Source organism: Actinoplanes sp. 13 (assembly GCF_056134165.1).
This window is the reverse complement of the sequence record NZ_JBVYOQ010000015.1, coordinates 55,136-108,471: the sequence shown is the minus strand read 5'-3', so window position 1 is coordinate 108,471 and position 53,336 is coordinate 55,136. Positions and strand designations below refer to the sequence as shown.

General features: G+C 73.0%; 62 protein-coding genes, 1 pseudogene and 1 riboswitch (2 of these 64 running past the window's edge). Of the genes and pseudogenes, 24 read left to right on the top strand and 39 right to left on the bottom strand.

Features of this window, described 5'->3' with window-relative positions:
- Nucleotides 1–1,005, top strand: the 3' portion of a protein-coding gene (locus tag AC0NH5_RS26510; protein WP_474408750.1) for an FAD-binding dehydrogenase. Its footprint begins 666 nt before the window's first position; 1,005 of the gene's 1,671 nt are visible here — the last part of the coding sequence; the start codon falls outside the window, past its left edge; it ends in the stop codon at nt 1,003–1,005.
- Here AC0NH5_RS26510 and AC0NH5_RS26505 read toward each other — a convergent pair.
- From AC0NH5_RS26505 to AC0NH5_RS26495, 3 genes are read right to left on the bottom strand one after another with little or no spacing between them, the layout of a single operon-like run.
- On the bottom strand, nt 1,002–1,991 hold the full coding sequence (locus AC0NH5_RS26505) for a CU044_5270 family protein (protein WP_474408748.1): 990 nt from the start codon (nt 1,989–1,991) through the stop codon (nt 1,002–1,004). The two genes, AC0NH5_RS26510 and AC0NH5_RS26505, sit on opposite strands and share 4 nt — an antisense overlap.
- Nucleotides 1,991–2,593 carry an RNA polymerase sigma factor gene (locus AC0NH5_RS26500; RefSeq protein WP_474408746.1) on the bottom strand — a complete coding sequence of 201 codons (603 nt, stop codon included), beginning with the start codon at nt 2,591–2,593 and terminating at the stop codon, nt 1,991–1,993. Before AC0NH5_RS26500 ends, AC0NH5_RS26505 begins: the two co-directional genes overlap by 1 nt.
- 54 nt (nt 2,594–2,647) lie before the next feature.
- Nucleotides 2,648–3,619 carry an NAD-dependent epimerase/dehydratase family protein gene (locus AC0NH5_RS26495; protein ID WP_474408744.1) on the bottom strand — a complete coding sequence of 324 codons (972 nt, stop codon included), beginning with the start codon at nt 3,617–3,619 and terminating at the stop codon, nt 2,648–2,650.
- A 104-nt stretch (nt 3,620–3,723) separates the two neighbouring features.
- On the opposite strand from AC0NH5_RS26495, the gene AC0NH5_RS26490 reads away from it, so the two are divergent.
- A complete protein-coding gene (locus AC0NH5_RS26490; protein ID WP_474408742.1) occupies nt 3,724–4,605 on the top strand; it encodes a GNAT family N-acetyltransferase in 882 nt (293 codons plus the stop codon).
- Here AC0NH5_RS26490 and AC0NH5_RS26485 read toward each other — a convergent pair.
- Genes AC0NH5_RS26485 through AC0NH5_RS26475 form a run of 3 tightly spaced genes read right to left on the bottom strand, consistent with a single transcriptional unit; the run spans nt 4,584 to nt 6,163 of the window.
- A complete protein-coding gene (locus AC0NH5_RS26485; protein ID WP_474408740.1) occupies nt 4,584–4,955 on the bottom strand; it encodes a hypothetical protein in 372 nt (123 codons plus the stop codon). The genes AC0NH5_RS26490 and AC0NH5_RS26485 overlap by 22 nt on opposite strands.
- 25 nt (nt 4,956–4,980) lie before the next feature.
- Nucleotides 4,981–5,742, bottom strand: coding sequence for a lysophospholipid acyltransferase family protein (locus AC0NH5_RS26480; RefSeq protein WP_474408737.1), 762 nt, complete (start codon nt 5,740–5,742; stop codon nt 4,981–4,983).
- 37 nt (nt 5,743–5,779) lie between these two features.
- A complete protein-coding gene (locus AC0NH5_RS26475; protein WP_474408735.1) occupies nt 5,780–6,163 on the bottom strand; it encodes a DUF6069 family protein in 384 nt (127 codons plus the stop codon).
- A 110-nt stretch (nt 6,164–6,273) separates the two neighbouring features.
- Here AC0NH5_RS26475 and AC0NH5_RS26470 point away from each other — a divergent pair, with 110 nt between their 5' ends.
- Genes AC0NH5_RS26470 through AC0NH5_RS26460 form a run of 3 tightly spaced genes read left to right on the top strand, consistent with a single transcriptional unit; the run spans nt 6,274 to nt 8,412 of the window.
- On the top strand, nt 6,274–7,428 hold the full coding sequence (locus AC0NH5_RS26470; protein ID WP_474408733.1) for a sensor histidine kinase: 1,155 nt from the start codon (nt 6,274–6,276) through the stop codon (nt 7,426–7,428).
- The gene (locus AC0NH5_RS26465) at nt 7,416–8,087 is read left to right on the top strand and encodes a response regulator transcription factor (RefSeq protein ID WP_474408731.1); all 672 of its coding nucleotides are present in this window, start codon (nt 7,416–7,418) and stop codon (nt 8,085–8,087) included. Before AC0NH5_RS26470 ends, AC0NH5_RS26465 begins: the two co-directional genes overlap by 13 nt.
- Nucleotides 8,088–8,100: 13 nt before the next feature.
- A complete protein-coding gene (locus AC0NH5_RS26460) occupies nt 8,101–8,412 on the top strand; it encodes an NIPSNAP family protein (RefSeq protein WP_474408729.1) in 312 nt (103 codons plus the stop codon).
- 116 nt (nt 8,413–8,528) lie between these two features.
- On the opposite strand, the gene AC0NH5_RS26455 is transcribed toward AC0NH5_RS26460, so the two are convergent.
- Both AC0NH5_RS26455 and AC0NH5_RS26450 read right to left on the bottom strand, forming a co-directional pair.
- On the bottom strand, nt 8,529–10,031 hold the full coding sequence (locus tag AC0NH5_RS26455) for a sensor domain-containing diguanylate cyclase (RefSeq protein WP_474408727.1): 1,503 nt from the start codon (nt 10,029–10,031) through the stop codon (nt 8,529–8,531).
- 118 nt (nt 10,032–10,149) lie between these two features.
- Nucleotides 10,150–11,364, bottom strand: coding sequence for an alpha/beta hydrolase (locus AC0NH5_RS26450; protein ID WP_474408725.1), 1,215 nt, complete (start codon nt 11,362–11,364; stop codon nt 10,150–10,152).
- Between the two features lie 114 nt (nt 11,365–11,478).
- A riboswitch (guanidine-III (ykkC-III) riboswitch) is annotated at nt 11,479–11,549 on the top strand.
- Nucleotides 11,550–11,562: 13 nt separating this feature from the next.
- Here AC0NH5_RS26450 and AC0NH5_RS26445 point away from each other — a divergent pair.
- Nucleotides 11,563–11,877: a DMT family transporter gene (locus tag AC0NH5_RS26445; protein WP_474408723.1), complete on the top strand. Its 315-nt coding sequence runs from the start codon at nt 11,563–11,565 to the stop codon at nt 11,875–11,877.
- A gap of 177 nt (nt 11,878–12,054) precedes the next feature.
- Here AC0NH5_RS26445 and AC0NH5_RS26440 read toward each other — a convergent pair whose 3' ends face one another.
- The 4 genes from AC0NH5_RS26440 to AC0NH5_RS26425 form a co-directional block, all read right to left on the bottom strand.
- Nucleotides 12,055–12,810, bottom strand: coding sequence for a hypothetical protein (locus tag AC0NH5_RS26440; protein ID WP_474408720.1), 756 nt, complete (start codon nt 12,808–12,810; stop codon nt 12,055–12,057).
- 124 nt (nt 12,811–12,934) lie between these two features.
- Nucleotides 12,935–13,663: a VOC family protein gene (locus AC0NH5_RS26435; RefSeq protein WP_474408717.1), complete on the bottom strand. Its 729-nt coding sequence runs from the start codon at nt 13,661–13,663 to the stop codon at nt 12,935–12,937.
- A 138-nt stretch (nt 13,664–13,801) separates the two neighbouring features.
- Nucleotides 13,802–14,665, bottom strand: a complete 864-nt coding sequence (locus AC0NH5_RS26430) for a hypothetical protein (RefSeq protein WP_474408715.1) — start codon at nt 14,663–14,665, stop codon at nt 13,802–13,804.
- A gap of 89 nt (nt 14,666–14,754) precedes the next feature.
- On the bottom strand, nt 14,755–15,192 hold the full coding sequence (locus AC0NH5_RS26425; protein ID WP_474408713.1) for a MarR family winged helix-turn-helix transcriptional regulator: 438 nt from the start codon (nt 15,190–15,192) through the stop codon (nt 14,755–14,757).
- Between the two features lie 68 nt (nt 15,193–15,260).
- On the opposite strand from AC0NH5_RS26425, the gene AC0NH5_RS26420 reads away from it, so the two are divergent.
- A complete protein-coding gene (locus AC0NH5_RS26420; RefSeq protein WP_474408710.1) occupies nt 15,261–15,632 on the top strand; it encodes a tautomerase family protein in 372 nt (123 codons plus the stop codon).
- Here the strand turns inward: AC0NH5_RS26420 and AC0NH5_RS26415 are convergent.
- Nucleotides 15,625–15,759, bottom strand: a complete 135-nt coding sequence (locus AC0NH5_RS26415) for a hypothetical protein (protein WP_474408708.1) — start codon at nt 15,757–15,759, stop codon at nt 15,625–15,627. The two genes, AC0NH5_RS26420 and AC0NH5_RS26415, sit on opposite strands and share 8 nt — an antisense overlap.
- Nucleotides 15,760–16,000: 241 nt before the next feature.
- Here AC0NH5_RS26415 and AC0NH5_RS26410 point away from each other — a divergent pair, with 241 nt between their 5' ends.
- On the top strand, nt 16,001–16,765 hold the full coding sequence (locus tag AC0NH5_RS26410) for a maleylpyruvate isomerase family mycothiol-dependent enzyme (protein ID WP_474408705.1): 765 nt from the start codon (nt 16,001–16,003) through the stop codon (nt 16,763–16,765).
- Nucleotides 16,766–17,307: 542 nt separating this feature from the next.
- Complete coding sequence (locus AC0NH5_RS26405) at nt 17,308–18,255, top strand: tyrosine-type recombinase/integrase (protein WP_474408939.1); 948 nt, start codon at nt 17,308–17,310, stop codon at nt 18,253–18,255.
- Between the two features lie 29 nt (nt 18,256–18,284).
- On the opposite strand, the gene AC0NH5_RS26400 is transcribed toward AC0NH5_RS26405, so the two are convergent.
- Complete coding sequence (locus AC0NH5_RS26400) at nt 18,285–18,707, bottom strand: organic hydroperoxide resistance protein (protein WP_474408703.1); 423 nt, start codon at nt 18,705–18,707, stop codon at nt 18,285–18,287.
- A complete protein-coding gene (locus AC0NH5_RS26395) occupies nt 18,704–19,156 on the bottom strand; it encodes a MarR family winged helix-turn-helix transcriptional regulator (protein WP_474408700.1) in 453 nt (150 codons plus the stop codon). Before AC0NH5_RS26395 ends, AC0NH5_RS26400 begins: the two co-directional genes overlap by 4 nt.
- 79 nt (nt 19,157–19,235) lie before the next feature.
- Here AC0NH5_RS26395 and AC0NH5_RS26390 point away from each other — a divergent pair, with 79 nt between their 5' ends.
- The gene (locus AC0NH5_RS26390; RefSeq protein ID WP_474408696.1) at nt 19,236–19,739 is read left to right on the top strand and encodes a GNAT family N-acetyltransferase; all 504 of its coding nucleotides are present in this window, start codon (nt 19,236–19,238) and stop codon (nt 19,737–19,739) included.
- Here AC0NH5_RS26390 and AC0NH5_RS26385 read toward each other — a convergent pair whose 3' ends face one another.
- On the bottom strand, nt 19,740–20,513 hold the full coding sequence (locus AC0NH5_RS26385) for an endonuclease/exonuclease/phosphatase family protein (protein WP_474408693.1): 774 nt from the start codon (nt 20,511–20,513) through the stop codon (nt 19,740–19,742).
- 115 nt (nt 20,514–20,628) lie between these two features.
- On the opposite strand from AC0NH5_RS26385, the gene AC0NH5_RS26380 reads away from it, so the two are divergent.
- The gene (locus AC0NH5_RS26380) at nt 20,629–21,390 is read left to right on the top strand and encodes a sulfite exporter TauE/SafE family protein (RefSeq protein WP_474408691.1); all 762 of its coding nucleotides are present in this window, start codon (nt 20,629–20,631) and stop codon (nt 21,388–21,390) included.
- Nucleotides 21,391–21,496: 106 nt separating this feature from the next.
- Nucleotides 21,497–21,970 (top strand): heme-degrading domain-containing protein, encoded by a 474-nt coding sequence (locus tag AC0NH5_RS26375; RefSeq protein ID WP_474408688.1) that lies wholly within the window; start codon nt 21,497–21,499, stop codon nt 21,968–21,970.
- A 109-nt stretch (nt 21,971–22,079) separates the two neighbouring features.
- On the opposite strand, the gene AC0NH5_RS26370 is transcribed toward AC0NH5_RS26375, so the two are convergent.
- Genes AC0NH5_RS26370 through AC0NH5_RS26360 form a run of 3 tightly spaced genes read right to left on the bottom strand, consistent with a single transcriptional unit; the run spans nt 22,080 to nt 26,076 of the window.
- The gene (locus AC0NH5_RS26370) at nt 22,080–22,889 is read right to left on the bottom strand and encodes an aldo/keto reductase (protein ID WP_474408686.1); all 810 of its coding nucleotides are present in this window, start codon (nt 22,887–22,889) and stop codon (nt 22,080–22,082) included.
- A complete protein-coding gene (locus AC0NH5_RS26365; RefSeq protein ID WP_474408683.1) occupies nt 22,886–23,419 on the bottom strand; it encodes a LuxR family transcriptional regulator in 534 nt (177 codons plus the stop codon). The genes AC0NH5_RS26370 and AC0NH5_RS26365 overlap by 4 nt, the downstream gene beginning before the upstream one ends.
- Nucleotides 23,416–26,076: a LuxR C-terminal-related transcriptional regulator gene (locus tag AC0NH5_RS26360; protein WP_474408681.1), complete on the bottom strand. Its 2,661-nt coding sequence runs from the start codon at nt 26,074–26,076 to the stop codon at nt 23,416–23,418. Before AC0NH5_RS26360 ends, AC0NH5_RS26365 begins: the two co-directional genes overlap by 4 nt.
- 180 nt (nt 26,077–26,256) lie before the next feature.
- On the opposite strand from AC0NH5_RS26360, the gene AC0NH5_RS26355 reads away from it, so the two are divergent.
- From AC0NH5_RS26355 to AC0NH5_RS26335, 5 genes are all read left to right on the top strand, one after another.
- A complete protein-coding gene (locus AC0NH5_RS26355) occupies nt 26,257–27,726 on the top strand; it encodes a dynamin family protein (RefSeq protein WP_474408680.1) in 1,470 nt (489 codons plus the stop codon).
- A complete protein-coding gene (locus AC0NH5_RS26350) occupies nt 27,723–29,537 on the top strand; it encodes a dynamin family protein (protein WP_474408678.1) in 1,815 nt (604 codons plus the stop codon). Before AC0NH5_RS26355 ends, AC0NH5_RS26350 begins: the two co-directional genes overlap by 4 nt.
- Nucleotides 29,534–29,980 (top strand): hypothetical protein, encoded by a 447-nt coding sequence (locus tag AC0NH5_RS26345; protein ID WP_474408677.1) that lies wholly within the window; start codon nt 29,534–29,536, stop codon nt 29,978–29,980. Before AC0NH5_RS26350 ends, AC0NH5_RS26345 begins: the two co-directional genes overlap by 4 nt.
- A gap of 72 nt (nt 29,981–30,052) precedes the next feature.
- A complete protein-coding gene (locus AC0NH5_RS26340; RefSeq protein ID WP_474408674.1) occupies nt 30,053–31,435 on the top strand; it encodes an MFS transporter in 1,383 nt (460 codons plus the stop codon).
- Nucleotides 31,435–31,797, top strand: coding sequence for a GntR family transcriptional regulator (locus tag AC0NH5_RS26335; RefSeq protein ID WP_474408672.1), 363 nt, complete (start codon nt 31,435–31,437; stop codon nt 31,795–31,797). Before AC0NH5_RS26340 ends, AC0NH5_RS26335 begins: the two co-directional genes overlap by 1 nt.
- Nucleotides 31,798–32,095: 298 nt before the next feature.
- Here the strand turns inward: AC0NH5_RS26335 and AC0NH5_RS26330 are convergent, their stop codons facing one another.
- Nucleotides 32,096–33,157: a methyltransferase gene (locus AC0NH5_RS26330; protein WP_474408670.1), complete on the bottom strand. Its 1,062-nt coding sequence runs from the start codon at nt 33,155–33,157 to the stop codon at nt 32,096–32,098.
- 70 nt (nt 33,158–33,227) lie between these two features.
- Nucleotides 33,228–33,491, bottom strand: a complete 264-nt coding sequence (locus tag AC0NH5_RS26325; RefSeq protein ID WP_474408668.1) for a hypothetical protein — start codon at nt 33,489–33,491, stop codon at nt 33,228–33,230.
- Nucleotides 33,492–33,593: 102 nt separating this feature from the next.
- Between AC0NH5_RS26325 and AC0NH5_RS26320 the strand changes: the two genes are divergently transcribed.
- Nucleotides 33,594–33,989, top strand: coding sequence for a hypothetical protein (locus AC0NH5_RS26320; protein ID WP_474408666.1), 396 nt, complete (start codon nt 33,594–33,596; stop codon nt 33,987–33,989).
- Nucleotides 33,986–34,522 carry an RBBP9/YdeN family alpha/beta hydrolase gene (locus AC0NH5_RS26315; RefSeq protein WP_474408663.1) on the top strand — a complete coding sequence of 179 codons (537 nt, stop codon included), beginning with the start codon at nt 33,986–33,988 and terminating at the stop codon, nt 34,520–34,522. The genes AC0NH5_RS26320 and AC0NH5_RS26315 overlap by 4 nt, the downstream gene beginning before the upstream one ends.
- A 71-nt stretch (nt 34,523–34,593) precedes the next feature.
- Here the strand turns inward: AC0NH5_RS26315 and AC0NH5_RS26310 are convergent, their stop codons facing one another.
- The 7 genes and pseudogenes from AC0NH5_RS26310 to AC0NH5_RS26280 form a co-directional block, all read right to left on the bottom strand.
- Nucleotides 34,594–35,628 (bottom strand): sigma-70 family RNA polymerase sigma factor, encoded by a 1,035-nt coding sequence (locus AC0NH5_RS26310; RefSeq protein WP_474408661.1) that lies wholly within the window; start codon nt 35,626–35,628, stop codon nt 34,594–34,596.
- 50 nt (nt 35,629–35,678) lie between these two features.
- Nucleotides 35,679–36,152, bottom strand: coding sequence for a carboxymuconolactone decarboxylase family protein (locus AC0NH5_RS26305; RefSeq protein ID WP_474408658.1), 474 nt, complete (start codon nt 36,150–36,152; stop codon nt 35,679–35,681).
- Between the two features lie 85 nt (nt 36,153–36,237).
- The gene (locus tag AC0NH5_RS26300) at nt 36,238–37,212 is read right to left on the bottom strand and encodes a DUF3626 domain-containing protein (protein WP_474408655.1); all 975 of its coding nucleotides are present in this window, start codon (nt 37,210–37,212) and stop codon (nt 36,238–36,240) included.
- Complete coding sequence (locus AC0NH5_RS26295) at nt 37,209–38,045, bottom strand: undecaprenyl-diphosphate phosphatase (protein ID WP_474408652.1); 837 nt, start codon at nt 38,043–38,045, stop codon at nt 37,209–37,211. Before AC0NH5_RS26295 ends, AC0NH5_RS26300 begins: the two co-directional genes overlap by 4 nt.
- Nucleotides 38,046–38,102: 57 nt before the next feature.
- A complete protein-coding gene (locus AC0NH5_RS26290; protein ID WP_474408649.1) occupies nt 38,103–39,044 on the bottom strand; it encodes a tyrosine-type recombinase/integrase in 942 nt (313 codons plus the stop codon).
- Nucleotides 39,045–39,056: 12 nt separating this feature from the next.
- Nucleotides 39,057–39,701 (bottom strand): ATP-binding cassette domain-containing protein, encoded by a 645-nt coding sequence (locus AC0NH5_RS26285; RefSeq protein ID WP_474408937.1) that lies wholly within the window; start codon nt 39,699–39,701, stop codon nt 39,057–39,059.
- A 408-nt stretch (nt 39,702–40,109) separates the two neighbouring features.
- A pseudogene (locus tag AC0NH5_RS26280) lies at nt 40,110–40,646 on the bottom strand (ATP-binding cassette domain-containing protein); the annotation flags it as partial.
- Between the two features lie 329 nt (nt 40,647–40,975).
- On the opposite strand from AC0NH5_RS26280, the gene AC0NH5_RS26275 reads away from it, so the two are divergent.
- Complete coding sequence (locus AC0NH5_RS26275) at nt 40,976–41,836, top strand: sigma-70 family RNA polymerase sigma factor (RefSeq protein ID WP_474408647.1); 861 nt, start codon at nt 40,976–40,978, stop codon at nt 41,834–41,836.
- A 97-nt stretch (nt 41,837–41,933) separates the two neighbouring features.
- On the opposite strand, the gene AC0NH5_RS26270 is transcribed toward AC0NH5_RS26275, so the two are convergent.
- Together AC0NH5_RS26270 and AC0NH5_RS26265 are read right to left on the bottom strand one after the other, a co-directional pair.
- Nucleotides 41,934–42,269 (bottom strand): PadR family transcriptional regulator, encoded by a 336-nt coding sequence (locus AC0NH5_RS26270; protein WP_474408644.1) that lies wholly within the window; start codon nt 42,267–42,269, stop codon nt 41,934–41,936.
- A gap of 12 nt (nt 42,270–42,281) precedes the next feature.
- Nucleotides 42,282–43,364, bottom strand: a complete 1,083-nt coding sequence (locus tag AC0NH5_RS26265; protein ID WP_474408641.1) for a hypothetical protein — start codon at nt 43,362–43,364, stop codon at nt 42,282–42,284.
- A gap of 146 nt (nt 43,365–43,510) precedes the next feature.
- Between AC0NH5_RS26265 and AC0NH5_RS26260 the strand changes: the two genes are divergently transcribed.
- The gene (locus AC0NH5_RS26260; RefSeq protein WP_474408638.1) at nt 43,511–44,029 is read left to right on the top strand and encodes a 2'-5' RNA ligase family protein; all 519 of its coding nucleotides are present in this window, start codon (nt 43,511–43,513) and stop codon (nt 44,027–44,029) included.
- A 168-nt stretch (nt 44,030–44,197) separates the two neighbouring features.
- On the opposite strand, the gene AC0NH5_RS26255 is transcribed toward AC0NH5_RS26260, so the two are convergent.
- The 6 genes from AC0NH5_RS26255 to AC0NH5_RS26230 are packed head-to-tail and all read right to left on the bottom strand — an operon-like array spanning nt 44,198 to nt 48,241.
- On the bottom strand, nt 44,198–44,548 hold the full coding sequence (locus AC0NH5_RS26255) for a DUF6204 family protein (protein WP_474408635.1): 351 nt from the start codon (nt 44,546–44,548) through the stop codon (nt 44,198–44,200).
- The gene (locus AC0NH5_RS26250) at nt 44,538–45,398 is read right to left on the bottom strand and encodes an SDR family oxidoreductase (protein ID WP_474408633.1); all 861 of its coding nucleotides are present in this window, start codon (nt 45,396–45,398) and stop codon (nt 44,538–44,540) included. The genes AC0NH5_RS26255 and AC0NH5_RS26250 overlap by 11 nt, the downstream gene beginning before the upstream one ends.
- Nucleotides 45,399–45,408: 10 nt before the next feature.
- Entirely contained in the window at nt 45,409–46,104 is a 696-nt protein-coding gene (locus AC0NH5_RS26245; protein ID WP_474408631.1) for a hypothetical protein, read from the bottom strand.
- A complete protein-coding gene (locus AC0NH5_RS26240) occupies nt 46,101–46,976 on the bottom strand; it encodes an ATP-binding cassette domain-containing protein (protein ID WP_474408629.1) in 876 nt (291 codons plus the stop codon). The genes AC0NH5_RS26245 and AC0NH5_RS26240 overlap by 4 nt, the downstream gene beginning before the upstream one ends.
- Complete coding sequence (locus AC0NH5_RS26235; RefSeq protein WP_474408626.1) at nt 46,973–47,344, bottom strand: GntR family transcriptional regulator; 372 nt, start codon at nt 47,342–47,344, stop codon at nt 46,973–46,975. Before AC0NH5_RS26235 ends, AC0NH5_RS26240 begins: the two co-directional genes overlap by 4 nt.
- Nucleotides 47,345–47,392: 48 nt before the next feature.
- Nucleotides 47,393–48,241 (bottom strand): dihydrodipicolinate synthase family protein, encoded by an 849-nt coding sequence (locus AC0NH5_RS26230; protein ID WP_474408623.1) that lies wholly within the window; start codon nt 48,239–48,241, stop codon nt 47,393–47,395.
- A gap of 71 nt (nt 48,242–48,312) precedes the next feature.
- On the opposite strand from AC0NH5_RS26230, the gene AC0NH5_RS26225 reads away from it, so the two are divergent.
- Nucleotides 48,313–49,218: a LysR substrate-binding domain-containing protein gene (locus tag AC0NH5_RS26225; protein WP_474408620.1), complete on the top strand. Its 906-nt coding sequence runs from the start codon at nt 48,313–48,315 to the stop codon at nt 49,216–49,218.
- A gap of 121 nt (nt 49,219–49,339) precedes the next feature.
- Here AC0NH5_RS26225 and AC0NH5_RS26220 read toward each other — a convergent pair whose 3' ends face one another.
- The 3 genes from AC0NH5_RS26220 to AC0NH5_RS26210 all read right to left on the bottom strand — a co-directional run bounded on the left by AC0NH5_RS26220 (nt 49,340) and on the right by AC0NH5_RS26210 (nt 51,939).
- Nucleotides 49,340–50,047: an AAA family ATPase gene (locus tag AC0NH5_RS26220; RefSeq protein ID WP_474408618.1), complete on the bottom strand. Its 708-nt coding sequence runs from the start codon at nt 50,045–50,047 to the stop codon at nt 49,340–49,342.
- 135 nt (nt 50,048–50,182) lie between these two features.
- Complete coding sequence (locus tag AC0NH5_RS26215; RefSeq protein WP_474408615.1) at nt 50,183–50,821, bottom strand: response regulator; 639 nt, start codon at nt 50,819–50,821, stop codon at nt 50,183–50,185.
- The gene (locus AC0NH5_RS26210) at nt 50,818–51,939 is read right to left on the bottom strand and encodes a sensor histidine kinase (protein ID WP_474408613.1); all 1,122 of its coding nucleotides are present in this window, start codon (nt 51,937–51,939) and stop codon (nt 50,818–50,820) included. Before AC0NH5_RS26210 ends, AC0NH5_RS26215 begins: the two co-directional genes overlap by 4 nt.
- Before the next feature lie 112 nt (nt 51,940–52,051).
- Between AC0NH5_RS26210 and AC0NH5_RS26205 the strand changes: the two genes are divergently transcribed.
- Both AC0NH5_RS26205 and AC0NH5_RS26200 read left to right on the top strand, forming a co-directional pair.
- Nucleotides 52,052–52,765 (top strand): ABC transporter ATP-binding protein, encoded by a 714-nt coding sequence (locus AC0NH5_RS26205; RefSeq protein WP_474408611.1) that lies wholly within the window; start codon nt 52,052–52,054, stop codon nt 52,763–52,765.
- On the top strand, nt 52,762–53,336 hold the 5' portion of the coding sequence (locus AC0NH5_RS26200; protein ID WP_474408609.1) for an ABC transporter permease. The gene runs 190 nt beyond the window's last position; the window shows 575 of its 765 coding nt (coding positions 1–575); the start codon lies at nt 52,762–52,764; its stop codon lies off the right edge, out of view. Before AC0NH5_RS26205 ends, AC0NH5_RS26200 begins: the two co-directional genes overlap by 4 nt.

Below are 53,336 nucleotides of genomic sequence, written 5' to 3'. Positions count from 1 at the left end.
ACCGGCGGCATCGGCGCCAACCACGACCTGGTGCGGCAGTACTGGCCGCAGCGGCTGGGCACGCCGCCGCGTGCGATGGTCACCGGAGTGCCGGCCTACGTCGACGGCCGGATGCTGGGCATCGCCGAGCACGCCGGGGCACGGCTGGTGAACCGGGACCGGATGTGGCACTACGTCGAGGGCGTGCACAACTGGGACCCGGTGTGGCCGGGCCACGGCATCCGGATCCTGTCGGCGCCCTCACCGATGTGGTTCGACGCGCTCGGGCGGCGGCTGCCGGCGCCGTACTTCCCCAGCTACGACACCCTCGGCACGCTGCGCTATCTGCGCACCACCCCGGAGCTGGCGGCCCACGACCACTCCTGGTTCCTGCTGACCCAGAAGATGATCGAGAAGGAGTTCGCGCTGTCCGGCTCCGAGCAGAACCCGGACGTGACCGCCAAGGACCGGCGGGCGTTCACCCGGGAACGGCTGTTCGGCAAGGGGGCGCCGGCACCGGTGGAGGCGTTCAAGCGCAACGGGGCGGACTTCGTGGTGGCCTCGTCGCTGGAGGACCTGGTGGCGGCGATGAACAAGCTGACCGACGAGCCGCTGCTGGACGCGGCGCGGATCCGGGCGCAGGTGGAGGCCCGGGACCGGCAGATCGGCAACAAGGTCACCAAGGACGCGCAGGTGCAGGGCATCCACAACTCGCGGCGCTATCTCGGTGACCGGGTCGGGCGCACGTCGGTGCCGCACCGGATCCTGGACGAGGCGGCCGGCCCGCTGATCGCGGTGAAGCTGCACGTGCTGACCCGCAAGACCCTGGGCGGCATCCAGACCGACCTGGACTCGCGGGTGCTCGGCCTCGACGGGCAGCCGATCAGCGGGCTGTACGCGGCGGGGGAGGTCGCCGGGTTCGGCGGCGGCGGGGTGCACGGCTACAACGCCCTGGAGGGTACGTTCCTGGGTGGCTGCCTGTTCTCCGGACGCGCCGCGGGCCGGCACGCGGCACGCGCCCTCTAAGGGCGCTGCCAGGGTTTCGCCACGACGTCGTAGCGGACCGTGGTCCACGAGATCACGGTGCCGGCCGGGATGCCCGGCCAGTCCTCGGTGGTGCGGGTGCGCTCGCCGATGAACACCCCGGTGACCGGGTCGATGACGATCTCCTGCTGTTCACCGGCCGCGGTGATCCCCAGCGCTGTGCCGGTGTGCCCGTCCAGCGTCGCCCGGTGCTCGGTGATCCGCAGGCCGGGCACCAGGGCCAGGGTGCGGTACAGCGCGGCCCGCAGGTCGGCCGGCAGCATCCCGCTGCGCAGCGCGTCCGCCACGTAGACCAGCATCTCCAGGTCCGGGTCCTGGCCGCGGCCGTCGGTCTCGTCGCGCAGCAGGTCGTACAGCTCGTCCGGGTCGCGGGGCAGCTCGGCGACGAACGTCGCGGTCGGCACCTGCCAGGTGCCGTCGGCCGTGCACAGGTCCCCGGCGTCGGGATAGAAGGCGCCGCACCGGCCGCTGAGGCGTTCCGGCGGGCGGACCGTCTCCAGCTGGGCGTCCGCGACGTCACGGTCGGTGCCGAACAGCCGGGTCCGTTCGCCGGTGTCGGAGCGCAGCTGGAACCATTCGCCGGACGGGTCGGCCGGGATCCACGTCTCGTCGCGGCTGCCGGCCAGCACGGCGGCCCGCGGCGACTGGCTCAGGGCGATCGCGTGGGTGGTGAGGTAGCGGTACCGGCCGGGCGGCACCGGCGCGTCGACCGTGCGGATCTGGGCGTCGGCCGCGGTGCTCAGCGTGTGCGCCACCTCGACCATCGCGCCGTCCGGGTGCTGGGCGCGCACCACGACGCTGGCGGCCACGGCGACCGCCAGCACGGCCGCGGCGGCCGACGTCAGCGGCAGCCAGGTGCGCCGGCGCGGCTTCAGCACCCGGGCCCGCAGCCGGCGCAGCGTGTCGGGGTCCTCGTCCGGCGCCGGGTACAGCTCGTCGAGGGCGGCATCGAGCTCGTCAGTGGTCATCACAGTTCTTCCGTCGGGCCGGGCAGGGAGGCGGTGGCGCGCAGGGTGCGCCGCACCCGGTGCAGCCGGGATCGCACGGTGCCCTCCGGGATGCCGAGGGCGGCGGCGATCTCCCGGGTGTCGAGGCCGGCGAGGCTGTTGAGCAGCAGCACGTCGCGGTCGCCGTCGGGCAGCGCGGAGACGGCGGTGTGCAGCGCGGCGAACCGGGCCCGGGCGTCGAGGCGTTCGGCGACCCGGTCCTGGCCGCCGTCGACCGGGGCGGCGTGGCCGGTCAGCCGTTGCGCCATGCGCTGCTGCTGGGCCTGGACGCGGTGGTGGCGGCGCAGCAGGTTGACGGCGATGCCGTACAGCCAGGCGCGGGCCGTGCCCCGCTGCGGCCGGAAGTCGCGGCGCCCCGACCAGGCGGCCAGGAACGTCTCGGCGACCAGATCCTCGGCCTGGGCCGGCGGCACCTGCCGGGCCAGGTACCGCAACAGCCCGCCCGCGTGCTCGTCGAAGACGGCGGCGAAGCGGACCGCCGCGTCCGGGCCGGTCAGCGGGGGATCCGCACCGGCCATCAAGGGCTCCTCCGGGCCGGCCCGGCCGGCGGTGTGCAAGCTCATGTCAGGTCCGTGCGCAAGCTCATGTCAGGTATTGCCAGAAGTGGCCGTCCGCGTTCACGCCGGGTCGAGGACCTTGCGTTCCACCACGGGGTCGAGCCCGGTGGGCGCCCGGTCGGTGCGCAGCGGCGCCGCGCCGGGCAGCGACGTCAGCCACGCCCAGGTGTCCGCCACGGTCTCCTGGACGGGCCGGCACCGCAACCCGGCCGCCAGGGCCTTGGTCACCACGCCGCGGTGCATGAAGTCGTGGTCCGGGCCGGGCGGCAGCCAGATCGGCAGGTCGGTCCACGGTGCGATGCCGGCCGCGGTGATCACGGACGGATCGGTCCAGCGCAGGTCGGCGCGGCGACCGGTGACCGCGGCCGCGACGTCGAGCAGTTCACCCATCGTGGTGTGCCCCGACTCGCTGACCACGTTGTACGGCCCGGTCCGCCCCGCCGCGCCGGCGTCGAGCACGAACGCCGCCAGGTCGCGGGCGTCGACGTACTGCAGGGGCAGGTCGCGGGGGCCGGGCGCCAGCGTCGGGCCGCCGCGCCGCAGCCGGCGCAGCCACCAGGGCAGCCGGCCGACGTCCTCGTGCGGGCCGAGGATCAGCCCGGCCCGGGCCAGCAGCAGCGGGCCGCCGAACTGTGCGGCGGCCTGTTCGCCGCGCAGTTTGTCGCCCGCGTACCCGGGGTCCTGCGGGTCGGTCAGCGGCGAGTCCTCGGCCAGCGGGGCGGCGCCGCCGTAGCGGTAGACCGACCGGCTCGACACATAGGTGAGATGCCCGGCCCGGCCGGCCAGGTGCCGGGCCGCGGCGGCGATCACGGCGGCGTCCGCCGACCAGGTGTCCACCACCTGGTCCCAGTCGCCGGCGCCGAGCGCGGCCAGGCCGTCCGGGGCGAGCCGGTCGCCGAGCACGGTCCGCGCGCCCGGCACCGGGTCGCGGCGGCCCCGGTTGAGAACAGTCACCGTGTCGCCGCGCGCCACCGCCTCGGCGGCGACCGCACGTCCGACGAAACCACTGCCTCCGAGCACCAGGATCCGCATGTGCTCGAGCCTGCCCGGCCGCGGCCGGGAACCCCAGCCGGGTCTGCCGACAGCAGAGCCCGATATTGTCTGACACAGGTCAGAGACCCGGCTAGGATCGGCGGATGCAGGCCGACCAGATTGCCCGGGTCCGCGACTTCAACCGCTATTACACCCAGCGTCTCGGCGTGCTCACCGAGCACTACCTCGGCCAGGACCGCCCGCTCGCTCAGGCCCGGCTGCTGTTCGAGATCGGCGCCGGCTGCGACGTGCGCGAGCTGCGCGAACGCCTCGGCCTGGACTCCGGCTATCTGAGCCGGATGCTGCGCGCCCTCGCCGGCCAGCAGTTGATCACGGTGCGGGCGCACCCCGCCGACGGCCGGGTCCGGGTCGCCGAGCTCACCGCGGCCGGCCGGGCCGAACGCGACGAGCTGGACCGCCGCTCGGCGCAGGGCATCGCCGAGCTGCTGGGCGGGCTCACCGGCGCCGAACGTGAGCAGCTGCTCGCCGCGCAGGCGCAGATCCGCCGGCTGCTGCGGCTGGCGGGTGTCACGGTGCGCCCGGTCGACCCCGCCGACCCGCACGCCCGGCAGTGCCTGCACGACTACGCCACCGAGCTGGCCGGCCGCTTCCCGGAGGGTTACGACCCGGCGGCCATCACCGCGCCCGGCGAGGTCGACGGCACCCTGCTGCTCGCCGCCGACCAGGGCCGGCCGGTCGGCTGCGGCCTGTGGGTGCACCTGGCGCCGGCCACCGCCGAGATCCGGCACCTGTGGGTCGCCCCGCCCGCCCGCGGCCTCGGCCTGGGCCGGCGGCTGCTGCACGCGCTGGAGACCGACGCGGCCCGGCACGGCATCACCACCGTGCGGCTCGGCACCCACCACAGCCTCACCGAGGCGCAGGCGCTGTACGAGGGCAGCGGTTACCGGCGCATCGGCGACTACAGCCCGTCGGCCTACAACCAGGTGTCGTTCGAGAAGACCCTTCAGCCGTCCCAGTCCAGCTGAGACTCCGGCACGCCGGCGCTGCGGCCGTACCGCATCGCCTCCTCCCGGCCGGCGCCGTCACCCGCCGGGTACCGGAAGACGCGGCCGGCGAAGACCACGACGTGGTCCGGGCCGTCCCGGAAATCGGCGTACCAGCCGCCCTCGGCGGCCAGCGCCGCGCTCAGCGCCGCCGCCAGCGGGCCGGCGCTGGCGCCCGGCGCGACCACGTCGATCAGCGTCCACACGCCCGGCTGGCCGGGCCCCGCCTGCCCCGACATGTCGATGCGGGCCAGCCGGGACACGCTCAGTCCCGGTACTGCCAGCTCGGTGCCGGGCCGCAGGCTCTCCGCGATGATTCGTCCGTGCAACATCCCCGGATCGTCGCATCGACGGGCGTCATCCGCGCGGGCGCACCCGGGACATGTCCAGCGGCCGGCTGCGGTCCACGAACCGGGGCGTGCGCATCTCCCCGGCCCGCAACGGCGCCAGCGCCTCGTCGATCCCCGCCATGATCAGCCGGGTGGCCTGCACCGCCCGCGCCCCCGCCGACCCGTGCACCCCGGACAGGTCGACCGGCGCGCCGAACGCCACCTGCACCACCGGCCGGCGCAGCACCGCCCGCAGCAGCGGCCGCCCCATCCGCTTCGGCGCCTCGTACGGCACCACGGCGTGCGCCCCCCACTGCGCCACCGGCAGCACCGGCGCCCCGGACAGGTCGGCCAGCCGGGCCACCCCCGTCTTGCCCCGCTCCGGCCACATCCACGGGTCCAGGCCGATCCGCCCCTCCGGATAGACCAGCACCATCGCCCCGCGCGCCAGCGCCTCACCGGCGCCCTGCAACGCGTTCGCCGCGTGCACCGTGTGCCGGTCCACCCGGATGTGCCCGCACCGGCGCATCACCCACCCCAGCACCGGTGCGTCGAACACCCCACCGGTCGCCATGATCCGCGGCGTGAGCCCGGCCGCGTGGCTGGCCGCGACCATCACCAGCGGATCGAACGGGCTGACGTGATTGGCCGCCAGGATCACCGGCCCGTCGCGCAGCTCGGCGGGCACCGCGTTGCGCACCCGCAGCCGGCACACCGGGACGATGAGCACCCGCGCCGCCGCCAGCAGGATCCGCCACAGTAGCGGCGCACGCCAGGGAGAGGTTTCCATGAGGCGGACATGATGCCACGCGGCCTGATCCGCGGCGTCAGCAACGGCGTGGCAGGGCGCCGATCAGCACCGCCGCGACCACCCCGTGCAGCATGTCCAGGCCCACCAGCGCCCCGGTGGTCGCCGCACCCACCGGCCCGAACAGCGACAGCCCGCAGACGAGCACCGCCACCACCGTCCAGTTCCGCACCGGATGCGCGGTCCAGCGCTCCAGCACCGCGAGCAGCGCCCAGCCCGCCAGGCCCGCCACCGTGGCCGTCACGGCCACCGCCCCCGCACCGATCGTCTCCCCGGTGTCGAGCACCAGATCGACGCCGGCCACCCGCAGCACCAGATGAACGGCCTCGGCAGCGACCACCGCGGCGGCCACCACCCCCAGCCGGTACGCCCGCCTGTCCTTGTTCGCAACAGCAGTAGTCATGCCGGCGAGTCTCAGCGCCGCCGGCAGGCCCGCACATCGATCGGCCGGCACCGCCGGCTACGACTTTGGTCGGTGGTCCGGTCCGGCCGGCGAACACTAACCTCATCGGCATGCACCCGGCGCCGGCGCTTCCCCTGCGCGTGGTCGCCGCGTCGACCGCGGCCATCACCGTCCTGATCGGTCTCGCCCTGTGGAGCAGCTGGAGCACCAACCCGCCGGCGACGTTCCGCCTCGACGCCGTGGCCGGCCTGATCGCCTGCGCGCTGATCCCGGTCGCCCTGCGCCGCCCGGTCCCCACCGGCCTGGCCCTCAGCGCCCTGGCCGCGCTGTCGCCGGTGGTCACCCCGGCCGCCACGTTCGCCGTGCTCAACACCGCCCAGCAGCGGCCGCTGCGGCAGGCCGCGACGATCGCCGTCGCCGGGACCGCCGGGCACGCCGTGCTCGGCTGGTGGCGGCCCACCCCGCAGCTGCCGTACGCATGGTGGCTGCTGCTGGTCGTCGCCGCGTACGCGGCCCTGCTCGGCTGGGGTGTCTGGGCCCGCGCCCGCCAGGACCTGCTCCGCTCGCTGCGGGACCGGGCCGCCCGCGCCGAGGCCGAACAGCACCGCCGGGTCGCCGAGGCGCGGCTCGCCGAACGCACCCGGATGGCCCGCGAGATGCACGACGTCCTCGCCCACCGGCTGTCCCTGCTCGCGGTGTACGCGGGTGCCCTCGAATACCGCCCCGACGCGCCGCCGCGCCAGCTCGCCGAGGCGGCCGGGGTGGTCCGCGCCGGCGTGCACCAGGCCCTCGACGAGCTGCGCGAGGTCATCTCCGTGCTGCGCCTGCAGGACTGCGCCGACCCCACCACCGGCCCGGCCGCCACGGACAGCCCGCCCGGCCCGGGCCTGGCCGACCTGCCCCGGCTCGTCGAGGAGTCCCGTGCCGCCGGGCTCCCCGTCGGCTTCGACGACCGGACCGGCCCCGACGACCCCGTTGCCGTGGTGACCGGCCGGACCGCCTACCGGGTCGTCCAGGAGGGCCTCACCAACGCCCGCAAACACGCCGCCGGGCGCCCGGTGCGGGTGAGCGTCACCGGCACGCCCGGCGGCACCCTCACCGTCGAGCTGCGCAACCCGCTCACCGGCCTGCCGCCCGACCTGCCGGGCGCCGGCCTCGGCCTGCTCGGCCTGCACGAACGCGTGACCCTGGCCGGTGGTGAGCTGACACATACCGCCGGCTGCGGTGAATTTTTGCTGCGCGCGGAGCTGCCGTGGCGAACGTGACCACCGACCCGGGCGGCATCCGGGTCCTGCTCGTCGACGACGACGCCCTGGTCCGGGCCGGGCTGACGATGATGCTCGACGGCGCCGACGGCATCACGGTCGTCGGCGCCCTCGCCGACGGCGACGAGGTGCCCGCCGCCCTCGACCGGCACCGCGTCGACGTCGTCCTGATGGACATCCGCATGCCGCGCGTCAACGGCATCACCGCCACCGAGCGGATCCGCCGCCGCGCCGACGCGCCCGAGGTCGTCGTGCTCACCACGTTCGACACCGACGAGCACGTGATTCGCGCCCTGCGCGCCGGCGCCGGCGGTTTCCTGCTCAAGGACACCCCACCGGAGCGCATCGCCGCCGCCGTGCGCGCCGTGGCTGCCGGCGAGCCGATCCTGTCCCCGGCGGTCACCCGCCGCCTGATGCTGCGGGTGGCCACCAGCGCCGGCGCCTACGACCGGGCCCGGGCCGCCCTGGCCGCCCTGAGCCCCCGCGAACGCGACGTCGCGCTGCACCTGGCCCAAGGCCACACCAACGCGCAGACAGCCGCCGCCCTGGCCATGAGCGTGCCCACGGTGAAGGCGCACATCACGCACATCCTCACCAAGCTGGACCTGAACAACCGCACCCAGGTGGCCATGCTGGCCCACGACGCCGGCCTCGTCTGAGTACCGTCGAGACGTGATCACCTGCGTCGTGCACTACACCATCGACCCGACCCGGATCGAGGCGTTCGAGCGTTTCGCCCACGCCTGGATGCGCCTGGTGAACCGGCACGGCGGCGTCCACCACGGCTATTTCCTGCCCGCCGAGGGCGCCAGCGACCGTGCCGAGGCGCTGTTCAGCTTCGACAGTCTCGCCGCCTACGAGCGGTACCGCGCCCGGTTCGGTGTGGACCCCGAGTTCATCGCCGCCGACCGCATCCGCGACGAGTCCGGCTGCGTCCTGCGGTACGACCGCACCTTCATGCGCCCCCTGCTGCCCTCTCCCTAGGAGACTGGACCGGGCTGGACTCGCAACCCGACGGCGATGTCGTTGCGTTTCCCGGCAGGGACCTGAGCGAACGACCACGGCCGCCGCGTCACAGCAGCCACCGAACGACCAGCCTCCTACGGTGCCGTAACCGGTGCGGTGGCGTGCTTGACCGCGTACATCGCCTGGTCGGCGCGGTCCAGGACCGCTTCGACGCTGAACGACGTCGCGGACTCGCACGTGACGACGCCGACGCTCGCGGCGACGCGTACGGTGTCGAACTGCGCGACCGCGGCGCAGCGGACCCGCTGCGTCCAGGCGGCGACGGCAGCGTCGGGGGGCAGTATCGCGGCGACGATGAACTCGTCTCCGCCGAGGCGCCCGTGCAGGTCACCGGCACGCCCGACGCGTGCCAGCGACGCGGCGACGCGGCGCAGCACTTCGTCACCGGTGCTGTGCCCGTACGTGTCGTTGACCGCTTTGAATCCGTTCAGATCGACGAAGGCGACCGCCAGCCGAGCACCGTCGCCGGGGATCCGCTCGCCGGCGGCCCGCAGCCAGCGGTGGATACCCGCCCGGTTCGCCAACCCGGTCAACGTGTCCCGTTCGGCGCTGTCGCGCAGCGCGCCGAGCCGCTGCTCGAGGACCGTGGCGCGGGCGGCGGCGACGCTGTGCGCGTTCTCCCGGGCCAGTTGCGCGGCCAGCAGCTGCGCGAACGTGGTCATGACCGCCAACTCGCGCTCGTCGATGACCGTGCCGGTGCTGCTGGCCCCGCACAGTGTGCCGACGACCTCGTTGTGGGCGTCACGCACCGGCACACTGGCGTAGGCCGCGATACCGAGATCCAGCGCCACGTGCGCGTCGGGCCACGTCGCGGGCACGTCCGCGACGTAGCAGCGGTCCTCGTCGACGGCGCGGCGGCACAACGAGTCCTGCCAGTTCACGGCCGAGCCTTCCGCCATGTGCAGGTTCCCGGTGTTGTGGGTGTACGCCAGGACCAGGTCCGCACGGGCCGGGTCCAGCAACGTCAGATAGGTGGATTCCAGGCCGGTGATCTCTTGCAGGAGTTGCAGCAGCGGGCGGGCCAGCGCCTCCAGGTCCTGGCCTGCGGCGACGGCCTGGGCCAAGCGGTGCAACCCCGGACCGGCCGGGACGTCGTCGCCGTCGAGGACCTCGCCGATGTAGCCGGCGACCGCGCGTAGCGTGACCTCGTCGCGAGGGTTCAACGTGTTCGCAGCGGTGGTACCGGCGCAGCACACCGCACCCCGGACCTGCCCGCCGACGTGCAACGGCACACCGGCGTGAGCGGCGACACCGAATGCGGCGGTGTGTGGATGCCCGGCCAGCACCGGATTTCTGCCGGCGTCACCGACCACCGGCGGCAGCTCCCCGGACACGATCAGGTGACACAACGTCTCTTCCACCGGATGCGTAGTGCCGACCGGCAGGACCGCCGCACCGGGGACCGACATGCTGTGCGTGACCACCCGCGACCCGGCACGGAACTCGCTGACGTAGGCGACCTCCAGATCGAACTGCTCCACGAGCACCCGCAGCGCCCGCTCGATGCGCTGATCGGCGCTACCGCCGCCCGCGCGCAGCACTTCGACAAGGGCACCGCCAGCCGTCTGTGTCTGCATACCGTTCCGTGTCGGCCGAAGCAGGCCGCCTGTGAGCCCCTCAACCAGACTGCTACCAGCACACCCACATCGCACCCGGGGTGCGTTGTTCTTGCGGTGGAAACCAGGCAGAGGCCCTTCACGGGCGGTAGCGCACCTCGGGGAAGGCCCGGCTCGGTCCTTCGAGCAGGCGCCGGCGCCTGCCGCGCAGGTGCAGGTCGAAGAAGGCAAGCGGGTACGCCTGCTGAATGCGCACCGCCCGGTCCGGGCGCAGAGTGCCGGCCCAGGACCGCAGTTCCTCGTCGCTCCACCCGGACGCCGCCGCGATCTGCGGCAGCAGGAACTGATAGTCGTCGTACGCGTTGTGGACCGCACCGCAGGCCCGGACGTCGAGCCGCCAGCCGGTCAGATGGGACCAGAACTCGGCGACCGGCTCGGTGTCCCGGGTGTGGTCGGCGGTCATCAGCATGAACGGCCGGTCCAGGTCGGTGGTGACGAGCGGCTCCATCGGCGCGTCCAGGCTCAGCCCGGCCCGGACCCGGGCATCCACGCCCATGACGAGGGCGGTCGCGGTCCCGCCCTTGGAGGTGCCGAACATGCCGATGCGCCGCGGATCGGGGGCACCGGCCAGGCCCGCCGGCAGCGGCCTGCCGTCGGCGTCGGGGTTGCGCCCGGCCGCGAGACGGCCGATGCAGTCCAGCACGTACGGGATGTCGGCGGCGAAGTCCGGGGCGCCGAGGGAATGCTCCCCGTCGAGCGGGGCGAGCTGCCGGCCGTCGGGGAACTCGACGAACGCGTCGTACGTGTGGTCCACGGTGACCACCAGATATCCGTGGCTGGCCAGTTCCTGCACCACGATCGTGGTGTCGGCGCGCTGATCGTGGGCCAAGGGGGAGTAGACGACGACGGGCAGCGGGCCGTCGGAGCGGCGCACGGGGGCGCCCACGTGCCCGGCTGTGATCGGCGGGCCGCCCACCGGGGCGGCCGGGATCCCGTGGAACTCCAGCAGGGACCGCAGCAGCGGATCGGCCAGCCAGAGCGCCCGCGGATGACGGGCGACGTCGCGGGCCGGGTACCAGACGCTGACCATCAGTTCGCGGTGGTGGCCCGGGCCGGCCACCGGGTCCGGCCGCGACCGGTCGGCCAGGCGCAGCGCCACCGTACCGACGGGGTGCGGGCCGGTCGGTGCGGGAAGAACCATGCGCGGGGCGTTTCGTGGTGCCGCTTCCGCCCGCCCGGCGAGGCCGAGCGGCACAGTGAGCCCGGCGGCCAGAGCGGCGGTGATGAGGTCACGGCGGGACAGGTGCGGACGGTACGACGATGTGCGGGGCGAGAACCCCGCGTCCGTATTCATGCCAACAGGTTTCCATAACAAACCTTTTGGCGCCAGTGTTGCATCGATGTCTTCCGCGGTGGTGAGACCGCCCACCACCGCACCCCGGGAACCCCGGCCGTGGTTAGGCTGGAGACGGCGCCGCACCCACGTGGCCGCCCCGGACGAGTGCGCGTCGTACCCGGCTCTGACAAGACGACCGCCGTGAGGGAAGTTGTCATGGCCTGGCTCGTTCTGATCGTCTCCGGAGTGCTGGAAACCGTGTGGGCCATCGCCCTGGACCGCAGCTCCGGCTTCTCCCGCCCGCTGCCGACGGCCGTCTTCGGCGTCGCGCTGCTGCTGAGCATGGCCGGACTCGGGTACGCCCTGCGCGAGATCCCGGTCGGCACCGGTTATGCGGTGTGGGTCGGCATCGGCGCGGTCGGCACCGCCCTGGTCGGCATGTTCGCCCTGGGAGAGCCGGCCAGCCTGCCCCGCATCATCTGCCTGCTGCTGGTGATTACCGGCATCGTCGGCCTCAAGTACTTCCACTAGAACCGCGGCCCACGCACGACCGGCGCGTGGCCCGCCGAAGCGGGCAGGCTCGCCGAGCCGGACGAGTTGATCGAAGACGGCGAGCCCGGCCGTCACCCGGCAGACCGCGCTCCCCGCGCGTCAGCCCGCCGGTCTCACCTCTGCCGCGTCAACCCCGGCCGGTTTCATGTCGCGACGTCAGCCCGCCTCACCCAGCTCAGCGAGGCGAGCCTCGATCTCGGCGAGCTCCGCCCGCAACCGCTGCGCCTGCCGCTCCGCCTCGGCCCGTTCGGCGGCGAGGATCTGCTCGACCGCCTCCTGAACCCCGGGCACGTCGACGAGCTGCACCATGCGCAACGCCTCGGCCGGGCGGATCACGTAGGGCCGCGCCAAAGCCTTGGCACCCTGGTTGGCGGCCACGGTCCACTCGCCCTCGCCGTACGCCAAAGTGACCGTCAGCGTCGGCGCCGGCTTGGTCTTCGCAGGCCGGGCCGCCTTGCGCGGTGCCGTCACGTCGTTTCCTTCCTTGCCCTGAACAGTCTTCACCGCTGCACCGGAACCAGACCCGGCCGAAGCCGGCTCGTCGCCCTTGCGCTGCACGGGCGCGGGCTTCGGCGGCACCGGCTTGTCGATGAGGAACTCCGGACCGGACAGCACCGGCTCCGGCGCGACCGGCGCGACCGGCGGCACGACCTTGCGGGCAGCAGCACCTTTCGGCGCGATCCGCAGGTCGCCGGGGGAGAAGGGCAGCTCGTCACGCCCGAACTTGACCACCACCCACTCGTCGGACTCCGCCGGGTCGGTGAGAGCCACCACCTGCCCGATCTGCCCGGAGATCTGCCCGGCCGACTCGGTGAACTGCACCCGCGGCTTGCGCCCGGCCTCAAGCTGATCCCTGATCTGCTGCAACTCCTCGGTGCTCAGCCCGCGGGCGTCCACGCCTGCCGCCGTCATCCCCACCACACCTTCGTAACCGCACCTTCGTACGTTTGTATGAGAGCCCTTTTCTACCAGCACCCACCGACAGAAACCGGCAACCGCGCCGCATGATCTTCTGCGCGGGGCTCCGGAACAGGTTTCAGGACGGACGAAACGGCGACCGCCCCGTCACGCAGTACTCCCGGCCCACCGGATCCCGCAACGTCGTCCAATCACCGGGCACCCGCCGCACCACCGTCGCCCCCAGCCCGACATGCCGCTTCACCTCGGCATCCACGTCGTCACACGCCAGATCGAGATGCACCCCGGCCGGGCCCGACCCGATACGCTGCAACAGCAACCGCAACGGCATCCGCGCCGGCGACTCCAGGAACGAGAACTCCGGCAGATCCGAGGCCCGCCGCTGCCACCCGGTGACCGCCGACCAGAACGTCGTCTCCCGCGGGTACGCCACCGCCGGGATGTCCAGGCACAACTGGTCCACCACGCTGGTCTGCGGCCCGTCCCACCGCACCGGTTTCGGCAGTTCCCGTTCCCCGTCCCACCGCACCAGGCAGAACGCGATCCCGGCCGGCGAGCGCAGCACCACCAGCCCGTCCTCGGCACGAGCCGGCACCGCACCCAGCCCGGTGACCACCTGCGCCGCCGCCGCGACATCGTCGACATGCAGGTCCAGGTGCGCGCGCGCCGGCGGCCCACCCACCACCTGCACCCGCAGACACGGGTCACCCTCGGCCGGCAGCAGCGTCGCGAACGCCCCGTCCGGGCCCCGCCGCGCCGACAACGTCGTCCCGGTCACCGCCAGCCAGAACGGCTCAGCCGCCCGCCCCGGGCTGTCCAGGAACCCGGTCACCCACCGCACGATCATGCCGTCACCCACCCGCCGCGCCGGACGGCGCCGATCGCCGCCGGCGGACTGCCATGGACATCGGAGATCTTCGCGGATCGCATCCGGCCATCTTGTCAAAGGACGGGACAACCGTTGTGGTACGACCTGAGCACGCCCCTAAGAACGCAGAACCGTCAACGCCTGCACCGTCGCGTACCCCCGCCACTCCAGAGCCGCCGCCGCACTGTGCGCCGCGAACGTCACCGGCCACCCGCCGTCCGCCTGCTGCTGCCCGGCCAGCCGCCGCAGATCCGCCGCCACCGCGTCCCCGTCGAACAACGCCCGCGACGCCGACTCCTGCACCGGCGTGAAGTCCAAGGGGTACAGCACCTCACCCTCGGCGCCACCGGCCACCGGCGTGGGCCCGTCGGTCCGCACGAACCCGATCAGCCGCGCCAGCAGCTCCGGCTCGGCCGGCGCCACCGCATCCAGGAACAGCAACGCGAACATCAACTCGTAAGCGGACGGCGCCGCCTCCATCCGGGAGATCGCCGCCAGACAGTACTCGGTGGCACCCGCCAGCCACGGATGCTCCGCCACCTGCGGATGGTGCCTTCCCAGGCGGTGTGCCTGCGCCGCCAGCTGCGCCGTCATCTGCAACGACGACGAGCCGGGATCAGCGGTGGTCCAGTGCGCCGCACTGCCCGCGGTCTCCGGGAACGGCAGCGCGAACGGCACCCCACCGTCGCCGAGCGTGTGGGCCGCCAGCCAGTCGAGCAGCTCCACCGGCCGCGGCCCGGTGTCGCGAACCTCGGCGAACACCTCCAGCGCGTGCATCGCGGCCACCGGCTGACTCGCGGCCGACCGCAGATCCGGCTCGAGCGCCCACCCGTAGCCACCGTCCGCGTTGCGATAGGCGTCCAACGCGGCCGGCACCGGCCCGGCCGGCCCCTCACCGAGCAGATGCAGCAGCCTGCGCCACTCCAGCACCCGCCCGTGCGTAGCCACGAAAGACACCGCCGCCTCAACATCAACACTCATGCGCCGATTATCCGGACCACCCGGTCCCGCCGCCCGTACGCACTCTCTCCCGTATGGAGGCAGCGAAGCCCGGCGGCCGGGCTGCGGACTCACTCGGGGGCGAAGAACTGCTCGTACCGCAGGAGCGTGTCGATGAAGGCCCGCTGCTGCGCGGGCGTCAGCGGTGCCAACGCCTGCTGCCAGGCGCGGGCACCGGGGGAGAGCCACTGGGAGATCGACGGCCGGCTGTCCACGGTGATGTCGACGATCCGGCGGCGGCGGTCGGCCGGATCCTCGTGCCGGGCCAGAACCCCTTTACGGGTCAGGTCGCTGACCATCAGGCTCACCGTGGTCGGGGCCACGCCCAGCTTCGCAGCGAGATCCGAGACGGTCAGCGGACCGTCGAGCAACAGCAACGACAGCAACGACAGGTGCCGGGGCGCCAGGTCGAAACCGTGCAGCTGCTCCGGCAGCGGGATGCGTTTGACGCGGCCGACCAGGCGCGGCATCACGAGCAGCAGTTCCCGCACCGCGGCATCCGTTGACACAGCATCCCCCTCCGCAATACCTTTGCATACAAAGGTTTTGGGCTCAAAGCAATCCCGGGGGAGATCCTATGCCGCACCTGACCGTCCACGCCGCCGAGACCGCCCTGGCCGGCCGCGAGGAAACCCTCATCACCGCGCTCACCGACGCGGTCGTCAGCGTGTACGGAGAATGGGCCCGGCCCATCGCCGAGATCCGCCTCGTCGGCGTGCCCACCGGCCGGTGGGGCAAAGGGGGAGTGGTGACCCCGGACCCGGCGCCGAACGTGACCTTCGGGATCAAGGAAGCGGCCTTCCAGCAGCCCGAGATCATCACGCGGCTCGCAGAAGGCGTCACCAGCGCGCTCAGCGAAGTGCTCGGAGCACGACAGGGAACAACAATCGAGTTCGTGGGGACGCTGCCCGGCCGCACAGCCACCGACGGCGCCGTCGGCCTCAACTGATCAACTCGGCGCCGTCCAGCACCAGGGGAGCCCACTGCGGAGCGCCCACCGTGCCGTGCTTCGGGTCGACGCCGACGAAACGGCCACCGGCCACCCTGGTGAAGGTGTGCCGCGCCACCCAGTCCACCGAGGCACTTGGACGACCACGGTGCCCGGATCGTCCACGAACTCCCGCAACCGCGACAGCTCCCCGGAACAACCCCCGACGTCCCCGACCACCACCACCCGGCCCACGACCACCTCCGCAGGCCCGACGATAGCCGCGCACCGCGACCAGCCGACCCCGCGTCACGCGCCGGCACCAGGGAAGCGGACAGCACCGCATAAATCCCTGTCCCGAACACCGCCCACGGTGATAGACACCCGCAGTGGAAAGAACCCTGGAGTTCCCCGCCCTGCTGACGCTGCTCGACGAACGGTCGGCCGCCTTCCGCGCCGCCGTCGCCGCCGCGCCCGACCTCGACGCGCAGGTCCCCACCTGCCCCGAATGGACGCTGCACGGCCTGGCCGAACACATCGGGGAGGGCCGCCGCTCCTGGGCCGCCACCGTCGCCGCCGGACCCGGCGCCCCCGGCAAACTCCCCGCCGACAGTGACCCCACAGCACCCCGCGACCGCGACGCCCTGCTGGAGTGGCTCGCCACCTCCACCCGGATGCTCATCGACGCCCTGCACCAGGCCGGCCCCGACCGCGCCTGCTGGACCTGGTGGGGAGGCTCCCAGTCACCGCAGACCTGCGGCGCCGTCGCCCGCCACCAGCTGCAGCAGCTCGCGGTGCACACCTATGACGCGCAGCTCACCGTCGGCGACCCGCAGCCGCTGCCGGAGCAGATCGCCGTCGACGGCGTCGACGAGTTCCTGTCCACCTGCGTCGCCGGACCGTACCGATGGCCCCACGAGCCCGCCACCCTCGACTACCACGCCGCCGAGGGAGGGTCGTGGCGGGTCACGCTCACCGCCGGCGGGGTCCGGGCCGATCGTCATCCCGTGGCGGGCGAGGCTCAGTTCTCCGCCGCCGGCACGGCCAGTGATCTCGTCCTGGCCATGTACGGCCGCATCCCGCTGGAGTCGCTGAAAGTCGACGGGGACCGGCGGGTGTACGACCGGCTCGAGTCCTGGGACCCCAGCCAGTAGGAGAGGGCCGGTGGCCGCCTCGGCCACGCCGCGAAGCCCAGTCACCGGCACAGAAGTCGTGCCGCAGCGGCGGGCGGAATGTTCGATGAGCAGCGTCCGCCGCTGTGCCGGGCGAGCATTGGTTATCAGCCCTCTGAGAGCCATATTTCCCAGGTCGATAATGAGCATTATGTCAACCTAGCTCCGAGAGGGGGCTCCGGAGAGCGGTCAGCACCGCCCTGGAAGTCGCCCCGCAACGAACTCACGCAGAGGCACGTCCGACTTGTGGCTCAGAGCTGTCCCCGACGCCGCCGGAGCGAACCCTGCAACGAGCCTGCCTATCGGCTGAGAGCCGGCTCGACCCGGAGGATGATCAAGTTCTCCTCCGGTCGGGACGAGACCCGGTCCGGAGCGACGACCTATCAGGCCGAGGGTCGCGACGGACGCCCCAACGGGAGCGCATGCGGCCCGGGAGCGCGGCAGGCGGCCCGGATTCATCGGGCACGGATATCAGTGAGCCGCCTATCAGGACGAATACCGATAAATGCTGCATAATAGTGCTTATGCAGCACACTTCGCTGGATGAGCTGATCAACGACTTCCTGGCGGCCCGGGCCACGCGGAAGCCCTCGGCGCACACGCTTTCGGCGTACCGTCGCGATCTGCGTCTGATGCTGCAGCAGATTGACCCCGCTCCGGTGACCGTGAGTGACCTCTCCCCTCGCGTCCTGCGGGCCGCGTTCGCGCGGTTCGCCGCCGATCGCGCCCCCGCTTCGGTATCCCGGGCCTGGTCCTCGTGGAATGCGTTCTTCACTTTCCTGGTGACCGAGGGTGTGGTGGCCGGGAATCCGATGCCCGCGGTGGACAAGCCGCGCCCGGTGACCCTCTCCCCCAAGCCGCTGCGCGGTGAGGATACTCCGGAGGTTTTGTTACGCACGGTGAGCACTGCTGATGATCGGCAGCGGGATCCGTGGCCGGAGCGTGATGTCGTGGTGCTGGCGCTGGCGTTGTGTGCCGGGTTGCGGCTGTCGGAGATGCTGGCGCTGCGGGTGGGTTCGCTGGCGGGCCGTGCCGGTGAGCGGCGGATCGAGGTGGCCGGGAAGGGCGGGCGGCCGCGGACGGTGCCGATCGACGGCGGGCTGGACGCGGCGGTGGGGCGTTATCTTGATTCGCGGCGGGTGCGGTTCGGGCGGGTGCAGCCGGCCGCTCCCCTGCTGGTGGATCGGCGGGGTGCGGTGTTGCAGCGGGGTGGTCTGCAATATCTGGTGCGGTCGTGTTATCGGCGGGCCGGGATCGGTGACCGGGTGCCGCGGGGTGCGCAGTTGCATGCCTTGCGGCATACGTTCGCGACGCGGCTGGCCGAGGACGGGGCGAACGCTTCGGAGATCATGCGGTTGCTGGGGCATGCGTCGTTGGCGACGTCGCAGTCGTACATCGAGGTGACGGCGGAGCAGCAGCGGGCGGCGGTGCAGGCGAACCGGACCAATCGGATCCTGCGCGAGTTGGCGTGACGGCCCGCCGCTGCCCCGTCGTCGGCGGGTCAGGCGACGGTGAGCTGGACTTCCACGTTGCCGCGGGTGGCGTTGCTGTACGGGCAGAGCTGGTGTGCCGCGTCGAGGATGCCCTTGGCGGTGGTCTCGTCGAGGCCCGGCAGTTCGGCCTCGATGGTGACGGAGAGGCCGAAGCCGCCGGTGGGCAGCGGGCCGATGCCGACGTCGACGGTGATCGCGGTGTCGGTGAGGGTGATCTTCTGGTTGCTCGCGACGCGCTTGACGGCGCTGTGGAAGCAGGCGGCGTACCCGGCGGCGAACAGCTGCTCGGGGTTGGTGAGGGCGCCGCCGGGGCCGCCGAGCTCCTTGGGGACGGCGAGGTCGAGGTCGAGGACGCCGTCGGTGGAGCGGATGTGGCCGCTGCGGCCGTCTCCGGTGGCGGTGGCGGAGGCGGTGTAGAGGGCGGAGGTCATGACGGGTTTCCTTCCGTTGCGGGGACGGTCGTCCTGCCGCGGGCGCGGCTGAGCAGCTGGTGCAGTTGGGTGAGTTCGTCGTGGGTGAGCCCGGTGGCGCAGACGAGTTGCTGGGTGAGGTCGCCGATCTCGTCGCGCAGCGCGGTGCCGGCGTCCGTGGCGTGGATCCAGACGACGCGTTCGTCGGCGGCGCTGCGTTCGCGGCGGATGCGGCCCTGCGCCTCCAGGCGTTTGAGCAGTGGGGACAGGGTGCCGCTGTCGAGGACGAGGGCCCGGCCCAGGTCACGGACGGTAGTGGGGCCGTCGTGCCAGAGGACGCGGAGCACGAGGTATTGCGGGTAGGTGAGCTGGTGCGGGTCGAGCATGGTGCGGTAGAGGGCGGTCATGCCGCGGCTGGCCGCGTAGAGCTGGAAGCAGATCATGTCGTCCAGCGCGGTGCTCTCTCGCATGACCCGAACGGTAGTACCCAATTCAGTTGTGCACAACTGGCATGTGTGCCGACCCACAACTGTGTGTGATCATGCGGGCATGGCGTCCATCCGTTTCCTGAAGCTCTCCCCCGCCGCCCTCGCCGCTTTGATCGCCGGGGACCTCGATGCCGCGAGCGCCGCCGCCGGGCATCCGCTGACGCCGTTCCTGGTCGACGAGAAGTGGCTGTGGGAGATCCGCCTGGACGACATCCGCAAGGACCCGGCCGCGGCCGACTGGATCGCCGCGGCGGCGATCGTGGAGCCGGGCGGCGTCGTCGTCGGCCACGGCGGGTTCCACGGGCCGCCGGACGAGAACGGGGTGGTCGAGGTGGCGTACTCGGTGGATCCGGAGCACCGGCGGCGCGGTCACGCCAAACAGATCCTGGCGACGCTGCTGCGGCGCGTCGACGCGGATCCGGCGGTGACGGCGGTACGCGCCAGCATCCGGCCGGACAATGTGGGGTCGCGGGCCACCATCGCCGGGTTCGGGTTCAAGAAGATCGGTGAGCAGTGGGACCCGGTGGACGGCCTGGAGGACGTGTTCCTGCGCCCGGCGAAGTGATCAGCGGTCCAGCCGGACGACGAGCGGCCGGTGGTCGGAGACGTCCACCTGCGGGGTGCGCACCTCCACCACCCGGCCCAGCTCGGCCAGTCCGCGGGTGTCCGCGACCACGTGATCGAGCTGGGTCTTGGGTGCCGGGCTGGGGAACGTCGCCGCCCGGGCCAGGGGCCGCCACCCGGTGAACGCGCGTACCGGCCCGGCCGGCATGTTCAGGTCGCCGAGCAGCACCCGCGGCGCCGGCAGGGCCCGCAGCGCCCGGACGGCGTGGCGCAGCTGCCGCACGTTCCAGCCCGGCACGAACGACAGGTGGGTGGTGGCCACGGTCATCAGCCCGTGCGGGGTCTCCACCACGGCCGCGAGCAGCACCCGCGGCTCGTCGCGCAGCAGCAGGAACCCGCCGTCGGGCACGTAGACCGGCGACCGCATGGGCGACGCCGGCAGCTGGGTGATCTGCCACCGCTGCACCGGGTAGCGGCTGACGAGCGCGATCCCGTACTGCGGGTGCGCGATGTCGGCCCCCGAGTGCCAGGGCTCCCAGACGTGGCCGGGGGTGCCGACGACGGCGGCGGCGAACCGGTGGGCGGCGGCGCCGAGCGTGTCGGCGGCGAGGGCGGTCAGGTCGAGCAGTCCGCTGCGCGGCTGGGCCCGGTCCACCTCCTGCAGTCCCAGCACGTCGGCGTCGAGGTCGGCGATCGCGGCGGTGATCCGGTCGGCGTGTACGGTTCCGTCGGACAGCGACCTGCCGTGGAGCAGGTTGAAGGTGGCCAGGTGCACAGGCCCGACCCTAGCAACGGGAGAAATGAATGTTCTTCAAGGCGTGGTGTTGCGTCTTGACGCTGCTGATCGCCGGAGCGCTGATCGGCGCCTGGCTGCAGAGCAACCGCCGCCGGTGATCGTCACTCTGTTGCTCGCGGCGGCTGCCGCGGGCTGGGTGGACGCGGTGGTCGGCGGCGGTGGCCTGCTCCTGCTGCCGGCCCTTCTGGTGGCCGCCCCGCAGCTGCACCCGGCGACCGCGCTCGGCACCAACAAGCTCGCCGCCATCTGCGGGACCAGCACCGCGGCGGTCGCCTTCGCCCGCAAGACGAAGATCGACTGGGGGGTGGCCGGGCCGGCGGCGGGTCTGGCACTGCTCTGCTCCGGCTGCGGGGCCGCGCTGGCCGGCGGGATCCCGGCGAGCGCGTACCGGCCGGTGATCATCGCGGTGCTGGTGGCGGTCGCGGTGTTCGTCACGGTGCGCCCACAGATGGGCCTGCAGGAACACATGGAGAAGCGCACCCCGTGGCGGCGCGGCATCGCGGTCGGGGTGGCCGGCGGCGTGATCGCCCTCTACGACGGGCTGATCGGCCCCGGCACCGGCACGTTCCTGGTGCTCGCCTTCACCACGATCATCGGCGCCGACTTCCTGCACGGCTCGGCGATGGCGAAGATCGTCAACACCGCGACGAACCTGGGCGCTCTGGTCGTGTTCGCCGCGACCGGGCACGTCGCCTGGATGCTCGGCGCCGGCATGGCCGTCTGCAACGTCATCGGCGCGCTGATCGGCGCCCGGATGGCCCTGCGGCGCGGCGCCGGCTTCGTGCGCATCGTCCTGCTCGTCGTGGTCCTCGCCCTGATCGCCCGGCTGGGCTACCTGCACTGGCAGGAATCGTGACCTCCACCCTGGTGTGTGAAATTCGGGTCGCTATGCGGGCGCAACTTCACACACAAGGAAGCTGGCTGATCTTGAGTGGGCCGGGGCCGGGCGACACAATGGCGGCATGAGCGAGGACCCGCAGAAGCTGATCGCCACCATCGAGGAACAGGAACGGCGCCTGGTCTTCCCCAAGTTCGACGAGACCGACGCGTGGGCGCTGGGCAGCCTGCTGGTCGGCCTGGCCACCGGACGGCAGCTGCCGGTGGCGATCGACATCCGCCGTGGCGAGCAGCAGCTGTTCCACGCCGCCCTGCCGGGCGCCACCGCCGACAACGACGCGTGGATCGCGCGCAAGGTCCGCGTCGTCAACCGGTTCGGTGCCTCCTCGTACCTGGTGGGCCGCCGGCTGGCCGCGGGCGGCAAGACCCTGGGGCCCGAGCTGGGCGTCGATCCCGCGCTGTTCGCGGCGCACGGTGGCGCCTTCCCGGTACGCGTGACCGGCGCGGGTGTGGTGGCCGTCGTCACCGTCTCGGGTCTCCCCCAGGCCGACGACCACGCGCTCGTGATCGAGGCCATCGAGACGTACCTGGCCCGCTGAACCGTGTGAAGTCACGCCCACATAGCAACCACAACTTCACACACAAGAACGGGCGTCACGCACGAGGGCTTTCTGTGTGTGAAGTTCGGCCCGCACCGCGACCCGAACTTCACACGCTGAGATGGTCGAGGCGGGAGCGGTGTGCGGGGGTGAGCCGCAGGGCTGCGGCGGCCACGTTCTCGGCCAGGTGGGCCGGCGACGCAGTACCGGGAATCGGCAGGACCACCGGGGAGCGCTCCAGCAGCCAGGCCAGCGCCACCTGCGCCGGCGTCGCCCCCAGCTCGGCGGCCACCTCGGCGACGGCGCCGTCGGCGGCGACCGCGGGCTGCACCGGCCGCCACGGCAGGAACGCGATGCCCGCCTGCGTGCAGGCGTCCAGCACCGCCTCGGCGTCGCGGGCCACCAGGTTGTACCGGTTCTGCACGCTCGCGATCTCGACGATCCCCCGCGCTGCGGCGAGTTGCTCCACCGTCACCTCGGACAACCCGATATGCGCGATCTTCCCGGCGTCCCGCAGCTCGCGCAGCGTGCCCACCTGATCGGCGAGCGGCACCTGCGGATCCACCCGGTGCAGCTGCAACAGCTCGATCCGCTCGAGCCGCAGCCGGCGCAGGCCCTCGTCGACCTGGGCCCGCAGGAAAGCCGGGTCCCCGCACAACCGGGCGTCGCGATCACCGGACGGCGGCGCGACCCCCACCTTCGTGGCGATCAGCAGCTCGGGAGGGTACGGCCACAACGCCTCGGCGAGCAGTTCCTCGTTGGCGCCCCACCCGTACAGGTGGGCGGTGTCGATCAGGGTGACGCCCAGCTCGACCGCGCGCCGCGCCACCGCCGCCGCGGCGGGGCCGGGCTCCAGGTGCATCGCGCCGAACCCGATCCGGCCGACCGGGCGGGCCCCGCCGATCAGGAACTGTCTCATTCCGGCTGCCGTTGCCGCTGCCGCAGATAGGCCAGCACGGCCTCGCGGGTGGTGCGGACGCCGAACAGCGCCCGGGCCTCGGCGATGCGCCGATTGGCCGTACGCAGGGAGAGGAACTCGGCGGCCGCAGCCGCCGCGATGGTGTCCCCGGCGGCCAGCCGGTCCAGCAGGGCCCGCTGCTCCGGGATCAGGTTGGCGATCACGTCGGTGCCGTCGATGCCGCTGTTCACCGGCCCCAGCCGGCCCAGGTCGTCGACCAGTGCCCGGCCGGCCGGCGACTCGGTGTCGCAGATCGCCACCACCCCGGCGCCACGGGCCGCGGCGAGGACGGCCAACTGCACCGTCTCGGTGTCGTCGTCGGCGATCCGGCCGTGCAGGACCAGGCGGGCGGCGCCGACGTCCCAGGACGGGTCGGGCAGGGCGAACCCGGATCGCGGCGTCCAGCCCTCCCGGGCCAGGCGGCGCAGGACCGTGTCAGCCTCGGCGGACGTCGCGACCACGTGGCGTGGGGCGTCGGGCTGTCTTATCACCGGCCATCCTCGATGTCGTTGGTGTCGGGGGCGAAGGCCAGTGCGGCAGCCTCGGTCCGCGTCCGGGCGCCCAGCTTGCGCATGCTCGCCCGGATGTGCGTGTCGACGGTCTCCGCGGAGATGCCCAGCTGCCCGGCGATCCGGCGGGTCGGCTCGCCGGCCGCGACCAGGCGCAGCACGTCGGTCTCCCGCTGGGTGAGCCGGCCCCCGGAACGCGGACTACGAGTATCCCGGTGCACCTGGTGCCGGCGCAGCCCTCGGCGGGCCCGGCCGGCGAGGACGGCGAGGCCGGCCCGGTCGGCGAGTTCCTCGGCCCGCAGCAGCGCGGCGACCGCCCGGTCCCGGTCCGCCTCGACCAGCCCGGCCGCGATCAGGCAGCGCACCTGCTCGCGCAACGCCACCGGCCGCCACCCGTCGGCGGCCGCCGAGAACCCCGTGCCGACCGCCCACGCGGTCAGGGTCCGGCGGGCGGCGCCGGGCAGCCCGACCGGCACGGCCGCGGTGCCGGGCGCCCCGAGATCGTGCCCGGCCCACCGGGCGGTGATCGCGTGCAGGCCGGCGAGCAGCCCGGAGCCGGTCGATGCCGGGTCGCGGACGGCCCGGTCCGGTTGCCCGTCCAGCCAGGCCGCCTCGCGGGCCACCCAGGCCGGCGCCGGGTGCCCGGCCCACGCCGGGGCGGGATGCCCGGGGGTCCCGCCCAGCCGGGAACGGGCCGCCGCGAGCAGGCCGGTGTCCGCCTCGATCAGGGCGGTCGCGGCGCTCGCGTAGGCGGCGGCCTCGGCCGGCAGCGTGCGGTCGGTGAGGTTCGCGGCCCGCCGCAGCACGCCTTCCGCGCCGTCCCAGCCGAGATCCGGACCGACCGGTTCGGGCTGCGGCGCGCCGGCGGCGGTGACCTGGGCAGCGCCGGAGGAGACCGCGGGGGTCAGCGCCCCGAAATCAGGCCCGGCGGGCGGCTGCGGACCGGCCGGTCCGGCCTCCTGGCCGGGCGGTGCGGTGGGCGGCAGGTCGAGCTGGTGGCCATGCAGGGCCAGGGCCCAGTCGGCGGCCGCCAGGAACCGGGTCTGCCAGCCGTAGGCGAGCGCCTCCCCGCTGGCCCGCGCCGCCCGCAACGCCACCCGGGCCGAGTCCACCAGGCAGCCGTCCGCCGCCAGGTGCTCGACCAGCAGCCAGGCACTCCACCGGGTGATCATCGGATCGCCGCCGGGTTCGGCGGCCGCGGCCAGCGCGGTGTCCCAGCCGGGCACCCGGTGCGCGGCCCGCACCGCGGCGAGCGCGGCGGCGATCCCCGGCGACGGCGCCGGGTGCCGGACGGCGATCTTGTCGGCGAGGTCGCGGGCCGCCATCGGCTCGGTGCCCAGCGCGGCGAGCAGCAGCACCCGGTCCCGGCCGTCGATCGCGGGCGCGGCCGCGGTGTCCGGCACCGCCCGGACGGCGTCGCGGGCGGCGACCGGGTCACCGGCCTGCAGCAGCGCCTCACCGCGCAGCACGGCCGCCTCCACCGTCAGCGGCGCGGGCCCGGCCGGCGGTTCGGTCCCGGCGGCTTGGGTGGCCGGGGTGGCGGCGACCGGGCGCAGGACCTCGGCGGCCTCGGCCGGGCGGCCGGCGGACAGCGCGGCGTCGGCCGCGGCCAGCCGGACCCGGGGGTCGACGGGCACGGTCAGGCCGCAGGCGAACAGCAGCAGCGCGGCGCGTTCTCCACCGGCGGCCCGGTCGGCGGCGGTGAGGGCACGGCGGTACGCCCCCGCGGTGTCCCCGGCGGCGGCGAGGTGCCGTGCGGCTTCCGCGGGCGGGGTGAGCTCGGCCAGCCGGGTGTGCAGGTCGGTGCGGGCGGCGGCGTCGAGCAGGCCCGCGGCGGTCTCCGCCACATAGGCCGACACCGGCAGCAGCGCGCCGGTCGGCTCGGCGGTGACCAGCCCGGTGGCGAGCAGCTCGGCGGCGCCGGTGCCGAGCAGGGCGGGCGGCGCCGGGCGGCCGAGCAACCCGAGCGCGGCCAGGGCGGTGCGGGCCGGTCGGGACAGGTCTGCGAGCGCGGCGGCTATCGCGTACGCCACCTGGTCGATGTCCTCGCCGACGGGAGCGCGGCCGGCCGCCGCCTGCCGGGCCAGCGCGATGATCGCCAGGGGGTTGCCGCCGGCCCGGGCGGTCACCGCCGCGGCGGCGGCGTCGTCGAGACCGGCCGCGGTCTGCCGGGCCAGCGCGGCCGCGGCCGCGGCGGGAAGCGGCGGCACCGGGAGCCAGGCGGAGGCCGCGGCGCGCAGGCCGGCCACCGCCGGTTCGTCGAGACGATGCGGGGTGCGCAACGCGACGAGCACCCGGCAGTGCCGGGCGATGTGCGGCAGCGCCGCGATCGTGGCCGGGTCGGCGTGCTGCAGGTCGTCGAGCACGAGCAGGCCGCCGCGCACCCGGGAACGGACCGCCTCGGCGAGCAGGTGCACGTCCTCGGCGGGCAGCCGGGCCCGCACCGCCCGGGACAACGCCAGCGCCGGCACCGTGGCCAGCATCGCCAGACCACCGCCGACGTGCGCCGGGCCGGGCACCGCCGCCGCTGTCCGGCGCAGCAGGGTGCTGCGGCCGCAGCCGGGCGGCCCGGTCAGCACGACGAGCGCGGGCCCCTGGCGCAGGGCGTCGCGGGCGGCCACCTCCGGGTCGTCCGCCACCGGCGCTCCCCCCTCACTGGCACGAACTCGGGATCCCCGCCGCGACCCCGGCATCCGTAGGCTGTGCAGCGGGCAGGCGTCGAAGACCTGTCACCGCTGCGACGGAAAGGCCCTTCTCGTGACGACGACAGCCGCGGTACGCACATTGTCGCCGACGGTGTGCCGCACTGACGAGTCGTGGTGACCGGGCCCCTCACCACCGGCGTCGCGACTCTCTGTCACGAGATCGTCACGAGAACCCCTTCCGACGCTGCTGGCCAGGTACGACAGATCGGCGACCGTCTCCGTGACCCGTTACGCGTAGCGATCGCGGGTCGTCTGAAAGCCGGAAAGTCGACACTAGTCAACGCGCTGATCGGCCGTCGCGTCGCCCCCACGGCGGCCGGCGAGTGCACCCGGGTGGTCACCCGCTTCCGGTACGGCCCCGCCGACTGCGTGCACGTGGTCACCCGCGACGGCGACCGGCGCAGCGTGCCGCTCGACGACGACGGCATGGTCCCCGGCCGGCTCGGCACCCCCGCGGCCCGGATCGCGTACGTGGACGTGACCCTGACCAGCGACCGGCTGCGCGAGCTGACCGTGGTCGACACCCCCGGGCTCGCGTCGACCGACGGGGCCGGCAGCTCCCGCGCCGAGGAGGCGGTCGGCATCGACGCCGGCTCGGCCGACGAGGTCGCCGCCGCCGAGGCCGTGGTCTACGTGTTCACCCAGGCGGTGCGCGCCGACGACCTGCGCGCGCTGGAGGCCTTCCACACCGCGTCGGCCCGGATGGCGACCAGCCCGATCAACGCGCTCGGCGTGCTCGGCAAGATCGACACCCTGGTCGGCGGGGCGGACGACCCGTGGCCGGTCGCCGGTCCGCTCGCCGCGCAGCAGGCGGGACTGCTGGCGCGTACCGTCGGGGATGTCGTGCCGGTGTCCGCGCTGCTGGCCGAGACCGCCGAGGCCGGCCGGCTCACCGCCGCCGACCGCGACGCGCTGGCCCGGCTCGCCGCGCTGCCCGCCGCCGACCTTGCCCTGCTGCTCACCTCCGCCGACCTGTTCCGCAGCCGGCCCGCCCCGGTCGAGGAGGACCAGCGCGAGCGGCTGCTCACCCGCCTCGACCTGTACGGCATCGGTTACGCCTGCGCGAACCTGGCCGCCGAGCCGCGCCTGGGCACCGGCGAGCTGGTGCGCCGGCTCTACGCGGCGTCCGGCTTCGCCCGGCTGCGCGACACGGTCGACCAGACGTTCCGCTGGCGCTCGGACGCGATCAAGGCCGGCTGGGCGCTGACCCGGCTGGAACGGCTCGCCGGCTACACCGCCGACCCGAGAGCCCGCGCCACCATCCGCGACGCCCTCGAAGCGGCGCTGCGCGACCCGGCCTATCACCGGCTGCGACTGCTGGACGCGGCGCAACGGGCGGCCGGCGGCTCGGTGCCGCTGCCGCCGGACTGGGAACAGGAGCTGATCCGCCTGGCCACCTCCGACGACCCACGCTGGATCCTGCGCCTGCCCGAGGCCGGGCCGGCCGACCTGGCAGCCGCCGCGATCAGCGCGGCCGGCCGCTGGCGGGCGTACGCGGTCGACGGAGCCGGACCGGCGCAGGCCCGCATCGCCCAGGTCGCGCACCGGGGCTTCCACCTGCTGGCCCAGGAGATGCGGCGATGACCGACCTGACCGTGCAACTGGACACCGCGGTCCGCGACACCCTGTCCTACCTGCGCACCGCCGACCCGGACGCGGCCGCCGACCTGGCCGAGCTGCGCCGCGCACACCTCACCCGGCCCGGTGTGGTCGTCGTCGGTGAGACCAAACGCGGCAAGAGCAGCCTGGTCAACGCCCTGCTCGGGGTGCCCGGACTGTCCCCGGTGGACGCCGCCGTCGCCACCGCGGCCTACCTGAGCTTCGTGCCCGGCGAGACGTTCACCGCCCGGGCGTGGCTGCCCGGCGGCGGCGAACCGGTCGACGTCGACGACCTGGCCGGCTGGGCCACCGGCAGACAACGGGCCCGGCGCATCGAAGTCACCCACCCGGCGCCGCTGCTGCGCTATCTGAGCCTGCTCGACACCCCCGGCGCCGGCGGCCTCGACCCGGCGCACGCCACCATCGCGCTGGACGCGGTGCGCCGGGCCACCGCGCTGCTGTTCGTCGCCGACGCGTCCGCCCCGCTGTCCCAGCCCGAGTTGGACTTCCTGTCCGCCGCCACGGAACGCGTGGACGCCGTCGTCTTCGCCCTGACCAAGATCGACGCGTACCCGCAGTGGCGCACCATCGCCGACGACAACCGCGCCCTGCTGCAGGCGCACGCCCCCCGCTTCGCCGCGGCGCCCTGGTTCCCGGTCTCCGCCCGCCTGGCCGAGCTGGCGCTGACCGGTGACACCGCCACCCGCGACGCGCTCACCGACGAGTCCCGCGTCGCCGGGCTGCAACACGCGCTGGTCGAGCTGGCCGGCCGCGGCCACCAGCTGCAACTGGCCAACGTGCTGCGCGCCGCCCGCAGCGACCTGGACCGGCTGCGCGCCGCCGCCGACGCCCGGGTGCAGGCGGCCGCCGCCGACCCGCGCCGGCAGGCCGAGGCCCGCGCCGAACGCGCCGCCCTGGCCGGCCGCAAACGCACCGAGTCCCGGCAGTGGAGCCTGCGGCTGAGCACCGAGATCCAGCGCGCCCGGGTCGAAACCGTCGGCTACCTGCGCACCCGCGTCGGTGAGGTGCAGCACGAACTCGCCGAACGCATCGACAAGGCCCGCCCCGACGACCTGGCCGCACTGCCCGACGAGGTCGACACCCAGCTGCAGGCGGTCGCCGCCGGCCTGTCCCAGCGCCTGGAGACCACCTATCACGACGTCGCCGAACGGGTCCTCGCGGAGGCCTTCGACGCCGAACGGCTCGCCGCCACCCTCAGCCGGCTCAGCGCCACCCTGCGGCACGCGCTGGCCGCCGGGCCGCCGCGCACCGGCTCCGGCGACAACATGCTGATCGCCATGTCCGCCGGCGGCATCGCCCTGGTCGCCGGCCGCGGCGCGGTGCTGGGCATGTCCGCCATGGGCGTCGCCGGTAGCCTGCTCATCCCGTTCGCCGGCATCGGACTGGGCCTGGCCGCCGGCGGGTACGTGCTGTACCGGCGGCGCGTGCACAACGACCGCCGGCAGGCCCAGACCTGGCTGCGCGACGTGCTCGCCGAAGCCCGCGCCGCGCTCGCCGACGAGATCAGCACCCGCTTCACCGACCTGCAGTACGCCCTGTCGGTCGCCCTCGACGACGCCATCGAACGACGGCTGCGCGAACTCGACACCCACATCGCCGAGATCGACGCGGCGATCGCCGAGGACGCCGCCGGCCGCGCCCGGCGCCGCGCCGCGGCCCTGCAGCACCACGACGCCGCCGTCACCCGGCTGCGGCAGGCCGACGAGGCCCTGCTGCGCGCCCGCGCCCTGACCCCCACACCGATCGACGACGACCGGGAAAGGCTCTCACGATGACCGACCACCACTGGGACGACGACTTCGACGTCCCGGACGACCTCCCGGATCTTGACCATCAGGAGCTGCCGGCGCCCGCCCCCGACGACCTGCTGCCCGACTGGGACACGCCCGACCAGCCCGAAACGCCCGAGCTCGCCGAGACGGAGATCGCCGATCTCGGCGACCCCGTCGCCACCGACGACACCGTCTTCCCGCCGGCCATCGACGTCGGCGACCTGCCCGAACCCGTCGACGGCTTCCCGTGGATCGACCCCGGCACCCTCGGCGTGGCCGACCCCGAAGGCTTCACCCCGCACACCGAACCGGTCGGCGCGGACGAGCTCGCCGCGTACGCCGGGGCCGACCTGCCGGACGGCGCCGACCCCTGGGCCGTGCTCGCCGCCGACGAGGACCCCGCAACCAGCGCCCTGGCGCGCTGGTGGACTCCCGGTGAACAGTGATCCACATCTCCCGCTGAACGCCGCCGGGTGGCATCATGTGCGCGCACCTCACGACAACCAGGAGCGCGATCGATGACCGTGACCGGCGAGACCCCACCCCAGCAGGCCGGTAAGCGGGAACGCACCGGCTGGTACTTCTACGACTGGGCGATGTCCGCGTTCAACACGTCGGTGGTCACCGTCTTCCTGGGCCCGTTCCTCACCACCGTCACCGAGATCGCGTCCGGCTGCGCGATCGACGCCGACGAGTGCGAGGGCGTGGTCCGGCCGTTCGGCATCACCGTCGCCGCCGGCTCCTACTTCGCCTATCTGGTGTCGCTGTCGGTCCTGCTCACCGTCTTCGTGCTACCGGTGATGGGCGCCGTCGCCGACCGGGCGACCCGCAAGAAGCCGCTGCTCGCCGGCGCCGCGTTCATCGGTTCCGGAGCCACCATCGCGTTCGCCTTCGTCACCGGCGACCGCTACCTGCTGGGCGGCCTGCTCTTCGTGATCGCCAACATCGCGTTCGGCGCGGCCGTGGTCGTCTACAACTCGTTCCTGCCGCAACTGGCCGGTCCCGACGACCGCGACCGGATCTCCAGCCGGGGCTGGGCGATCGGCTACCTCGGCGGCGGCCTGCTGCTGCTGCTCAACCTGATCGCGGTGATGTCCCTCGACGAGAACGCCGGCCCGCAGGCCACCCTCGACGTCGCCCGCTGGTCGATCGTGTCGGCCGGCGTCTGGTGGGCGGGGTTCACCCTGCTCCCGCTGCTCTGGCTGCGCGAACGCCCGAGCGCCGCGGCAGCCGAGGCGGCCGCCCGGGGCAACGTGCTCACCGACGGCTTCCGGCAACTCGGGCACACCATCAAGGCGATGCGCGCCTACCCGCTGACACTGGCCTTCCTCGGCGCCTTCCTGATCTACAACGACGGCATCCAGACCGTGATCACGCTGGCCAGCCAGTTCGGCACCGAGGAACTGAAACTCCCGCAGTCCACGCTGATCCTGACCATCCTGATCGTCCAGTTCCTCGCCTTCGGCGGTGCCCTGCTGCTCGGCGCGCTGGCCAACCGGATCGGCGCCCGCAAGACCGTGCTGCTCTCGCTCACCCTGTGGCTGGGCGTCGTCACCGCCGCCTACTGGCTGCCCGAGGGCGAACCACTGCCGTTCATGCTGCTCGGCGCCGGCATCGGCCTGGTCATGGGTGGCAGCCAGGCGCTGAGCCGCAGCCTGTTCTCCCAGCTCATCCCGGCCGGCAAGGAAGGCGAGTACTACGGTTTCTACGAGATCAGCGACAAGGGCACCAGCTGGCTCGGCCCGCTGTTCTTCGGCGTGATCTTCCAGCTCACCAACAGCTACCGGCTCGGCATCATCTCGCTGATGGCGTTCTTCCTGATCGGCGGCGTCCTGCTGGCCCTCGTGCCGCTGCGGCGGGCCATCATCGCGGTGGGCAACACACCGCCGAAACTGATCTGATGGACATCACCATCGACCCCGGCGCGGCCGAACCACCCTACGAACAGGTTCGGCTGCGCATCGCCGAGCTGGCCGCGGACGGCACCCTCGCGGCCGGCGCGAAACTCCCGCCGGTGCGCCGGCTCGCCGGCGACCTCGGCCTGGCGGCCAACACGGTCGCCCGCGCCTACCGCGAGCTGGAACAGGCCGGACTGGTGGAAACCCGAGGCCGGGCCGGCACGGTGATCACGGCGCGGGCGGCGGGGACGTCCCGGCGGGCCCACCAAGCAGCGATGGTGTACGCGGAGACGACACGCGCCCTGGGCCTGCCGCCGGAGAAAGCTCTCGCCCTGGTGAAGGCGGCCCTGGAGGATCGGCGGTAAGCCGGCGCGCCGCCACACCGGCCACCGCCACAGCTTTGTCACGCCCACACCGGCCACCGCCACAGCTTTGTCACGGCCCCCCACCGGCCACGGGCACCGCTTCGTCACGCCCACCCCGGCCGCCGCGCCACCGGCCACCGGTTTGTCACGCCCGCACCACCGACTACCGGTCACACCTGTCAAACCCACACCGGGCACCGGGCACCGCGCCACCGCTCACTGCCGCAGCGCCGCACCGCTCACGGCTGTACCGGGTGCCGGCTCGGCGAGCAGACCACTGATGGGATGGTGCGCACTCCTAGCTGGGCATGGCCGGGCTGAAGTCGACGATCGAGCGGGAACCGGCCGGCCGCACCGAGCCGCGCCGCAGGCCGACCGTCGCGGCGAGGGCGGTGACCTGGTCGAGGGTGCGTTCCCGGCCGCCGACGTAACAGAGCATGCGCAGGTCGCCGGAGGTGTGCTCCACGCCGAAGTGGTCGACCAGGATGACCGTGCCGCCGGTCTCCGCGCAGCGGCGCAGGATCGCAGTGGCATCCTCGTCGTTCCAGTCGTGCAGAACGCCGGAAAGCACGTAGCCGGTGGCTAGCTGGTCTCCTGTCGACACGTTGCCTCCAGGCGGCGGGCTTCCCCCGAGTGGCGAGCTGTCCGCGAGTGGCGAGCTGTCTTCAGGCAGCGGGCTGTCTGCGGGCGGGAGTGGGTCGAAGAAGCTGCCGGGGTGGACGCGGGCACGGTCGCTGAGCCCGGCCCCGGCGAAGGCCCGCTCGGCGCGGGCGGCCGGGCCGGGCAGGTCGACGACGGTGCCGTGCAGGCCGGGATGCGCCGTCAGAATGGCGATCAGCAGGTCACCGCTGCCGCCGCCCACGTCGATCACGTGACCGAGGCGGTCCCACGGATAGGCGGTGGCGACGGCCGGCAGGTCGCCGGTGAGGCGTGCGCCCATCAGCGCGTCGAACGAGGCCTGCCGGGCCGGGTCGGCGGCCATGTCGTCCCAGAACGGCCGGCCGTGGTGCCGCTGGTAACCCGGTTCGCCGGTGCGGATCGCATGCAGCAACTCCACGAAGCTCAACTCGGCGTGACCGAGCGCGCCGTCGAGGTCCAGCCAGGCGCGGGCGCCGCCGGGGTGGTCGTCGCGCAGCTGCTCGCCGAGAGCTGTCAGCTCGTGGGACGGCGTCAGGATGCTGGCGGTGACCAGGTGCGCCATCAGCCGGGCCAGGGCGTCGGGATGGGTTCCGGTGGCGGCGGCGAGTGCTTCCGGCGCACGCAATCCGGCTTCTAGATGGTCTGCCAGCCGCAGCGTCGCCGCGACGCGGATGGCCATCGGTGTCACCAGGTCGGCAGCCGCCCACAGGTCCTCAGCCATCCGCCCATCCTGGCGGATCCTGGACCGGCGCGCTGCCCCGCCCGCCGGCCGCTCGAGCTGGTGGCCCGGCTCACTCTGCCGGGCGGGCCGGGGGTGGGGCAGGGCAGGTGCAGGACCGGCACGGTACGAACGGGACCGGGTCGTCGGCCGGTTCCTCGTCGAAATACGCCTCCACCGCGGCGATCACCACGGCTGGATCGGTGGCCTCCACCGTCGAGCAGCCCGACTCGTGCCCGCGCACCGCCCGGAACCGCCCGCTGTTGCGGGCGTAGGAGACGCGCCAGGCGGGTCCCAGCTCGGCGCAGAGCGTGTTGCGCGCTTCGTCGGGATCCATCGGCCAGGATCGGGGTCTCGTCACGCGCGGCGCGTTCCCGGATTCGACGGCGGCAAACGCAAGCACGCGGTTTTGTCGGGGGGTGCGTCTATGTTCACGGGCATGAGTGAGCGACCCAGCACGCGATGGCGACGTGAAGCAGCCGCGCAGACGGCGGCGGTGGCTGCCGGCACCATGACGGCGGACGAGGCCTATGCGCCCGAGCTGTGGCCCGACGACTTCACGGCCGCGGTCGACCGGGCGCTGGGGGCCTACGAGCAGGAGGTCGCCCGGCTCGACGGTTCCGGCGACGACGCGGTCTGGGCCGCGGTGGAGCGGGTCGTGACCAGGCTCAACGATATCGACGAGGAGGAGGGGCGCATCGAGACCGGCGAGCGGGAGGACCTCGCGGAATACATCGAGGTGGTTCTCACCGGCGCCGGCATCGACGTCGAGGCGCTGACCGGGCGGCGCGGGCTGAAACCGCACGAGATCACCGACACCTGGCGGGAGTGGTGACCCGGGTCCTGCTCGTCCCCGGCCGGGGGAAGGCTCTGGACGGGCACTGGTCGTGGCAGTGGGTGCGCGAGCGGCCCGGCCGGTTCCGGTGGGCGCCCGAGCCGCCGAGCCCGCCCTATGTGCCGGCGGAACGGGTGGCGGCGCTCGACACCGCGATCCGGGCCGGCGACGAGCCGGTCGTGCTGGTGGCGCACAGTGCCGGGTGCCTGACGGTGGCGTTCTGGGCCGCCGAGCACGGCCACGAGCCGCATGCGGGCCTGGTGACGGCGGCGCTGCAGGTGACGCCGCCGGACGTCAGCGGCCAGATGGAGACGCCGCGGAGCCCGCTGCCGTTCCGGACGGTGGTGGTCGCCAGCCGGGACGATCCGCACTCGTCGTTCGAGGCGGCGCGGGAGAACGCCCGGGTATGGGGTGCGCAGGTGGTGGACGCGGGGGCGGTCGGGCATCTGGATTCCCGGACGGGCTTCGGGCCGTGGCCGCACGGGGAGCGGCTGGTCGCGGCCCTGGTGGCGGGCGAGCCGATCGAGTCCTGATCGGCCCTGCCGACGCCTGTGCGCTGCCCGGGCACCGCCCCGTGTCGGTGTCCGGGCAGCGGACCACCAGGTCAGGTCTGGCCGGAGAGGTCGGCTACCGGACCCAGGTGGGAGAGCTTGTCCGGGTTGACGACGCCGCGGACGGCCTGGACGACGCCGCCGACGATCTCCAGCTCGGTCACGCTGGCCACCCGGCCTTCGGCGTCGCGGATCACGGCGCCGGGGTGGCCGTTCACCCAGGACAGGTCCGCGGTGAAGCCGGCCGGGCCGAGCTTGCCGAACAACGCGATCAGGAAGCGGGCGACCTGCTGCCGTCCGGCGAGCGGGGTGGCCAGCGCCGGGGCCTTCCCGCCACCGTCGCCGTAACTGATCACGTCGGGTGCCAGGGTCTCGAGCAGCGCATCCAGGTCGCCGCCGGCGGCGGCGTCGAAGAAGCGCTTGGCGAGTTCCTTGCCCTCCGCTCGCCGAGCCGGTGAGGACTGCCCGGCGACCGCTTTCCGGGGCGTTGCGGCCCGCTCCGGGGGCGACGGCGCCTCCGGCCGGGACGACTCTTCCGGCTGCCGGGACGACTCTTCCAGTTCGGTGGGCGGAGCGACGGACTGGTCGGCGGCCACCACCGGCGGGCGGCCGGCGGCGATACGCCGACGGGCGCGGGCGAAGATTTGCCGGCTGTTCACCTCGGTCTTGCCTATGACCCGGGCGACCTCGGCATGGCTGAAGCCGAACACCTCATGCAGCATGAACACCGCCCGCTCGACCGGCGTGAGTGTCTCCAGCATCACCAGGAACGCCATCGACAGCGAGTCGGCCAGCTCGGCGTGTTCGGCCGGGCCGCGGCCGTCGGCCGGCAGCACGACCGGTTCCGGCAGCCAGCTGCCCACGTACGTCTCCCGTTTGACCCGCGCCGACCGCAGATGGTTGATGCCGAGGCGGGTCACCGATGTCGTCAGGTAGGCCTTCGGGTCGGTGATCGCGGTGCCGGCCCGCCGGGCCCGGGTGACGCCGAGGAACGCGTCCTGCACGATGTCCTCGGCGTCGCCCACCGAGCCGGTCATCCCGTAGGCGATGGAGAACAGCAGGGGCCGGTATCCGGTTTCGTCGGGCACGTTCTACTCCTCCGCGAAGGCTCGGCGGTCGAGGCACCAGCGGGCGGCGGTCATCCGAACATGCCGACCCGATACTCGCCGGCCGGCTGCCGCACCAGCACGTTCAACCGGTTGAACGCGTTGATCAGGGCGATCCCGGCCACCAGCGCCGCGAGTTCCTCCTCGTCGTAGTACTTGCGGGCGTTCGCCCACGCCTCGTCGCTGACGCCGCCCGCCGCGTCCGCGATCCGGGTGCCCTGCTCGGTGAGTTCCAGCGCGGCCCGCTCGGCGTCGGTGAACGCCGTCGCCTCCCGCCATGCCGCCACCAGGTTGAGCCGGACCGCGGTCTCGCCGGCCGCGGTGGCCTCCTTGAAGTGCATGTCGGTGCAGAACCCGCAGCCGTTGATCTGGCTGGCCCGCAGTTTCACCAGTTCCTGGGTGGTGGCCGGGACCGTGGACTCGGCCAGCACCCGGCCGGCCGCGGTCAGGTGCTTGAGGGACTTGCTCGCGATCGGCGAGGCGAACAGGTTCAGTCGTGCGTCCATGGTGCGCTCCTACCGTTGTGGTGGTTACGCCCTCTAAGACAAGCCCGCCCGGCGAGACGTGACAGCTGCGGGTGTGAACTGGATCTCAGCCGAGCAGCACCAGGATGTGCCAGAGGTACTTGACCAGTTGCAGCACCTCGCCCTGAGTGCCGAAGCGGGCCCACGCCGCCGGGGAGCGGACCGCTGAGCGGGCCGCCCGGCCGATCACCTCGGCGTCGAGGACACGGCGGTCGTAGCGACCGGCGACGAACCGGGCGAACGCCGGCACCTCCGGGCCGCGCAGCACGACCGGGAAGGCGGCCGCGAGCAGGGCGTATCCGCGATGCCAGCGCACCGGGACGCCGAGGGAGCGCAGGGACGCTTCGGTGGTCGTACCCCGGAAGGAAGGGTCGGCGACGACGGCCGCGACGTCGCCGCTCAGGGTGAGGCCGCCGTGGATCTGGGCTTCGACGTACCAGTCGATGGCCCGGCCGCAAGTCGGCGCCGGGGCGTCCGGGGCGGCCAGCCAGGCGGCGCACGCCGCGGAGCGCTCCGACACCGACGAGATCCATTCGGGTACGGAACCGGCGGCGACGGCGAGAGCGGATCCGGTATGAGCCACGTCCTGCAGCAGCGCGTCCCACACCGCGGCGAACGTCGTAGCGGTCCCGACCACGGCCGGTTCCGTGACACTGTCGCCGTGACTGAACGTGGCCCGGGCCGTCGCCGACGGCCGCAGCACCAGGTGGCAGCTGCCGAACCGGGGTGCGGCGCCGTCCGGATGCCCGGCCAGGTTCAGCGCCCCGTAGAGCGGCCGCCCCGCCGTACCCGTGTAGGCCCCGCCGAACATCCGGTGCTCCCACCGGGCCCGGAAGTCGCCGATCCCGCCGTTGGAGATCCCGGTCTCGAACTGGCTGCGGTAGACGCCGTCGGCGGCCAGGCGCTCGGCGACCGTGCGCCCGTCGGCGACCAGCCGGTCCGGATGGAAGTTGACCGTGACCGCCACGTCCGCCGGGAGATCTGAAGCGGACGGGAACAGCGCCCGCACATGGGCGAGCGCTCGTTCCGCGGCAGCGGTCACTTCGCTTCGATCGCGCCCGTCGCCAACAGCACCAGCAGCAGCGAGCCGAGCGCGACGCGGTAGAAGATGAACACGCTGTACGAGTGTTTCGCCACGAACTTGAGCAGCCAGTTCACCGACGCGTACGCCACCACGAAGCTGACCACGGTCGCCACGATCGTGTTGGTCCAGCCGACCCCGTTGGCGATCCGGTCGGCCTCGCCGACGCCCTGCAGCACCGAGGCGCCGGTGAGCGCCGGGATGGACAGGAAGAACGACAGCTTCGTGACGGTCACCCGGTCCAGGTCACGCAGCAGACCGGCGGACATCGTCGCACCCGAGCGGGAGATGCCCGGGATCAGCGCCATGCACTGCACGGTGCCGATGATCAGCGTGTCTTTCCAGGTCACGTCCTTCTCGTTGCGGACCTGGGTGGCGGCGTGGTCGGCGAACGCCATCACACCGCTCCACAGGATCAGCGCGCCCGCCACGAACCACAGGCTGCGCAGCGTGGTCTCGATCTGGTCCTTGAACAGCAGCGCGGCGATCACGATCGGGATCGAGCCGAGCAGCACCGCGAAGCCGAACCGGAAGTCGGCGTGCTCACGCTGTTCCTTGTTGAGCAGACCGCGGAAGAACGCCGGCACGATGCGGGCGATGTCCTTGCGCAGGAACAGGATGGTGGCGAGCACCGCACCGGACTGGATGATGACCGTGAAGGCGGTGATGTCCGGGTCGTCGATGGTGTGCCCGAACAGCTTCTCCAGGATGGTCAGATGCCCGGTGCTGGACACCGGGAGGAACTCGGTGACACCCTCGACCGCCCCGAGGATGACCGCTTCGACAATGCTCATTTCCGTTGCCACGCACGCCCGCTTTCCCTAGCCAGCTGATGAGCATAGGGGGGTGAATCAGGCCGGTTCACGCCGGGCACGGGCCGCCGCGATCGTGTACGCGGGGTCACGATCCAGGTTGTGACGGTCACGGTCGTACCGGCGTGTGGTGCGCGGATCGGCATGTCCCATGGCGTCCTGCACGTCCTCCAGGGGCACCCCCTCGGCGCGGGCGGTGGTGGCGAACGCGTGCCGCAGCGAGTGCGGCGACAGCCGGTCGGCGGCGTCGATGCCGGCCTCCTTCGCCAGCCGCCGCACCGTCCGGAACACCGCGTGCCGGTCCACCCGGGCGCCGGTGGTGGTGACGAACAGCGGGCCGTCGGCGGTGCCCCGGATCCGCAGATATTCGTCCAGGGCGGCGCCGGCGCCCGGAGTCAGCGCCCGGCGGCGCGGCCGGCCGCCCTTGCCGACGAACCGGACGGTGCGGTGCCTCCGCTCCCAGCCCAGGTCGGCGAGGTCCAGGCTGACCACCTCGCCGACGCGCAGGCCCAGGTCGGCGAGCAGCGCCAGCACGGCACGGTGCCGGACCGCGGCCGGGCCGGTGGCCTGCCGGGCGGCGGCGAGCAGCGCGTCCACCTCCGCCGGCGACAACCCGACGGTCGAGGAGTGGTCGCGGGAGACGTGCGGCCGGTCGGCGCCTCCGACCGGGTTGGCGGCGACGGCCTGCAGCTTGACCAGGAAGTCGTACCAGCTGGAGACGCCGGAGAGCTTGCGGGCCACGGTCGCGGCCGCGAGGGGCCGGGCTTCGAGACTCCGGGCGTACGCGTTGACGTCCAGAAAAGACGCCTGCAACGGATCGCGGCCCGTGGCGGCGCACCACTCCAGCCATGACGTCACATCGCGCCGGTACGCCTCGCGGGTGTGCGCGGACAGCCGCCGGTTCGCCAGCCAGGCCTCGGTGAACTGCTGCGCCGGCCCACCGGCGGCCAGTTCGCGGGTGAGGTGCGGCACCAGGGACATGCCGTCATCCTCTCAGCTTTCGATCACTTGTCCGTCCGCGACATGCCACCGGCGGGTGGTTCCCACCGCGTCGGCGAAGTACCGGTCGTGGCTGACGATCACCAGCGTGCCCCGGTAGCGGCGCAGCGCCTCCTCGACCACGTCCAGGGCCTCGAAGTCGAGGAAGTTGGTGGGTTCGTCGAGCAGCAGCACCCGCTTCTCGGTGTTGACGACCACGGCCAGCAGCAGCCGCCGCAGCTCCCCGGCGGACAGGTCACGCACCGGCGCGGTCCACTGCTCGGGTTCGAACTGGTGCCCGCGCAGCAGCGTCTCGGCGTCGTCGGCGTACACCGGCACCCGGGCCCGGAAGAAGTCCAGCATCGACGTCTTCGTCCGCAGCCCCTCGTCGGTCTGCGGCAGCACCGCCACCTCGGGGTGCCGCCGCTGCAGGGCCCGCAGCAGGGTGGTCTTGCCGGAGCCGTTGCGCCCGGTGATCAGGATCCGGTCGCCGCGGTGCACGTCCAGGTCGACGTGCTCGAGCAGCACCCGCGGCCCGGCCAGGATCCGCTCCTCGCGAATCTTGAGCACGACCTCGGTGGTGTCGCTGTCGTCGCCCGGGAAGGCGAGCGTCAGCGGCGGCCGGGTGCGCGGCTGGGCGATCCACCGGACCGACGCCATCTGCCGGCGCAGCCGCCGCTCGCGGACCTTCGCCTTGCGGGCCACCAGCCGGGCGACGCGGCGCAGGTGCGGGGCGGTCACCCCGGACCGGACCGTGTTCTCGACACCGGTCGCGTACCCCTTGGTCCGCTCGATGTCGGCTTCCCAGCGCAGCCGGTCCTTCTCCTGCGCCTCGAAGTCGAGCAGCAGTTTCTCCCAGCGGCGCTGCTTCTCCGCGCGGAACGCCGTGTAGCCGCCGCCCGGATAGTCCTGCGGCTGCTCGTCGATGCCGTCCAGCTCGATGATGCGGGCGGCGAACTCGTCGAGGAACGCCCGGTCGTGGCTGACCGCGAGGACCCCGCCGGGGAAGTCGCGCAGCCAGTCCCGCAGCCAGGCGGCGCCCTCGGCGTCCAGGTGGTTGGTCGGCTCGTCGAGCAACAGCAGATCAGGATCGGACAGCAGGGCCCGAGCCAGCAGCAGCCGGGCCTGCTCACCGCCGCTGACCGTGGCGACCGGCAGGCCGTCGTCGAGGTGCTCGATGCCCAGGCGCTGGCGGATTTCGGTGAGCCGGGTCTCGGCGTTCCAGCCTTCCAGGGCCGTCCAGCGTTCCTGGACCGCGCCGTACTCGGCGAGCACGTCGTCCCCGGCGGCCATCTGTTCCTCCAGGCGGCGCAGGCCGGCGGTCACCGCGGCGAGCTCGCCGAGCCCGGAGGTGAGGAAGTCACCGACAGTGCTGTCCGGCAGCCGGTCGAGCACATGCGCGACCCGGGTGCCGGCGGCCACGCTGACGTGGCCGGCGACCGGTTTCAACTCGCCGGCGAGCACCCGCAGCAGGGTGCTCTTGCCGGCGCCGTTGGGCCCGACCACCCCGATCCGGTCGCCGGCGCCGAGCACCAGGTCGAAACCGGAGAACAGCAGGTCACCGTCGTGCGCGGCGGCGAGGTTGACGGCTTTGAGATGCGGCAAGGAGACCTCCGGGGTCGACGCGAAACGTTGACGGTGTCTGTCTCACATCGCCCGCGTGCCCTCCTCGAAGTCCCGGCCACTCTCTCGCGCCCACCCGTGCCCCGCAACCGAATTCCGCCCGTTCCGGCTCGCCCCCACCGCAACCGAATTCCGCCCGTTCCGGCTCGTGGCACCGGGCTGCCGTGGCCCACCGCCGGCCTGAATCGGCCCGCTGTGGCTACTTGAGGAGAAATACGCGATGCAACCGAGCGGCAACCAAGAGTGCCCATTTCCTGCACCCGACGCAGCGAAAAGTTCCCCCTGTCAGCCGACACAGGGGGGATCACACGATGACCACGACCGTCCAGCCGAACGCCACCGTCACCCGCGAGCAGGAGCAGCACATCCGCGAGAACATGGCGTTGGTCGGCCACATGGTCCGCGAGATGCTGTTCAAGGTGCCGCCACACGTGCACCGCGACGACCTCGCCTCGGCCGGTTACGCCGCGCTGGTCACCGCGGCCCAGTCGTTCGACCCCGAGCGCGGCATCCCGTTCGGCCGGTTCGCCGCGATGCGGGTCCGCGGGGCGCTGCTCGACGAGCTGCGCAGCATGGACTGGGCCAGCCGTTCGGTCCGGGCCCGCGCCCGCCGCGCCGACGTCGCCCGCGAGGAACTGACCCGCCGGCTCGGGCGCACCCCGACCGCCGAGGAACTGGCCGAGCTGCTCGGTGTCGCCGTCAACGAGCTGAGCAGCGTCGACGACGACGTGCAGCGCGCCGCCGTCCTGTCGCTGCAGGGTTTCTCCGCCGGCGCCGCCGAGGACCTGGTCACCGAGGTCTCGATGAACCCGGAGGAGATGCTGCTGCACCGCGAGCGTCTTGGGTACCTGCACGACGCTGTCACCGTGCTGCCGGAACGCCTGCGTTTCGTCGTCGAGTCCTCGTTCCTGCAGGAGCGCCCGCTCTCCGAGGTCGCCGCCGAGCTGGGCGTCACCGAGTCGCGTGTCTCGCAGCTGCGCACCGAGGCCCTCGCCCTGCTGCGCGACGGTCTGACCACCCACATGGAGCAGGTCACCGCGCCCACCGCGAAGGACGGCTGTGTCGCCCGGCGCCGTGCCGCTTACGCCGCGCAGATCGCCGCCCGCAGCACCATGCACAGCCGCCTCGGCGCCACCGACGTCAACGGCCAGCGTCTCGCCGCTGCCGCCTGATGCGCCACCGGGCGCGCACTCTGATCACCGGTCCGGCGGGTTCGCGGCGCCTCACGCGCCGCGAACCCACCGGCTGATCAACCCGCAGCGGTAGGCCTCACGCACTCGACAGCCCCGCCACCGTGCCCGGCCGATGCCGCAGCTGTTCCTCCGCGGCCGTCGCCCGTCTGCGCAGCCGGTCCACCTCGACGCCCAGCGCCGCCGCCCCGCTGTCGCTGAGCCGGTAGTACCGGCGTAGCCGCCCCTCGACCGCCTCCTCCCGTTCCACCTCGATCAGCCCCTGCTCGGTGAGCCGGTCCAGCGCCCCGTACAGAGTGCCGGGTCGTAGCTTCACCTCACCGCCGGACAGGTCGACAACCGATTGGACGATGCCGTAGCCGTGCAGCGGCTGTGACGCCAGCGCGGTGAGGATGAGAAACGTCGGCTCCTGCATGTCCTCAGCCTCTCAACTCGTCACGGGCCGGGTCTCGGCGGCCACGGCGGGCCGCTTCACACCCACCAGCAGCGCACTCACGGCCAGCACCATGCCCGCCCCGAACAGCGCCAGATTGAGCCAGCCGGGCCCGAACGGCCAGTACGCCCCCGGCGACAGCGCGCTGTGCACGGTGTAGACCAGGTCGCCGTTGCCCGTGGTCCGGAAGACACGGATCACGTTGCCGTAGAACGCCGCCACCGGCAACGCCAGCACCACCACAGCGGCCGCCGCCAGCGCAACGGCCACCCCCCGTTGCGCGGTCCCGGCGCGCAGCAGCCGGCGTGCCGCCGCGGCCACGACCAGCCATCCGCCGGCCATCCCGGCGAGCGTGCCGGCCACGACCAGCGGCAGCATGCTCGCGTTGCCGGTCGGCCACAGCTGGATGCTGACGCTGCCGGTCCGTTCGGTCAGGTTGCCTGCCACGCTCAGCGACACCCCGTCATGCTCCGCCCGGAACTCGGTGCCCTCGACCGCCAGCTCGACGCTGCGGTCGTCCTCCTCCAACGCCATCGCGCTGCTGTCCAGAGCGCGGGTCGGGCCCACCTGCCAGCCCTGGGCCACCAGGTGCTGCCGGGCCTGCTCCGGATCCCAGCCGTCGAGCCCGCTCACCATCGTGTCGCCCAGGATCGTGACGCCGAACCAGGGGCTGCCCTCGTCGTCGAACACCGTGGTGTCGGGGGTCTGCGCCGGAACCAGATCGGCCAGCAGCGCCCGCACCTGCGGCTCGCTCGGCAGCTCGGCGAACGTCTTCTCGGCGGCCCACGATCCCGCCGCCGCGCCCAGCCCGCCGCCGATCAGCAGCGCGAACACCGCCGCCACCCAGACCAGGGGCCGCCCGGCCGGCAGCCGGAACCGTTGCCGGATGCCGCTGGCCACCAGATGCCAGACCTCGCCGGCCGCGGGCCGGCGCTGCCCCGGCTCGGCCATCTCCAGCAGCGTGGTCACCATCTCCGCCCCGTGCCGCTGCCGGTATGACCGCGGGTAGGCCCGCAGCAGCCGCTGATAAGCCCGTTCCAGCCCCGGATCCACCCGCGGCCACTCCGCCGCCGTCATGTCGTCACTCCCCGAAAAAGCATGCGCTGACCGTACGCCGCCCGCTATATATCGTCAACCGACCTATGCAAGGTCCCGCCAACAAGATGTGGAGGGTTGTCGATCTCGTCGGTGCGTCGTCATCCCGAGTCGGGAATACTGCGGCGGTGGAGCCGACGCTGAGCACCCTCGCCGTCCTGATCCCGGAGGCCGAGCCCGCGGTCGCCGCCATCCGCGAACGCCTGGACCGCTCGTCGGGCATCCCCGCCCACGTCACCGTCCTGCACCCGTTCCTGCCGCCGCACGAACTCACCCCACGGGTCCTCGCCGCCGTCCGCAACGTCGCGGCCGGCGTGCCCCGCTTCCTGGCCGTCTTCGACACGGTCGGGTGGTTCGGCGACCGTGTCGCATGGCTCTCGCCCACGCCGGCCGAACCGTTCCGCGAGCTCACCCACCGCATCGCCGCCCGGTTTCCGCGCGCCCAGCCTTACGGCGGCGAGTTCGCCGAGGTGGTGCCCCACCTGACGATCGGTCACAGCCACTCCCCGCCGGAGCTGGCGGCGGCCGCCACCGAGGTGACGCGGCACCTGCCGATCCGCTCCTGGGTGAGCACCGTCCACCTGCTGGTGGGGCGGCCCGAGACCGGCAGCCCGTGGACCACCGTCACCGATTTCCCGCTCGGATAGCGCCTGCTCCCGCTCCGCGTTGCTCATGGCGGTCACGCTAGGCCCTGCCCCAAGGGACGGCTCAACCCCGATTTCCGGGACACGATCGAGGGCGCCGGGCGGCCACAATGAACGACGATGCCGCCAACCGGTGGTTGGCGGCATTCAGTTCGGTGCGATCGAGGAGCGCTAGGAACGGCGGCGGCCACGCGGCCCCAGCGGCACCTCGGACATGTCCACGGTCTGCGAGGTGATCCGCTTGAAGCCATAACCGCGTGCGGTCATCCACGCCGCCGCCTTGGCCTCCGACCGGGCGGTGACCTTCGGAATGTCCTTCTCCTCAGCGACCTGCTCGGCGAAGCGGAAGGTGAAGAACGGCCGCGCCGCCAGGTCGTAGGTGAGATGGCCCTCCTCGGTGTACTCCACCGCGAGGATGTCGGCGTGCCGGTCACCGGCCGCGATCAACTCGGCCTTCTGCGCGTCGCTGAGGTTGTCGAAGGATCCGCGGACGGTCACCCGGATCGTGCGTTCACTGTTCACGGCGCCCAGTATCGGCAGCGCCGCCGGCCGGCGACACCGGTTTTCGCCGCATGAACTCGTGGGCCCCGCGCAGCCGGACAGCGAGGACGGCGGCCGCCCGGTCGGTGACCAGGCGCAGGTCAGGTGGCCGGGACAGCCCGAGCGCGGCGAGGCTGGTGGACGGGACGGCGCCCGGGTCGAGGCCGTCGCGGCGCGCCACCAGGAGACCCAGGTCATAACGGCTGATCGCGTCGGCGCCGGCCACGTTGAGCACCCCGCGGTAGGAACTGCCGGCCAGCTCGACGAGCGCGTCGGCCAGGTCGTCGACGTGCACCGGCTTGCGGACCTCGTCGGTGAACAACGCGCCCCGCGCCCGGCCCGCGATCAGGTCCCGGGTCAGCACCTCGTGGGCGCCGTGGCCGTCGCCGAGGATCAGCGAGGTCCGGACCACGGCCGCGGACGGCAGCACGGCCTTGACCGCGGTCTCGGCGGCTGCTTTGGCGGCGCCGTACGCGTACACCGGGTCGGGGAGGGCTTCCTCGTCGTACTCCCCCGCGCGCCCGGAGAAGATCGCGTCGCTGGAGACGTGCACCAGGCGTACCCCCGCAATTGCCGCAGCGACCGCGACGTTGGCCGCACCGTCCGCCGTGGCCGGCCAATCATTGCGGTCGCGGCCCGCGGCCGTGTGGATGATCGCGTCCGGCCGCACCGCCGCGACCACCCGCCGCACGTCCGCCGGATCGCGGATGTCCAGGCGAACGTCGTGCGTCAGCGACGCGCCGACCGCCTCCCAGCCGGCGGCCGCCGCGCGGGAGACGACGCGGCGGCCGAGGTAGCCGCTTCCACCAGTGATCAACACACGTCCGGTCACCCGGGAGACTCTAGGCGGCCCTGGCCCGCAGCGAGATGTCGCGCACCATGCCGAACAGCAGCCCCCACAACGCCGCGACGGCGACGGCGGTGACCGCCAGGATCACGCCGAGGTTGTCGGTGTCGGCGCGCAGGGCCGGCACGAGGCCGAAGAAGCCGTTGAACCCGCCGGTGACCAGCACCGCGGCGGCGGCGAACGGCACCATGACGATCCCGCCCGCCTCCCACCGGTAGAAGGCGGCGCCGAGCACCGCGCCGGCGACGAGCCAGGTCAGCAGAACGCTCAGATAGGCCACGAAGATCGCCGGAGAGTCGGTCGCCGAGTCGAAGATCCGGCTGTCCTGCAGCTTCTGCGGCCAGTCGAACGCCCGGTAGACGGCGGCCTCACCCGCGTAGACCAGGGTGATCAGCGCGGCCGCCGACGTCGCGAGGGCCACGATGAACGCCGGGTACTGCAGCAGGAACTCGCGCCGGGTCCGCCCGTGCACCAGCGTCGTGCCGAGCACGCCGGTGAAGCTGGTGCCGTAACCCAGGGCGAGCCAGATCAGCACCTGCCCGCCCACGTCGACGGTGCTGATCCGGATGTCGGTCAACAATGCGACCACGGTCAGCAGCACCGCGCAGGCCCCGTAGAAGCCGAGCAGGATGAACAGCAGGAACGGCAGGTGGGTGCTGAACAGGTACCGGGCGATCGGCCAGCGGCTCACGAGACACCTCCGGTCAGATGGATGAACAGGTCCTGCAGGGCGACCGGGCCGAGCTCGAGCCCGTGGGTGCGGGCGGCACGCAGACTGTCGTCACCGAGCGTCCCGTAGACCATGACCCGCTTGGTGGGGCCGAGGCGTTCCTCGCCGAGCACGGTCAGGCCGAACACGAAGTCGTCGACGACCTCGGCCGGCCCGGTCACCGACACCCCGCGCGCACGCAGGTCGTCGACGTCCTCGTGCAGCTGCAACCGCCCCTCGTGCATGATCAGAACCTGCTCGAAGACCGGGCTCTGCTCCTCGATCAGGTGCGTGGAGAGCAGGAAGGTGCGCGGGTTCGCCAGGTAGTCGCGCAGCAGCTCGTCGGTGAACAGCCGCCGGGTGGGCGCGTCCATGCCCAGGTGAGCCTCGTCGAACATGGTCACCGGGGCGCGTGAGGCCAGCCCGACGACCACGCCGAAAGCCGAGCGCTGGCCGCGCGACAGCGCGCCGAGCGTCTTGTTGCGCGGCAGCGCGAAGCGTTCCATCAGCTCCTCGGCATACTTGCCGTCCCAGCCGGGGCGCAGCATCCGGGCCATGTCCAGGATGTCGGGGAGTTTGTCGGTGTTGTCGCCCACGCCGCTGTTCTCGCCGATCAGGCAGATCCGGGTGGTGACGGCCCGGTTCTCGAAGACCGGTTCACCGCCGACGTGGACCGTGCCGCCGGAGGGCTTGCGGAACCCGGCGAGCGCGGTCAGCAGGGTGGTCTTGCCGGCGCCGTTGCGCCCGAGCAGCCCGTAAATCTTGCCGCCGGGCAGATCGAGGTCGAGGCCGTGCAGGGCGACGGTGTCGCCGTATCGCACCTGCAGGGCGGATGTCTGGATCGAAAGCGTCATCGGTCCTCCCCCGGGTCGGCCGACTGCTGGATGCGGGCCACGAGATCGGCGACCGGGATCTCCAGGGCGCGGGCCTCGGCGATCATCGGCTCCAGCACGTCGGCGAAGAACCGCTCGCGCCGCTGTTCGCGCAGCTGCCGTTGGGCGCCAGGACTGACGAACATCCCGACGCCGCGGCGCTTGTAGATCACGCCGTCGTCGACGAGCTGCTGGAACGCCTTGGCCGCGGTCGCCGGGTTGATCCGGTAGAACGTCGCGTACTGGGTCGTGGACATCACCTGCTCGTCGTCCTTCAGCACGCCACGGAGCACATCGGCCTTGATCTGCTCGGCGATCTGCCGGTAGATCGGGCTGCGGTCGTCGAACATCGCTCCACATCGCCTCCTCGGCTAGCGGTTCCCTGGCTCACTGGTTCATTACTCTACTAATGAACCGTAGAGCCACGATGCCACCGCGTCAACCATCGATGCCTGCGCGGGGAGCAACGGCAGTCGTACATCAGGGGTGGGAATGCGACCCGCCGCATGCAGCGCCGCCTTGACCACCGTGGGGTTGGGCCCGGCGAACAGCGCCGCGGACAGCCCGGCCAGCCGCTTCCCCAGCTGCCGTGCCCGCGCGACGTCGCCGGCCTGCCACGCCGCCACCAGGTCCGCGAAGGCGGCGGTCTCCAGGTGAGCGGAGGCCAGGACGCCGCCGCGCGCGCCCAGCGCCAGCATCGGCGCGAGCAGCACGTCGTCGCCGCAGAGCACATCACACCCGGCCGGTGGGTCGCTGAGCAGCGCGACCACCTCCCCGTCGAGGACGCCGGGCGCGTACTTCACCCCGATCACCCCGTCGATCCCGGCGAGCCGGCGCAGCGCCGCAGCCGACAACTGCTGACCGGTCCGGCAAGGGACGTGGTAGACCACCAGCGGAACCGGACTCCGCGCCGCCATCATCGCGAAATAAGCCACCACACCGTCCTCGCCGGGCCGCAGGAACGGCGGCACCAGCGTCAGCGCGGCCGTCGCCGCCTGCGGCACCTCGGCCAGCTGCGCCGGCGAGTTCGCCCCCACCAGCAACGGCGCCCCGATCTGCGACAGCACTTCCAGCACCGCGGCGCGTTCGGCCGCACTCAGCGCCGCCGGCTCCCCGGTCGTCCCCAGGGCCACCAGACCGGCGGCGCCGGCTTCCAGCACATCAAGAGCCAATTGCCGGAGTACGCGTAAAGCAACCGTTCCGTCGGCTGCGAAGGGAGTGATCAGCGGAACCCAGACACCGTTCATGGTCGTTACGCTGCCCGGTGTCCGCCGTAAGTTCCAGTTTCGATTTCTGCCGTTGACCGTAAGCTGTGCTGATGCTCGACGTGCGCCGCCTCCTGTTGCTTCGCGACCTCGACCGGCTCGGCACCATCGCTGCGGTCGCCGCCGCGCACACCTACACGCCGTCCGCGGTGTCCCAGCAGCTCGCCGCGCTGGAACGGGAAGCCGGAGCGGCACTGCTGGAACGCAGCGGCCGGCGGGTGTCCCTGAACGCGGCCGGGCAGGTGCTGGTGCGCCACGCCGGTGACGTGCTGGCGGCACTCGAAAAGGCGGACGCGGCGCTCGCGGTGGTGCGCGGCGAGCCGGCAGGACCGTTACGGATCGGGGCCTATCCCAGCGCGGTGCGCACCGTCCTGCCGGCAGTGCTGGTGGCGCTGGGCCGCGACCACCCGGCGCTGGAGCTGTCGGTGACCGAGATCGATCCGGTGGCGGTACCGGTGGCGTTGCGCGAGCGGCGGCTGGATGCCGGACTCCTGCACGACTACTCGGCGGCGCCAGGGGTCGCCGACGCGGACCTGGGGTCGATCGCGTTGTTCGAGGAGAGGGTGTACCTGGCGGTGCCGTCGGACGTCACCGCGGCCGGGATCGCCGACCTGCGGGACATGCCGTGGGTGCTGGCCGGCCCAGGGACGCTGTGCCACGAGGTGACCGTGCGGGTGTGCCGGTCCGCCGGGTTCGCTCCGCGGGCACGCCATCACGCCGACGACTTCGGGGCGGTCCTGGCGCTGGTGGCGGCCGGCCAGGGCGTCTCCCTGGTGCCGGAGCTGGCGGCGGACCCGCTGCCCGCCGGGGTACGGCTGATCGAGGGTCCGACGCGCCGCCGGACCCGGGTGGCGTTCCGGCGCGGGGCCGCGGACCACCCGGCTGTGGCGGCGCTGGTGCGGGCGCTGCGTGGCGCGGCCTCCGACTTCATGGCCGCGCGGGGTGCTGCGCCCGGGTGAAGGTTCCCACCCTCGTCCGGCTCGTCGTCTCGCTTCGCCTCGCTCTGCATCGCCCCGTTTCGCCTCGCCGTCCCGCCCCCGCCTCGTCTGCCCGCACCCGCCCCGCCGTCGGGAGCGGCCGCTAGGCGTCCTCCTGGAAGAGCCGACCCAGGAAGCGCGCCGGGTCCGCCAGAAACGCCCGCGTCAACACGACCGCGTCCGCCTGGTCGTACTCGATCCGCGAGATGTCACCTTCCCGGCCGATCTCGTAGATCACCGCATCCGGGCAGGCCAGCAGGATCGGCGAGTGGGTGGCGATGATGAACTGGCTGCCCAGCGCGACCAGCTCCCCGATCCGCAACAGCAGGGCCAGACAGCCCTGCACCGACAGCGCCGCCTCCGGCTCGTCCAGCAGATAGAGCCCGGCCGGCCCGAACCGGTGCGTCGCCAGATCCAGAAACGATTCACCGTGCGACCGCTCGTGCGGCGAGACCCCGCCGTAGCCGTCCACCACCCCGAGACGCTCCACCTCGGTCGCCACGTTGTAGAAGGACTCGGCCCGCAGGAAGTAGCCGTTACGCGGTCGCCGCCCCGGAACCCGCGACAGCACCAGATGCTCACCCAGCGCCGACTCACTCGCCCGCGTCGCGAAGTTGAACGACGTGCTTCCCCCTTCCGCGTTGAACCCGGCCGCCACCGCGACACCCTCGATCAGCGTCGACTTGCCGGAGCCGTTGTCACCGGCCAGCAACGTCACGGGCCGATCCAGCCGCAACTCCCGCCGCGCGCCCAGCGCCCGCACCGCCGGCAGGTCGAACGGGTAGCCGCCGGCCGGCACCCGGTCCAACATGATCCCCTTGATGAACACCCCGCGAGCCTTGCATGCCCACACCCACGCCCACGCCTCACCGGGCCTGCCGTCCCTCACCGGGCCCGCCGTCCCTCACCCGGGCCCCGCCGGGCGCGCCATCACCTCCGGTCGGGCTCAGCCGAGCATGCCGTCTTGCAGGGCGCGCAGGACGGCGCTGGTGCGGTCGCGGACGCCCAGTTTGAAAAGCACACTGGACACGTGGTTCTTCACCGTCCCCTCGGCCAGGAACAGCCGGTCGGCGATCTCACGGTTCTGGTAGCCACTGACCAGCAGCCGCAGCACCGCGAGTTCACGCTCGGTCAGTCTCGGTGCGCCTGCCTTGCCGCCCGGGGAACCCGTGCGCACGGCCCGCAGCACCCGTTCGGTGACGGCCGGCTGCACCAGGGTTCCGCCGGCCGCGAGGGTGCGCACCGCGTCCAGCAGTTGGTCGAGCGTGACGTCCTTGAGCATGTAACCGGCCGCGCCCGCCTGGACGGCCCGCAACACCAGTTCATCGTCGTTGAACGTGGTCAGCACCAGCACCGGGACCGTGCTCCCGCGTTCCTTCAACGTCTGCAGCGCCCAGATCCCGTCGTGGCGTGGCATGCGCAGGTCAAGCAGGACCACGTCGGGCGGATCCGCCTCGATGACGGCCACCGCCGCCGCGCCGTCCTCCGCCTCGGAGATCACCTCGACGTCGTCGGCGAGGCCCAGCAAGGTGCGGAAGCCCTGACGCACCAGAGTGTGATCATCGACGAGGCAGACCCTGATCATGGCGCGGGCACCTCCGCCACCACGCGGAACCCGCCGCTGCCCTCGAATCGTGCGTGCCCGCCCAGCTCACGAACCCGCTCCGAGATGCCGGTCAGGCCGTGCCCCATCACCACCCGATCGGTGCCGTGCCCGTCGTCGTAAGCCTCGAACACGATCCCTCCCTGCGGGCTGCGAGCGATGTCGATCCAGACGTGCTCGGCGCGCGCGTGCCGGATCGAGTTTGTCACCACCTCCTGCACACACCGGATCAGCACCGTCGTGCGTGCCTCGTCGGTCTGCACAGCCGGGTCGACCGACAACCGCACGCGCGGCGCCGGCAGGCCCTCGGCGATCCGCTCCAGGGTGGCCAGCAGGTCGGGCGCCCGTTCCCGCAACTCTCCCACCGTCTCCCGGACCTCAGCCAGCAGCTCGCGCGCCATCCGGTTGGCGCGGGCCACGTGCTCGGCCGGGTCGGCCTTGTGGGAGGCGGTCTCCAACTCGAGCGTCAGCACGGTCAACTGGTGGCCCAGGGCGTCGTGCAACTCGCGGGCGATACGCATCCGCTCGTCCGCCCGCGACTTCTCCGCGAGCAACGCGTTCGCCGCGCGCAACTCGGTGTGCGCGACGGCCAGGCGCCGGGCGTTGTCCTGGGCGCGGATCGTGGTCAGCACGCCGATCGCGGACGCCAGCTGCAGCAGCAGATAGAGCGTGCCGGTGATCAGCAGGGTGGCGGTGGTCGCGTCGGCCAGCGCGGCGGCGATCACGGTGACGGCCGTGTTGAGCGCGACCACCGCGATCGTCACCGGCCAGGCCACCAGATGGACGGTCAGCGCCGCGGTGTAGATGAGCAGGATCGATGTCCAACCTGCTTGCGCCGCCGTCAGCGCCAGCACCCAGCCCAGCACGGTCAGGGCGCCGAGCGCCAGCAGCACCGCCCACCGGTCGAACCACTCGGAGAACCAGGTGCAGAGGCTCTGCGCGACGACATAGCCCGCGAAGCAGGCCCACCACCAGCCGGACGGGATCGTCGTCAGATCGCCGCCCCGGGCGTCCACGATCAGGACGGGCAGGCCCACCGCCACGCAGAGGAGCGTGCCGTAGACCGCCCCCCATAGATCGGGGTCGAACCGTGGCTTCATGCGCTCAGAGTAGGGCCGGCGGGTGCGGCGCGGCCCGTGCCGATAGTCATGGTTCGCCGTCATGACCGGCGGCACGGGCGCCGGATCATGTCCGGAGCCGAGACTTTCTGGCATGACGGCGATCGAGGTCACCGACCTGCACAAGAGATTCAAACGGACCGTCGCGCTCGACGGGGTCGGCTTCAGCGTCGAGCGCGGCGAGGTCTTCGGCCTGCTGGGCCGCAACGGCGCCGGGAAGTCGACCACCGTGGCGGCGATCGCCGGCCTCATCCGGCCCGACCGCGGGGCGGTCCGGGTGCTCGGCCTAGACCCGATCGCCGACCGCCGGGCAGTCCGCCGGCTGCTGGGCGTGCAGCTGCAGACAGCGTCACTGCACAGCGCTCTGACCGTCCGGGAGCTGATCCGGATGCACCGCGGCTTCCACCGCGACGGCCTCGACCCGGATGATCTCATCGACCTCCTCGGGCTGGTCGACCGCCGCGACACCCGGTTCGAGGAGCTGTCCGGCGGCGAGGCACAGCGGGTGTCCGTCGCGGTGGCGCTGGTCGGGCGCCCGAGGGTGGCGGTGCTCGACGAGCTGACGACCGGCCTGGATCCGGAGGGCCGCCGGGACATCTGGCGGATCGTCACGGGTCTGCGCGCCGACGGGGTGGGGGTGCTGCTGGTCAGCCACACCATGGAGGAGGTCGAGCGGCTCTGCGACCGGGTGGCGCTGCTCGACCACGGGCGGCTCGTCGCGGTGGACAGTCCGGCGGGCCTGGCCACGGTCACCGGGCGGGCGACCCTGGAGGAGGCGTTCCTCGCGCTCACCGGGGGCACATCATGACCCGCCTCCGGGAGCGCGCCACGTTTCTGCACGGGGGGCACGCCACGCTCCGGATCTGGCGGCTGCTCGTCGGCGCCGAGTTGCGGACGGTCGTGCGCGACACGGCCGGGCTGGTCATTCCGATCGCCCTGCCGATGCTGATCCTGGTCGGCAACGCGCTCAACGTGCCAGGTGACGTGCTCTCCCGGTTCGTGCTGCCGCTGGTGCTCACCGTGGTGATCGGCACGGTCGGCATGGTGAACGCACCCGCCACGCTGGCGACCTACCGCAAGACCGGTGTGCTGCAGCGGCTCGCCGTCACGCCGGTGCCCCCGGCCGCGGTCCTTGGCGCCCACCTGGTCGCGGGCGGACTGCAGATCCTCGCCGGGGTGCTGCTCGCCGCGGTGATCGCGGTCGGCGGGTTCGGCGCCACGGCACCGCAGTCGCTGCCCGCGACGGCCGCGATCCTGGCGTTGTCGACCACGGCGATGTTCACGGTCGGCCTGGTCATAGCGGCGCTGGCGCCCAGCATCAATGCCGCCCTGGCGACTGGCCTGCTCGTGTTCTTCGGCCTCGGCGGGGTCGGCGGCCT

Bases quoted from the DNA above. Each gene is read 5' to 3' on its own strand.
- AC0NH5_RS26330 (WP_474408670.1), bottom strand. From the start codon at position 33,157: ATGGCTGAGGACCTGTGGGCGGCTGCCGACCTGGTGACACCGATGGCC.
- AC0NH5_RS26475 (WP_474408735.1), bottom strand. From the start codon at position 6,163: ATGACTACTGCTGTTGCGAACAAGGACAGGCGGGCGTACCGGCTGGGG.
- AC0NH5_RS26325 (WP_474408668.1), bottom strand. From the start codon at position 33,491: ATGGATCCCGACGAAGCGCGCAACACGCTCTGCGCCGAGCTGGGACCC.
- AC0NH5_RS26305 (WP_474408658.1), bottom strand. From the start codon at position 36,152: ATGGACGCACGACTGAACCTGTTCGCCTCGCCGATCGCGAGCAAGTCC.
- AC0NH5_RS26270 (WP_474408644.1), bottom strand. From the start codon at position 42,269: ATGCAGGAGCCGACGTTTCTCATCCTCACCGCGCTGGCGTCACAGCCG.
- AC0NH5_RS26350 (WP_474408678.1), top strand. From the start codon at position 27,723: ATGACCGACCTGACCGTGCAACTGGACACCGCGGTCCGCGACACCCTG.
- AC0NH5_RS26480 (WP_474408737.1), bottom strand. From the start codon at position 5,742: ATGGAAACCTCTCCCTGGCGTGCGCCGCTACTGTGGCGGATCCTGCTG.
- AC0NH5_RS26320 (WP_474408666.1), top strand. From the start codon at position 33,594: ATGAGTGAGCGACCCAGCACGCGATGGCGACGTGAAGCAGCCGCGCAG.
- AC0NH5_RS26400 (WP_474408703.1), bottom strand. From the start codon at position 18,707: ATGACCTCCGCCCTCTACACCGCCTCCGCCACCGCCACCGGAGACGGC.
- AC0NH5_RS26265 (WP_474408641.1), bottom strand. From the start codon at position 43,364: ATGACGGCGGCGGAGTGGCCGCGGGTGGATCCGGGGCTGGAACGGGCT.
- AC0NH5_RS26420 (WP_474408710.1), top strand. From the start codon at position 15,261: ATGCCGCACCTGACCGTCCACGCCGCCGAGACCGCCCTGGCCGGCCGC.
- AC0NH5_RS26235 (WP_474408626.1), bottom strand. From the start codon at position 47,344: ATGTTCGACGACCGCAGCCCGATCTACCGGCAGATCGCCGAGCAGATC.
- AC0NH5_RS26470 (WP_474408733.1), top strand. From the start codon at position 6,274: ATGCACCCGGCGCCGGCGCTTCCCCTGCGCGTGGTCGCCGCGTCGACC.
- AC0NH5_RS26430 (WP_474408715.1), bottom strand. From the start codon at position 14,665: ATGAGTGTTGATGTTGAGGCGGCGGTGTCTTTCGTGGCTACGCACGGG.
- AC0NH5_RS26230 (WP_474408623.1), bottom strand. From the start codon at position 48,241: ATGAACGGTGTCTGGGTTCCGCTGATCACTCCCTTCGCAGCCGACGGA.
- AC0NH5_RS26340 (WP_474408674.1), top strand. From the start codon at position 30,053: ATGACCGTGACCGGCGAGACCCCACCCCAGCAGGCCGGTAAGCGGGAA.
- AC0NH5_RS26405 (WP_474408939.1), top strand. From the start codon at position 17,308: ATGCAGCACACTTCGCTGGATGAGCTGATCAACGACTTCCTGGCGGCC.
- AC0NH5_RS26375 (WP_474408688.1), top strand. From the start codon at position 21,497: ATGAGCGAGGACCCGCAGAAGCTGATCGCCACCATCGAGGAACAGGAA.
- AC0NH5_RS26435 (WP_474408717.1), bottom strand. From the start codon at position 13,663: ATGATCGTGCGGTGGGTGACCGGGTTCCTGGACAGCCCGGGGCGGGCG.
- AC0NH5_RS26285 (WP_474408937.1), bottom strand. From the start codon at position 39,701: ATGGCGTCGGTCCGGTGGATCGCCCAGCCGCGCACCCGGCCGCCGCTG.
- AC0NH5_RS26485 (WP_474408740.1), bottom strand. From the start codon at position 4,955: ATGTTGCACGGACGAATCATCGCGGAGAGCCTGCGGCCCGGCACCGAG.
- AC0NH5_RS26225 (WP_474408620.1), top strand. From the start codon at position 48,313: ATGCTCGACGTGCGCCGCCTCCTGTTGCTTCGCGACCTCGACCGGCTC.
- AC0NH5_RS26220 (WP_474408618.1), bottom strand. From the start codon at position 50,047: ATGTTGGACCGGGTGCCGGCCGGCGGCTACCCGTTCGACCTGCCGGCG.
- AC0NH5_RS26395 (WP_474408700.1), bottom strand. From the start codon at position 19,156: ATGCGAGAGAGCACCGCGCTGGACGACATGATCTGCTTCCAGCTCTAC.
- AC0NH5_RS26275 (WP_474408647.1), top strand. From the start codon at position 40,976: ATGACCACGACCGTCCAGCCGAACGCCACCGTCACCCGCGAGCAGGAG.
- AC0NH5_RS26445 (WP_474408723.1), top strand. From the start codon at position 11,563: ATGGCCTGGCTCGTTCTGATCGTCTCCGGAGTGCTGGAAACCGTGTGG.
- AC0NH5_RS26370 (WP_474408686.1), bottom strand. From the start codon at position 22,889: ATGAGACAGTTCCTGATCGGCGGGGCCCGCCCGGTCGGCCGGATCGGG.
- AC0NH5_RS26495 (WP_474408744.1), bottom strand. From the start codon at position 3,619: ATGCGGATCCTGGTGCTCGGAGGCAGTGGTTTCGTCGGACGTGCGGTC.
- AC0NH5_RS26455 (WP_474408727.1), bottom strand. From the start codon at position 10,031: ATGCAGACACAGACGGCTGGCGGTGCCCTTGTCGAAGTGCTGCGCGCG.
- AC0NH5_RS26295 (WP_474408652.1), bottom strand. From the start codon at position 38,045: ATGAGCATTGTCGAAGCGGTCATCCTCGGGGCGGTCGAGGGTGTCACC.
- AC0NH5_RS26490 (WP_474408742.1), top strand. From the start codon at position 3,724: ATGCAGGCCGACCAGATTGCCCGGGTCCGCGACTTCAACCGCTATTAC.
- AC0NH5_RS26390 (WP_474408696.1), top strand. From the start codon at position 19,236: ATGGCGTCCATCCGTTTCCTGAAGCTCTCCCCCGCCGCCCTCGCCGCT.
- AC0NH5_RS26215 (WP_474408615.1), bottom strand. From the start codon at position 50,821: ATGATCAGGGTCTGCCTCGTCGATGATCACACTCTGGTGCGTCAGGGC.
- AC0NH5_RS26240 (WP_474408629.1), bottom strand. From the start codon at position 46,976: ATGACGCTTTCGATCCAGACATCCGCCCTGCAGGTGCGATACGGCGAC.
- AC0NH5_RS26450 (WP_474408725.1), bottom strand. From the start codon at position 11,364: ATGAATACGGACGCGGGGTTCTCGCCCCGCACATCGTCGTACCGTCCG.
- AC0NH5_RS26500 (WP_474408746.1), bottom strand. From the start codon at position 2,593: ATGAGCTTGCACACCGCCGGCCGGGCCGGCCCGGAGGAGCCCTTGATG.
- AC0NH5_RS26505 (WP_474408748.1), bottom strand. From the start codon at position 1,991: ATGACCACTGACGAGCTCGATGCCGCCCTCGACGAGCTGTACCCGGCG.
- AC0NH5_RS26210 (WP_474408613.1), bottom strand. From the start codon at position 51,939: ATGAAGCCACGGTTCGACCCCGATCTATGGGGGGCGGTCTACGGCACG.
- AC0NH5_RS26290 (WP_474408649.1), bottom strand. From the start codon at position 39,044: ATGTCCCTGGTGCCGCACCTCACCCGCGAACTGGCCGCCGGTGGGCCG.
- AC0NH5_RS26335 (WP_474408672.1), top strand. From the start codon at position 31,435: ATGGACATCACCATCGACCCCGGCGCGGCCGAACCACCCTACGAACAG.
- AC0NH5_RS26440 (WP_474408720.1), bottom strand. From the start codon at position 12,810: ATGACGGCGGCAGGCGTGGACGCCCGCGGGCTGAGCACCGAGGAGTTG.
- AC0NH5_RS26345 (WP_474408677.1), top strand. From the start codon at position 29,534: ATGACCGACCACCACTGGGACGACGACTTCGACGTCCCGGACGACCTC.
- AC0NH5_RS26205 (WP_474408611.1), top strand. From the start codon at position 52,052: ATGACGGCGATCGAGGTCACCGACCTGCACAAGAGATTCAAACGGACC.